65 protein-coding genes are annotated in these 54,451 nt (G+C 60.8%); 11 read left to right on the top strand and 54 right to left on the bottom strand.

The window, feature by feature from the left end; translation table 11 throughout:
* Window positions 1-265 precede the first annotated feature (265 nt).
* The 7 genes from B5F94_RS06965 to B5F94_RS06935 all read left to right on the top strand — a co-directional run bounded on the left by B5F94_RS06965 (window position 266) and on the right by B5F94_RS06935 (window position 6,944).
* Complete coding sequence (locus B5F94_RS06965) at window positions 266-1,156, top strand: phosphate ABC transporter substrate-binding protein (protein ID WP_087328934.1); 891 nt, start codon at window positions 266-268, stop codon at window positions 1,154-1,156.
* An 87-nt stretch (window positions 1,157-1,243) separates the two neighbouring features.
* Window positions 1,244-2,110, top strand: coding sequence for a phosphate ABC transporter permease subunit PstC (gene pstC / locus B5F94_RS06960; RefSeq protein WP_087328932.1), 867 nt, complete (start codon window positions 1,244-1,246; stop codon window positions 2,108-2,110).
* Window positions 2,111-2,119: 9 nt separating this feature from the next.
* Window positions 2,120-2,986 (top strand): phosphate ABC transporter permease PstA, encoded by an 867-nt coding sequence (gene pstA, locus B5F94_RS06955; protein ID WP_087328962.1) that lies wholly within the window; start codon window positions 2,120-2,122, stop codon window positions 2,984-2,986.
* Window positions 2,987-2,998: 12 nt separating this feature from the next.
* The gene (pstB, locus tag B5F94_RS06950) at window positions 2,999-3,760 is read left to right on the top strand and encodes a phosphate ABC transporter ATP-binding protein PstB (RefSeq protein WP_087187821.1); all 762 of its coding nucleotides are present in this window, start codon (window positions 2,999-3,001) and stop codon (window positions 3,758-3,760) included.
* A gap of 12 nt (window positions 3,761-3,772) precedes the next feature.
* On the top strand, window positions 3,773-4,423 hold the full coding sequence (gene phoU, locus B5F94_RS06945; protein ID WP_087328930.1) for a phosphate signaling complex protein PhoU: 651 nt from the start codon (window positions 3,773-3,775) through the stop codon (window positions 4,421-4,423).
* Window positions 4,424-4,453: 30 nt separating this feature from the next.
* Window positions 4,454-5,122, top strand: a complete 669-nt coding sequence (locus tag B5F94_RS06940; protein WP_087328928.1) for a response regulator transcription factor — start codon at window positions 4,454-4,456, stop codon at window positions 5,120-5,122.
* Window positions 5,123-5,210: 88 nt separating this feature from the next.
* Entirely contained in the window at window positions 5,211-6,944 is a 1,734-nt protein-coding gene (locus B5F94_RS06935) for a sensor histidine kinase (protein WP_087328926.1), read from the top strand.
* Between the two features lie 112 nt (window positions 6,945-7,056).
* Here B5F94_RS06935 and arcC read toward each other — a convergent pair whose 3' ends face one another.
* From arcC to ssnA, 8 genes are all read right to left on the bottom strand, one after another.
* Window positions 7,057-7,998 carry a carbamate kinase gene (gene arcC / locus B5F94_RS06930; RefSeq protein ID WP_087328924.1) on the bottom strand — a complete coding sequence of 314 codons (942 nt, stop codon included), beginning with the start codon at window positions 7,996-7,998 and terminating at the stop codon, window positions 7,057-7,059.
* A 250-nt stretch (window positions 7,999-8,248) separates the two neighbouring features.
* Window positions 8,249-9,448, bottom strand: a complete 1,200-nt coding sequence (gene ygeW / locus B5F94_RS06925) for a knotted carbamoyltransferase YgeW (protein ID WP_087328922.1) — start codon at window positions 9,446-9,448, stop codon at window positions 8,249-8,251.
* A 105-nt stretch (window positions 9,449-9,553) separates the two neighbouring features.
* Window positions 9,554-10,945: a YgeY family selenium metabolism-linked hydrolase gene (locus B5F94_RS06920; protein WP_087328920.1), complete on the bottom strand. Its 1,392-nt coding sequence runs from the start codon at window positions 10,943-10,945 to the stop codon at window positions 9,554-9,556.
* Window positions 10,946-11,010: 65 nt separating this feature from the next.
* Entirely contained in the window at window positions 11,011-12,246 is a 1,236-nt protein-coding gene (dpaL, locus tag B5F94_RS06915) for a diaminopropionate ammonia-lyase (protein WP_087269129.1), read from the bottom strand.
* A 298-nt stretch (window positions 12,247-12,544) separates the two neighbouring features.
* Window positions 12,545-15,115: a selenium-dependent xanthine dehydrogenase gene (xdh, locus tag B5F94_RS06910; protein WP_087328918.1), complete on the bottom strand. Its 2,571-nt coding sequence runs from the start codon at window positions 15,113-15,115 to the stop codon at window positions 12,545-12,547.
* A gap of 16 nt (window positions 15,116-15,131) precedes the next feature.
* On the bottom strand, window positions 15,132-15,683 hold the full coding sequence (locus B5F94_RS06905; protein ID WP_087187866.1) for a 4Fe-4S binding protein: 552 nt from the start codon (window positions 15,681-15,683) through the stop codon (window positions 15,132-15,134).
* 158 nt (window positions 15,684-15,841) lie between these two features.
* A complete protein-coding gene (gene ygfK / locus B5F94_RS06900) occupies window positions 15,842-18,838 on the bottom strand; it encodes a putative selenate reductase subunit YgfK (protein ID WP_087328916.1) in 2,997 nt (998 codons plus the stop codon).
* A 65-nt stretch (window positions 18,839-18,903) separates the two neighbouring features.
* Complete coding sequence (gene ssnA / locus B5F94_RS06895) at window positions 18,904-20,244, bottom strand: putative aminohydrolase SsnA (protein ID WP_087269138.1); 1,341 nt, start codon at window positions 20,242-20,244, stop codon at window positions 18,904-18,906.
* A gap of 427 nt (window positions 20,245-20,671) precedes the next feature.
* On the opposite strand from ssnA, the gene B5F94_RS06890 reads away from it, so the two are divergent.
* Window positions 20,672-21,310, top strand: coding sequence for a helix-turn-helix transcriptional regulator (locus B5F94_RS06890; RefSeq protein WP_087187810.1), 639 nt, complete (start codon window positions 20,672-20,674; stop codon window positions 21,308-21,310).
* Between the two features lie 53 nt (window positions 21,311-21,363).
* Here the strand turns inward: B5F94_RS06890 and B5F94_RS06885 are convergent, their stop codons facing one another.
* Window positions 21,364-22,692, bottom strand: coding sequence for a uracil-xanthine permease family protein (locus B5F94_RS06885; protein ID WP_087328914.1), 1,329 nt, complete (start codon window positions 22,690-22,692; stop codon window positions 21,364-21,366).
* 340 nt (window positions 22,693-23,032) lie between these two features.
* On the opposite strand from B5F94_RS06885, the gene B5F94_RS06880 reads away from it, so the two are divergent.
* Both B5F94_RS06880 and B5F94_RS06875 read left to right on the top strand, forming a co-directional pair.
* Window positions 23,033-24,007 (top strand): lysine exporter LysO family protein, encoded by a 975-nt coding sequence (locus tag B5F94_RS06880; RefSeq protein ID WP_087269141.1) that lies wholly within the window; start codon window positions 23,033-23,035, stop codon window positions 24,005-24,007.
* 12 nt (window positions 24,008-24,019) lie between these two features.
* A complete protein-coding gene (locus B5F94_RS06875) occupies window positions 24,020-24,502 on the top strand; it encodes a hypothetical protein (protein ID WP_087328912.1) in 483 nt (160 codons plus the stop codon).
* Window positions 24,503-24,535: 33 nt separating this feature from the next.
* Here the strand turns inward: B5F94_RS06875 and B5F94_RS06870 are convergent, their stop codons facing one another.
* The 36 genes from B5F94_RS06870 to B5F94_RS06695 all read right to left on the bottom strand — a co-directional run bounded on the left by B5F94_RS06870 (window position 24,536) and on the right by B5F94_RS06695 (window position 45,136).
* Complete coding sequence (locus tag B5F94_RS06870) at window positions 24,536-25,642, bottom strand: amidohydrolase (RefSeq protein ID WP_087328910.1); 1,107 nt, start codon at window positions 25,640-25,642, stop codon at window positions 24,536-24,538.
* Window positions 25,639-26,895: an HlyC/CorC family transporter gene (locus tag B5F94_RS06865; protein WP_242965617.1), complete on the bottom strand. Its 1,257-nt coding sequence runs from the start codon at window positions 26,893-26,895 to the stop codon at window positions 25,639-25,641. Before B5F94_RS06865 ends, B5F94_RS06870 begins: the two co-directional genes overlap by 4 nt.
* Window positions 26,896-27,178: 283 nt before the next feature.
* Window positions 27,179-27,520 carry a 50S ribosomal protein L17 gene (gene rplQ, locus B5F94_RS06860; RefSeq protein WP_087269154.1) on the bottom strand — a complete coding sequence of 114 codons (342 nt, stop codon included), beginning with the start codon at window positions 27,518-27,520 and terminating at the stop codon, window positions 27,179-27,181.
* Between the two features lie 148 nt (window positions 27,521-27,668).
* Window positions 27,669-28,616 (bottom strand): DNA-directed RNA polymerase subunit alpha, encoded by a 948-nt coding sequence (locus tag B5F94_RS06855; RefSeq protein ID WP_087328907.1) that lies wholly within the window; start codon window positions 28,614-28,616, stop codon window positions 27,669-27,671.
* Between the two features lie 79 nt (window positions 28,617-28,695).
* Window positions 28,696-29,325, bottom strand: a complete 630-nt coding sequence (gene rpsD / locus B5F94_RS06850; protein ID WP_087187802.1) for a 30S ribosomal protein S4 — start codon at window positions 29,323-29,325, stop codon at window positions 28,696-28,698.
* Between the two features lie 20 nt (window positions 29,326-29,345).
* Window positions 29,346-29,747: a 30S ribosomal protein S11 gene (gene rpsK / locus B5F94_RS06845; RefSeq protein ID WP_007494608.1), complete on the bottom strand. Its 402-nt coding sequence runs from the start codon at window positions 29,745-29,747 to the stop codon at window positions 29,346-29,348.
* A gap of 15 nt (window positions 29,748-29,762) precedes the next feature.
* Complete coding sequence (gene rpsM / locus B5F94_RS06840) at window positions 29,763-30,131, bottom strand: 30S ribosomal protein S13 (RefSeq protein WP_087187801.1); 369 nt, start codon at window positions 30,129-30,131, stop codon at window positions 29,763-29,765.
* Between the two features lie 19 nt (window positions 30,132-30,150).
* Complete coding sequence (gene rpmJ, locus B5F94_RS06835) at window positions 30,151-30,264, bottom strand: 50S ribosomal protein L36 (RefSeq protein WP_006573428.1); 114 nt, start codon at window positions 30,262-30,264, stop codon at window positions 30,151-30,153.
* 114 nt (window positions 30,265-30,378) lie between these two features.
* On the bottom strand, window positions 30,379-30,597 hold the full coding sequence (gene infA / locus B5F94_RS06830; protein ID WP_009258089.1) for a translation initiation factor IF-1: 219 nt from the start codon (window positions 30,595-30,597) through the stop codon (window positions 30,379-30,381).
* A gap of 4 nt (window positions 30,598-30,601) precedes the next feature.
* Window positions 30,602-30,880, bottom strand: coding sequence for a KOW domain-containing RNA-binding protein (locus B5F94_RS06825; RefSeq protein ID WP_087187800.1), 279 nt, complete (start codon window positions 30,878-30,880; stop codon window positions 30,602-30,604).
* 2 nt (window positions 30,881-30,882) lie between these two features.
* Window positions 30,883-31,635: a type I methionyl aminopeptidase gene (gene map, locus B5F94_RS06820; protein ID WP_087328960.1), complete on the bottom strand. Its 753-nt coding sequence runs from the start codon at window positions 31,633-31,635 to the stop codon at window positions 30,883-30,885.
* Window positions 31,636-31,647: 12 nt separating this feature from the next.
* Window positions 31,648-32,280, bottom strand: coding sequence for an adenylate kinase (locus B5F94_RS06815; RefSeq protein WP_087328905.1), 633 nt, complete (start codon window positions 32,278-32,280; stop codon window positions 31,648-31,650).
* A 12-nt stretch (window positions 32,281-32,292) separates the two neighbouring features.
* On the bottom strand, window positions 32,293-33,615 hold the full coding sequence (secY, locus tag B5F94_RS06810) for a preprotein translocase subunit SecY (RefSeq protein ID WP_087328903.1): 1,323 nt from the start codon (window positions 33,613-33,615) through the stop codon (window positions 32,293-32,295).
* Window positions 33,616-34,056: a 50S ribosomal protein L15 gene (rplO, locus tag B5F94_RS06805; RefSeq protein ID WP_087187797.1), complete on the bottom strand. Its 441-nt coding sequence runs from the start codon at window positions 34,054-34,056 to the stop codon at window positions 33,616-33,618.
* Window positions 34,057-34,069: 13 nt separating this feature from the next.
* The gene (rpmD, locus tag B5F94_RS06800; RefSeq protein ID WP_087187796.1) at window positions 34,070-34,252 is read right to left on the bottom strand and encodes a 50S ribosomal protein L30; all 183 of its coding nucleotides are present in this window, start codon (window positions 34,250-34,252) and stop codon (window positions 34,070-34,072) included.
* 14 nt (window positions 34,253-34,266) lie between these two features.
* Window positions 34,267-34,767, bottom strand: a complete 501-nt coding sequence (gene rpsE, locus B5F94_RS06795; protein ID WP_087328901.1) for a 30S ribosomal protein S5 — start codon at window positions 34,765-34,767, stop codon at window positions 34,267-34,269.
* Between the two features lie 17 nt (window positions 34,768-34,784).
* Window positions 34,785-35,144, bottom strand: a complete 360-nt coding sequence (gene rplR, locus B5F94_RS06790; protein ID WP_087187794.1) for a 50S ribosomal protein L18 — start codon at window positions 35,142-35,144, stop codon at window positions 34,785-34,787.
* A 14-nt stretch (window positions 35,145-35,158) separates the two neighbouring features.
* On the bottom strand, window positions 35,159-35,707 hold the full coding sequence (rplF, locus tag B5F94_RS06785; RefSeq protein WP_087269164.1) for a 50S ribosomal protein L6: 549 nt from the start codon (window positions 35,705-35,707) through the stop codon (window positions 35,159-35,161).
* Between the two features lie 16 nt (window positions 35,708-35,723).
* Window positions 35,724-36,122, bottom strand: coding sequence for a 30S ribosomal protein S8 (gene rpsH / locus B5F94_RS06780; protein ID WP_007494638.1), 399 nt, complete (start codon window positions 36,120-36,122; stop codon window positions 35,724-35,726).
* Between the two features lie 371 nt (window positions 36,123-36,493).
* Window positions 36,494-36,679, bottom strand: coding sequence for a type Z 30S ribosomal protein S14 (locus B5F94_RS06775; protein WP_006573415.1), 186 nt, complete (start codon window positions 36,677-36,679; stop codon window positions 36,494-36,496).
* A gap of 14 nt (window positions 36,680-36,693) precedes the next feature.
* Window positions 36,694-37,248, bottom strand: a complete 555-nt coding sequence (gene rplE, locus B5F94_RS06770; RefSeq protein WP_087187792.1) for a 50S ribosomal protein L5 — start codon at window positions 37,246-37,248, stop codon at window positions 36,694-36,696.
* Window positions 37,249-37,267: 19 nt separating this feature from the next.
* Complete coding sequence (gene rplX / locus B5F94_RS06765; protein ID WP_087187791.1) at window positions 37,268-37,585, bottom strand: 50S ribosomal protein L24; 318 nt, start codon at window positions 37,583-37,585, stop codon at window positions 37,268-37,270.
* A 16-nt stretch (window positions 37,586-37,601) separates the two neighbouring features.
* Window positions 37,602-37,970: a 50S ribosomal protein L14 gene (gene rplN / locus B5F94_RS06760; RefSeq protein ID WP_087187790.1), complete on the bottom strand. Its 369-nt coding sequence runs from the start codon at window positions 37,968-37,970 to the stop codon at window positions 37,602-37,604.
* A 12-nt stretch (window positions 37,971-37,982) separates the two neighbouring features.
* Entirely contained in the window at window positions 37,983-38,243 is a 261-nt protein-coding gene (gene rpsQ, locus B5F94_RS06755) for a 30S ribosomal protein S17 (protein WP_050617190.1), read from the bottom strand.
* A gap of 17 nt (window positions 38,244-38,260) precedes the next feature.
* A complete protein-coding gene (gene rpmC / locus B5F94_RS06750) occupies window positions 38,261-38,458 on the bottom strand; it encodes a 50S ribosomal protein L29 (RefSeq protein WP_204220740.1) in 198 nt (65 codons plus the stop codon).
* 2 nt (window positions 38,459-38,460) lie between these two features.
* A complete protein-coding gene (rplP, locus tag B5F94_RS06745; RefSeq protein WP_087187788.1) occupies window positions 38,461-38,895 on the bottom strand; it encodes a 50S ribosomal protein L16 in 435 nt (144 codons plus the stop codon).
* The gene (gene rpsC / locus B5F94_RS06740; RefSeq protein ID WP_087328899.1) at window positions 38,895-39,758 is read right to left on the bottom strand and encodes a 30S ribosomal protein S3; all 864 of its coding nucleotides are present in this window, start codon (window positions 39,756-39,758) and stop codon (window positions 38,895-38,897) included. Before rpsC ends, rplP begins: the two co-directional genes overlap by 1 nt.
* A 15-nt stretch (window positions 39,759-39,773) precedes the next feature.
* Window positions 39,774-40,106 carry a 50S ribosomal protein L22 gene (rplV, locus tag B5F94_RS06735; RefSeq protein WP_087269173.1) on the bottom strand — a complete coding sequence of 111 codons (333 nt, stop codon included), beginning with the start codon at window positions 40,104-40,106 and terminating at the stop codon, window positions 39,774-39,776.
* Window positions 40,107-40,120: 14 nt separating this feature from the next.
* A complete protein-coding gene (rpsS, locus tag B5F94_RS06730) occupies window positions 40,121-40,393 on the bottom strand; it encodes a 30S ribosomal protein S19 (RefSeq protein ID WP_087187785.1) in 273 nt (90 codons plus the stop codon).
* A gap of 15 nt (window positions 40,394-40,408) precedes the next feature.
* On the bottom strand, window positions 40,409-41,242 hold the full coding sequence (rplB, locus tag B5F94_RS06725) for a 50S ribosomal protein L2 (protein ID WP_087328897.1): 834 nt from the start codon (window positions 41,240-41,242) through the stop codon (window positions 40,409-40,411).
* 15 nt (window positions 41,243-41,257) lie between these two features.
* Window positions 41,258-41,557: a 50S ribosomal protein L23 gene (gene rplW / locus B5F94_RS06720; RefSeq protein WP_087187783.1), complete on the bottom strand. Its 300-nt coding sequence runs from the start codon at window positions 41,555-41,557 to the stop codon at window positions 41,258-41,260.
* A complete protein-coding gene (gene rplD / locus B5F94_RS06715; RefSeq protein WP_087187782.1) occupies window positions 41,557-42,177 on the bottom strand; it encodes a 50S ribosomal protein L4 in 621 nt (206 codons plus the stop codon). The genes rplW and rplD overlap by 1 nt, the downstream gene beginning before the upstream one ends.
* Window positions 42,178-42,194: 17 nt before the next feature.
* A complete protein-coding gene (gene rplC, locus B5F94_RS06710) occupies window positions 42,195-42,920 on the bottom strand; it encodes a 50S ribosomal protein L3 (protein WP_087187781.1) in 726 nt (241 codons plus the stop codon).
* A gap of 131 nt (window positions 42,921-43,051) precedes the next feature.
* On the bottom strand, window positions 43,052-43,366 hold the full coding sequence (gene rpsJ, locus B5F94_RS06705) for a 30S ribosomal protein S10 (protein WP_006573401.1): 315 nt from the start codon (window positions 43,364-43,366) through the stop codon (window positions 43,052-43,054).
* A gap of 327 nt (window positions 43,367-43,693) precedes the next feature.
* Window positions 43,694-44,692, bottom strand: coding sequence for a hypothetical protein (locus B5F94_RS06700; protein WP_087328895.1), 999 nt, complete (start codon window positions 44,690-44,692; stop codon window positions 43,694-43,696).
* Between the two features lie 39 nt (window positions 44,693-44,731).
* Complete coding sequence (locus B5F94_RS06695; RefSeq protein ID WP_087328893.1) at window positions 44,732-45,136, bottom strand: hypothetical protein; 405 nt, start codon at window positions 45,134-45,136, stop codon at window positions 44,732-44,734.
* Between the two features lie 120 nt (window positions 45,137-45,256).
* On the opposite strand from B5F94_RS06695, the gene B5F94_RS06690 reads away from it, so the two are divergent.
* A complete protein-coding gene (locus B5F94_RS06690; protein ID WP_087187779.1) occupies window positions 45,257-45,505 on the top strand; it encodes a helix-turn-helix domain-containing protein in 249 nt (82 codons plus the stop codon).
* 53 nt (window positions 45,506-45,558) lie between these two features.
* Here the strand turns inward: B5F94_RS06690 and aroE are convergent, their stop codons facing one another.
* The 9 genes from aroE to B5F94_RS06645 all read right to left on the bottom strand — a co-directional run.
* Window positions 45,559-46,956 (bottom strand): shikimate dehydrogenase, encoded by a 1,398-nt coding sequence (gene aroE, locus B5F94_RS06685; protein WP_087328891.1) that lies wholly within the window; start codon window positions 46,954-46,956, stop codon window positions 45,559-45,561.
* 36 nt (window positions 46,957-46,992) lie between these two features.
* A complete protein-coding gene (aroQ, locus tag B5F94_RS06680) occupies window positions 46,993-47,424 on the bottom strand; it encodes a type II 3-dehydroquinate dehydratase (RefSeq protein ID WP_087328889.1) in 432 nt (143 codons plus the stop codon).
* The gene (locus B5F94_RS06675) at window positions 47,421-47,915 is read right to left on the bottom strand and encodes a shikimate kinase (protein WP_087328887.1); all 495 of its coding nucleotides are present in this window, start codon (window positions 47,913-47,915) and stop codon (window positions 47,421-47,423) included. The genes aroQ and B5F94_RS06675 overlap by 4 nt, the downstream gene beginning before the upstream one ends.
* A complete protein-coding gene (locus B5F94_RS06670; RefSeq protein ID WP_087328885.1) occupies window positions 47,912-49,075 on the bottom strand; it encodes a bifunctional chorismate mutase/prephenate dehydratase in 1,164 nt (387 codons plus the stop codon). The genes B5F94_RS06675 and B5F94_RS06670 overlap by 4 nt, the downstream gene beginning before the upstream one ends.
* 15 nt (window positions 49,076-49,090) lie before the next feature.
* Complete coding sequence (gene aroC / locus B5F94_RS06665; protein ID WP_343212799.1) at window positions 49,091-50,125, bottom strand: chorismate synthase; 1,035 nt, start codon at window positions 50,123-50,125, stop codon at window positions 49,091-49,093.
* A complete protein-coding gene (locus tag B5F94_RS06660) occupies window positions 50,122-51,351 on the bottom strand; it encodes a 3-phosphoshikimate 1-carboxyvinyltransferase (RefSeq protein WP_087328882.1) in 1,230 nt (409 codons plus the stop codon). The genes aroC and B5F94_RS06660 overlap by 4 nt, the downstream gene beginning before the upstream one ends.
* Window positions 51,348-52,412 carry a 3-dehydroquinate synthase gene (gene aroB / locus B5F94_RS06655; protein WP_087328880.1) on the bottom strand — a complete coding sequence of 355 codons (1,065 nt, stop codon included), beginning with the start codon at window positions 52,410-52,412 and terminating at the stop codon, window positions 51,348-51,350. Before aroB ends, B5F94_RS06660 begins: the two co-directional genes overlap by 4 nt.
* A 66-nt stretch (window positions 52,413-52,478) precedes the next feature.
* Window positions 52,479-53,498, bottom strand: a complete 1,020-nt coding sequence (gene aroF, locus B5F94_RS06650; protein WP_087187771.1) for a 3-deoxy-7-phosphoheptulonate synthase — start codon at window positions 53,496-53,498, stop codon at window positions 52,479-52,481.
* Between the two features lie 337 nt (window positions 53,499-53,835).
* The coding region (locus B5F94_RS06645; RefSeq protein WP_242965616.1) for an MATE family efflux transporter at window positions 53,836-54,451 on the bottom strand (616 nt) is incomplete at its 5' end.

Raw genomic sequence — 54,451 nt, 5'->3', positions numbered from 1 at the left:
TTCCTCCCGAAAGAATACAATACCTTGCCCCGTTCATTTTTCCACGTTTTGTCTTTTTCTGCCCACTGCTCCAAATTGGCCGGTATTCCTTTTGTAAAATGGGACATCCTACAATGTAAAGTCCGGAAATCACTGGGAGAGAGCAGCTTTACTCATTCTTTACAATTCGTTGAAGGACAACTTTACAATGGGCCGTTATACTGTAGCTTGTTCCGAGACACCAAAAGACACCAAGAATACATTGCATGATTGGAGATTGAACACCATGAAAAAGAGAACTCTTGCGCTGATGCTTTCCGCCGCTCTGTGCGTGGGTATGCTGGCCGGCTGCGGCGGCGGCGATGCCGGCAGCGCCAACAGCCCCGCCGGCAACACCAACAGCCCCGCTGTGACTGAGTCCGAGACTCCCGACAACACCACCGAGCTGACCGGCACCGTGGTCACCAACGGCTCCACCTCCATGGAGAGCGTGATGGGCTCCCTGACCGAGGCCTTCCGTGAGGTCCAGCCCGGCATCCAGGTTCAGTACACCGGTTCCGGTTCCGGCGCCGGCATCACCTCCGCTCAGGACGGCACCGCCGACATCGGTCTGGCCAGCCGCGACCTGAAGGATGATGAGACCGGCGTGAAGGCCATCACCGTGGCCAAGGACGGCATCGCCATCATCATCAACCCCGAGAACCCTGTGGCTGACCTGAGCGTGGAGCAGATCGCTCAGCTGGCCACCGGTGAGATCACCAACTGGTCCGAGGTTGGCGGCAACGACGCTCAGGTCGTGTTCATCGGCCGTGAGGCCGGCTCCGGCACCCGCGACGGCTTCGAGTCCATCACCGGCACCGAGGACGCCTGCAAGTACCAGAACGAGCTGACCTCCACCGGCGAAGTGATCGCCAACGTGGCTTCCAACCCCGACGCCATCGGCTACGCCTCCCTGTCCGCTGTGGATGACACCGTGAAGGCCATCACCGTGGGCGGTGTGGCTCCCACCGAGGAGACCGTTCTGGACGGCACCTACGCCATTCAGCGTAACTTCAACTTCATCGTCAGCGACAGCGCCGAGCTCTCCGACGCGGCTCAGGCCTTCATCGACTGGGCTACCTCCGCTGATGCCGCCGATCTGATCGCCGGCGCCGGCGCGGTGCCTGTGGCCGAGTAAATCCATCCGCCGTTTTGATTGCCCCCTCGGTCACGAGGGGGCAATCTCTATGACTACAACTCTTTTACGAAAGGCCGGTCATCAACCATGAAACAAAAGCTCCGACCGTTGGAAGTGACCATGAACCTGCTGTTCTTCCTCTGCGGTTTCATTGCGGTCGTCTTCGTCCTGTTCATCAGCATCTACCTGATCATCTCCGGCCTGCCCGCCATCAAAGAGATCGGGCTGGTGGAATTTCTGTTCGGGACCAAGTGGGCCTCCACCGCAGCAGAGCCCTCCTTCGGTATCCTTCCCTTTATTCTGACCTCCATCTACGGCACTGCCGGCGCCATTGTGCTGGGCGTTCCGGTGGGCTTTATGACGGCGGTGTTTCTCGCCAAGATCGCCCCGCCCAGGCTGGCCTCCGCCGTGCGCACCGCCGTGGACCTGCTGGCAGGCATCCCCTCGGTGGTCTACGGCCTCATCGGCATGATGGTGCTGGTTCCCGCCGTCCGGGAGCTGTTCAACCTGCCTGACGGCGCCAGCCTGTTCTGTGCCATCATCGTGCTGGCCGTCATGATCCTGCCCTCCATCATCTCCGTGTCCGAGACCGCCCTGAAGGCGGTCCCCAAGGAGTATGAGGAGGCCTCCCTGGCCCTGGGCGCCACCCACATCGAGACGGTCTTCCGGGTGAGCGTTCCCGCCGCCTCCAGCGGTATCGCCGCCTCCATCGTGCTGGGCATCGGCCGGGCCATCGGCGAGGCCATGGCCGTCATCATGGTGGCCGGCAACGTGGCCAATATGCCCTCCCTCTTCTCCTCCGTCCGCTTCCTCACCACCGCCGTGGCCAGCGAAATGTCCTACGCCTCCGGCCTCCAGCGTCAGGCCCTGTTCTCCATCGCGCTGGTGCTCTTCCTCTTTATCATGCTCATCAATGTGATCCTCAACACGCTTCTCAAACGGAAGAAGGGGTGATATACTGTGATCGAAATGAAACCTCTTTCCGGAAAGCGGAAGGCCTATGACCGTACCCTCCGTTTCCTGCTTTACTTCTGCGCCGCCCTCACCTGCGCGCTGCTGGTGTTCGTCATTGGCTATATTTTTATTAACGGTCTGCCCCACATCTCCTGGGAGTTCCTGACCACCGAAACCAGCTATATCAAGGACACCATCGGTATCCTGCCCAACATCCTTAACACGGTCTATATCGTGGTTGTCACCCTGATCTTTATCCTGCCTCTGGGCGTGGGGGCAGCCATCTACCTCACCGAGTACGCCCGCAACCGCCGGCTGGTGGGTATTCTGGAGTTTGCCACCGAGACCCTCACCGGCATCCCCTCCATCATCTTCGGCCTGGTGGGTATGCTCTTCTTCTGTCAGTTCCTTGGGCTGAAGGCCTCCCTGCTGGCCGGCTCCCTCACCCTGGTCATTATGACCCTGCCCACCATCGTCCGTACCACTCAGGAGGCCCTCAAGACCGTGCCCCAGTCCTACCGTGAGGCCGCTCTGGGCCTGGGCGCCGGCAAGTGGCGCATGATCCGCACGGTGGTGCTCCCCTCCTCGGTGGACGGCATCGTCACCGGCTGCATCCTGTCCATCGGCCGCATTGTGGGCGAGTCCGCCGCCCTGCTCTTTACCGCCGGTATGGGTATGGCGCTCAACGACTTCTTCGGCTCCTTCGACCAGTTTATCCACTCCTCCGGTGCTTCTCTCACCGTGGCTCTGTATGTGTATGCCAAGGAGCGGGCCGAGTTTGACGTGGCCTTTGCCATCGCCGCCATCCTGATGCTGCTCACCCTGGTCATCAACCTGACCGCCAAGCTGGTGGGCAAGAAATTAAAGAAAAAATAAGGAGTTCCAACCATGGATGAAAATACGATTCTGTCTGTAAAGGGGCTGGACCTCTGGTACGGCCAGACCCAGGCCCTGAAGGATGTCAGCGTGGATATTCCCGAAAAGCAGGTCACCGCCCTCATCGGCCCCTCCGGCTGCGGCAAGTCCACCTTCCTGAAAACCCTGGACCGGATGAACGACCTGGTGCCCGGCATCAAGATCACCGGCTCCATTCAATACCGGGGCCAGGAGATCTACGACTCCAAGGTGGACGTGACCTGGCTGCGCAAGCAGATCGGCATGGTGTTCCAGAAGCCCAACCCCTTCCCCATGTCCATCTATGATAACATCGCCTACGGCCCCCGCACCCATGGCATCAAGAATAAGAGCCGTCTGGACGACATCGTGGAGAAGTCCCTCCAGGGCGCCGCTATCTGGGACGAGGTGAAGGATCGCCTCAAAAAGTCGGCTCTGGGCCTGTCCGGCGGCCAGCAGCAGCGTATCTGCATTGCCCGTGCTCTGGCTGTGGAGCCTGACATCCTGCTGATGGACGAGGCCACCTCCGCTCTGGACCCCATCTCCACCTCCAAGATCGAGGACCTGATCGCCGATCTGAAGAAAGACTATACCATTGTCATCGTCACCCACAATATGCAGCAGGCCACCCGTGTGTCCGACAAATGCGCCTTCTTCCTGCTGGGCCAGCTTATCGAGTTCGGCGATACCACCCAGCTCTTCTCGGTCCCCAAGGACAAGCGCACCGAGGACTACATCACCGGCCGCTTCGGTTAACAGGAGGCTCTCATGAGAAAAACCTTTGACGCCGAGCTCCAGGAGCTCAATTATGAAATGATCGACATGGCGGCCGCCGCTGAGGACGCCATCGACGTGGTGGTGGAGTCTCTGGCCTCCAGCGACGACGACGCCGCCAAATCCGCGGTGGAAATGACCAAACACATGGACGAGATGGAGCGGGATATCGAGAACCGCTGCCTGCGTCTCCTCCTCCAGCAACAGCCCGTGGCCCGGGACCTGCGCACCATCTCCGCCGCCCTGAAGATGGTCACCGACCTGCAGCGCATCGGCGACCAGTGCTCCAACATCGCCGAGATTTCCCTGCTGTTGAAGGAACAGCAGCAGACCCAGACCCTGGCGGACATCCGCACCATGAGCCAGAAGGCCGGCGTCATGGTGAAACGGGCCATTTTTGCCTATGTCAACCGGGACACCGAGGCGGCCAACGCCGTGGTCAGCCTGGACGATGAGATCGACCAGCTCTTCCGTACCATTAAGAGCGAGCTGGTAGAGCTCATCCTGGAGAACCGGGAGGCGGCTGACCAGGCCATCGACCTGATTATCATCGCCAAATATCTGGAGCGCATCGCGGACCATGCGGTGAACATCGCCCAGTGGGCAATCTTCTGCGTCACCGGAGAGATCCAGCTCCAGGCCTGAGCCCCCCAATACGAAATGGAAGGTGATCCCATGTCCAGAGCCATCGTAGTGGTGGAGGACGACGAGAGCATCCGGGAGATGCTCCGGTACTATTTTCAATCCGTGGGCTATACCGTTCGCCCCTATGAATCCGGCGAGGCCATGTTCGAGGGCGAGACGGCCCACAGCCTTCCCGTGCTGTTTATTCTGGACATCATGCTCCCCGGCATGGATGGTCTGGAGATCCTCCGCCGCCTGCGGGAAGGCCGGGACACCGCCGAGGTGCCGGTCATCATGCTCACCGCCCGCAGCGCTGAGATGGACCGGGTATCCGGCCTGGAAAACGGCGCCGACGACTATGTGGTCAAGCCCTTCGGCATCATGGAGCTCCAGGCCCGGGTGAAGGCGGTGCTTCGCCGCACCGAGCGCCGGGGCGACCAGGTGCTGACCTGCGGGGATCTGGAGATCGATCCCGCTGCCCGGGAGGTCCGCAAGGGCGGTAAGCTGGTGGACCTTACCTTCAAGGAGTTTGAGTTGCTCAAGCTGCTGTGTGCCCGCCGGGGCGTGGCCCTCACCCGGGACGAGATCCTCCAGACGGTTTGGGATTACGACTATACCGGCGAGACCCGTACTGTGGATATGCACGTCAAGGCCCTGCGGCAGAAGCTGGGCGAGGACGTGATTACCACGGTCCGTGGCGTGGGCTATAAAATGTCCTGACGGCCCGTCTCCCTGCCGGGCGGCTGCCGTCGCACCACGGGCGGCCTCCATCCGCCCGTTTTCCCATTATCTGCGAGAGGAGCCTATTATGAAGAAACGAATCATCGGCGCAACGCTGCTCACCGTGGTGTTCGCCCTGCTGATCTCCAATGTTGTGGGGATCCTGATGTTCCGCAGCCGGGAGATGGACGCCGCCCGCTCCACCTTGCAGGAGCTGCTGGAGCTGATGGACGCCCAGAGCGCCATCACCGAGCCGGAGGCTTTGATGGAGCAGTTCCATGCCGCCGCCCCCGACAAGCGTCTCACCATCATCGACACCGACGGCACCGTGTTGGCGGATACCGACGCGGACGCCTCCCAGCTGGAGGATCACAACAGCCGTCCCGAGGTGATTGACGCCGAGCGCTCCGGCTGGGGCGAGGCGGCACGCCATTCTGATACCCTTGGAACCTCCATGTTCTATGTTGCCAAGCGCTTTGCCGACGGCATGATCGGCCGGGCCGCCATGCCCCTGTCCTCCATCAACTCTCTGGTGATGAGCGGCGTCTGGGGTTTCCTGATCGCCTCCATTGCCGCCCTGCTGCTGGCCTTCCTGCTGTCCCGCCGCACCGCCAACCGTATCATAACCCCTCTCAACTCGGTAGGCGGCGCTCTCCAGGGCGTATTGGACGGCAAAAAGACACCCGGACTGGAGGATATTCAGGCCGATGACGAGCTGCGTCCCATCCTGCGCTACATTGACAAGCTGATGGATCAGCTGGGCGGCTACATTCAGTCCATTACCGCCGAGCGGGACAAGGTCAGCCTGATCTTGGACTGCATGGACGAGGGCCTGATCCTGCTGGATGAGGAGGGTAAAGTTCTGGCCATCAACCGGGCCGCCCGTATTCTGTTCGGCTTCCCTGAGGGAGGAGAGCAGGAGGACGGCGCTCTGCTGCTCACCCGCAGCCGCCGGCTCCGTGAGGCCATCCATGACTGCCAGGAGAAGCATTCCTCCATCATGCTGGATGTGGATGCTCTCACCGAGGATGCCCGCTCCCTGCGGCTGTTTGTCTCCCCCGTCTCCGGCCGGCAGTATGAGGGCCAGCCGGTGGGTACTTCCATTCTGGTGTCCGACGTCACCGAGCTGAAGAAGGCTGAGGGTATCCGCAGCGAATTTACCGCCAATGTATCCCATGAACTGAAAACCCCCCTGACCAGCATCAAGGGCTTTACCGATATGCTGTCCAGCGGCATGGTGACCTCTCCCGCCGATCAAAAGCGGTTTATCACCATGATCGGTGTGGAGGTGGACCGGCTCATCGATCTCATCAACGACATTCTCAAGCTGTCCGAGTTGGAATCGGTGGCCATCGACCAGACCGAGGAGCGCTCCGCTGTGCTGGACGCGGCCCGAGAAACCGCCTCCCTGCTGGAGCCCTCCGCCAAGGCCGCCGGCGTGACCCTGGCCGTGGAGGGCGAGAGCGTCACCGTAGGCGTCCCCATGAGCCGGCTGAAGGAGCTGCTCTTCAATCTGATGGGCAACGGCATCAAGTACAGCGAAAACGGCGGTATGGTGACCACCCGTATCCATGTACAGGACGGCAAGGCTGTGATCTCGGTGGAGGACCATGGCATCGGTATCCCCGAGGAAGATCAGAGCCGGGTGTTCGAGCGGTTCTACCGGGTGGAAAAAGGCCGGGCCCGCAAGAACGGCGGTACCGGCCTGGGGTTGGCCATCGTCAAGCACATCACGCAACTTTACGGCGGCACCGTCAGCCTGGAGAGCCAGGTAGGCAAAGGTTCCACCTTCACTGTGATCCTTCCCATTCCCAACAACTAAGACAAATCCCCTGCCGGAGAACCGGCAGGGGATTTTTTATGCCATAAACGTGCCCGCCCCGGAGCCTTCCGGAGCGGGCCGTTTTGCTTTGTTCGTTTGGAGTTTGCTTGGATTACTGATGGATAGCGGTACCAGTCTTGCCGGCCACGCCGTCCTTGGCCTTCTCCAGCAGGGTGATGAGGGCGGAGCGGCCGGGAGCGCTCTCGGCAAACTCCACGGCAGCCTGCACCTTGGGCAGCATGGAACCGGGAGCGAAGTGACCCTCAGCGATGTACTTGCGGGCCTCGTCGGGGGTCAGAGAGTCCAGCCACTGCTCGTTGGGCTTGCCGAAGTTGATGGCCACCTTCTCCACAGCGGTGAGGATGATAAGGGTGTCGGCCTCCACCTGCTGAGCCAGCACGCAGGAGGCGAAGTCCTTGTCGATAACGGCAGCAGCGCCCTTCAGGTGATGACCCTCGGTCTTGTAGACGGGGATACCGCCGCCGCCGCAGGCCACCACCACCAGGCCGGCGGCCACCATGTCGCGGATGGACTGAATCTCAATGATGGACTGGGGCTTGGGAGAAGCCACCACACGGCGATAGCCTCGGCCGGCGTCCTCAATGACGTTGTAGCCGCGCTCGGCCACCATCTTGTCGGCCTCTTCCTTGGTCATGAAGGCGCCGATGGGCTTGGTGGGATTCTGGAAAGCCTTGTCCTCGGGGTCCACCTCAACCTGGGTCAGCACGGTAGCCACGCCCTTGTTGATGCCGCGGTCCAGCAGCTCCTCACGCAGAGCGTTCTGCAGATCGTAGCCGATGTAGCCCTGGCTCATGGCCACGCACACGGACAGGGGGCAGGGGATATACTTCTCGGGGTCGGAACGGGTCAGCTCGGTCATGGCCTTCTGAATCATGCCAACCTGGGGGCCGTTGCCGTGGGCAATGATAACCTCATGGCCCTCCTGGATCAGGTCCACGATGGCCTTGGCGGTCTGCTTCACGGCGATCATCTGCTCAGGAAGATTGTTGCCCAGAGCATTGCCGCCCAGGGCGATTACGATACGCTTGCCCATAATAAACACCTCATACTAAAAATTTATGCTGGGATCAGGCGGGCGGCAATGCTGGCCACACGGCTGGTGGACACAAGCTTCTTGCCTCCGGCAAAACCTTGGTGCAGGCGAAATTCCTTCTCTTCGGCACACCAGGGCAATGGTTAAAATAGTGGGGCCCGTCCGCACAGATACAGGCAGGTTGACCTATGCGGACGGGCCTTTAAAAGGAAGGGGAAGGAAAAATGGAAGTCAGATATGGATCAGAATCTTACTTCTGGAACCAACGGGCGATGCCGCGCTCCTCCAGGGCCTTCAGAGTGGCCTGGGGATCCTTAACCTTAGCCAGGAAGATCATAGCGGCGATGATGTAGGGCTTGTAGGAAGCCTCCTTGTACAGAGGATCACGATAGCGATCGAACACGGAAGCCTCGACCTCGCCGTCCTTGCAAGACACGTCGTTGATGTCGGCGGGCAGGCAGTGCATATACAGAGCCTTGCCGTCCTTGGTGGTCTTCATCAGCTCCTCGGTGCAGCACCAATCCTTGTGGTTGGCGTTCTGAGCCAGCAGCTCCTTCTCCAGAGCCTTGATGCCCTCGCTGTCGCCCTCGGCGTACAGGTTGGTGCGCTTCTCCATGGCAGCGAAGGGAGCCCAGCTCTTGGGATACACGATGTCGGCATCCTTGAAGGCCTCAGCCATGCTGTTGGTCTTGGTGAAGGTACCGCCGGACTTCTCGGCGTTCTTCTTGGCGACCTCCTCGACCTCGGGCATAACCTCGTATCCCTCGGGGTGAGCCAGGACGACGTCCATGCCGAAGCGGCTCATCAGGCCGATGATGCCCTGGGGCACGGAGAGGGGCTTGCCGTAAGAGGGGCTGTAAGCCCAGGTCATGGCGATCTTCTTGCCCTTCAGGTTCTCAACGCCGCCGAAGTGATGGATGATGTGCAGCATATCGGCCATAGCCTGGGTGGGGTGGTCGATGTCGCACTGCAGGTTGACCAGGGTGGGCTTCTGCTCCAGAACGCCGTCCTTGTGGCCCTGGGTCACGGCCTCAACCACTTCCTTCTGATAGGTGTGGCCCTTGCCGATGTACATATCGTCGCGGATGCCGATGACGTCGGCCATGAAGGAGATCATGTTAGCGGTCTCGCGGACGGTCTCGCCGTGAGCGATCTGGCTCTTGCCCTCGTCCAGGTCCTGAACCTCCAGGCCCAGCAGGTTACAAGCGGAAGCGAAGGAGAAACGGGTACGGGTGGAGTTGTCGCGGAACAGGGAGATGCCCAGGCCGGACTCGAAGATCTTGGTGGAGATGTTGTTCTCACGCATATAGCGCAGAGCGTCGGCCACGGTGAAGACGGCCTCGATCTCGTCGTCGGTCTTGTCCCAGGTCAGGAAGAAATCGCCCTCGTACATCTCCTTGAAGTTCAGGGCATTCAGCTTGTCGATATACATCTGCAGAGTCTTGTCCATTGCAATCGATCTCCTTTTCAATATTTAGTCGGTTGGTGGATGGATACGGGTTTCATATCCGCAGGGGCGGCTTGCGCCGCCCCATATGGCCTATGTCAGCGCTTCTTACTTAATGTCGTTGTTGGTCTTGCCGGCGCGGAACTGGGTCACGTCAGCGGTCTTGTTCTCCTCCTTGTACAGGCCGGGCACGGCAGCGTACAGGGCGGCGCAGGAAACCAGGTCCTGCTTCCAGGTGATCTCGTTGGGGGCGTGAGCCTGAGACTCAGCACCGGGGCCGAAGCCCACGCAGGGGATGCCGTAGCGGCCCTGGATGGCAACGCCGTTGGTGGAGAAGGTCCACTTGTCGATCAGAGGACGGTGACGCAGGTGCATGGCGCCGTCGGGCCCGATGCGCTCCTCGCCGAACAGGGCGTGGTGAGCGTCGGCCAGAGCCTGAACGTGAGCGGCGTTCTCCTTGTTGATCCAGGTGGGGAAGTAAGCCTCGGTCTCGTACACCTCGCCGGTCCAGGAGGGACGGTCATACATATACATGGAGACCTTCACGTCGTCGCCGTACTTCTTCACGCTGGGCAGGTTGCGGATCTCATCCAGGCAGGAATCCCAGGTCTCGCCGGCGGTCATGCGGCGGTCGATGGAGATGGAGCAGGAGTCAGCCACAGCGCAGCGGCTGGGAGAGGTGTAGAAGATCTGGGAGGTGGTGCAGGTGCCGCGGCCCAGGAAGCGGGCATCCTCGTAGTGCTCGGGGTTGTACTTGGGGTTGAGCATCTTCACGAGGCCCTTGATCTCGGTGGAGTCGGCATCGTCGTTCTCGTTGAGGGCGCGCACGTCCTGGAGAATGTCAGCCATCTTGTAGATAGCGTTGTCGCCGCGCTCGGGAGCGGAGCCGTGGCAGGAAACGCCCTTCACATCCACGCGGATCTCCATACGGCCGCGGTGACCACGGTAGATGCCGCCGTCGGTGGGCTCGGTGGAGATGACGAACTCAACCTGCTCCTTCTTGATGCCGTTGGCGGGGAAGAACTTGTTGACGATGTACTGCCAGCACATACCGTCGCAGTCCTCTTCCTGCACGGAGCCGACGACCATGATCTTGTAGCCGGCGGGGATCAGGCCCAGATCCTTCATGATCTTGGCGCCGTACACGGCGGAAGCCATGCCGCCCTCCTGGTCGGAACCGCCGCGGCCGTAGATGACCTCGTCGTCCTCATAGCCCTCGTAGGGGTCGTGGGTCCAGTTGTTGATATTGCCGATGCCCACGGTGTCGATGTGGGAGTCGATGGCGATGATCTTGTCGCCCTCGCCCATCCAGCCGATCACGTTGCCAAGGCCGTCAAACTCGGCCTTGTCAAAGCCCAGCTTCTCCATCTCGGCCTTGATGCACTCGCAAACGCCCTTCTCCTCGCAGCTCTCGCTGGGGATGCGGATCATGTCCCGCAGGAAGCGGGTCATGTCGGCCTTATAACCTTCGGCAGCAGCTTTGATCTTCTCAAAATCCATGGTAATGACCTCCATTTTCAATTTATTTCACGGTTTCATCGGGAATGATCCCGGTCAGCACAAACTTAGTAAGGCTTCTGGGGGGTGTCGACGGTGGGATACTCGCCGTCCCAGATCACCCGACGGAACTTCAGGGGATCGGTGTTGCCCTCGGTGGAGAACATGAGCACCTGGCTGAAGCGGTTGAGCTCCAGAGCGTCACGCAGCTCCTTATAAGTGTCGTCGCACATGATGGCGTCCAGCACGCCCATACCCACGGCACCGGACTCGCCGGAGATCACAGTGGGATCGCCCTTGACAGGCACGCCCAGCATACGCATACCCTTGGCGCTCACCCAGTCGGGGCAGGAAATGAAGGCGGAAACATGGTTGCGGAGGATGTCCCAGGAGATGGTGTTGGGCTCGCCGCAGGCCAGACCGGCCATGATGGTCTGGAGGTCGCCGGTGACGATGCGGGGCTTGCCGTCGTTGGCCAGAGCACCCTGATAGAGGCAGTCAGCAGCGCGGGCTTCCATCACCACGAACTTGGGAGGATCGTTGGGGAACAGGTTGGTGAAGTAACCCACCACAGCGCCGGCCAGAGAGCCCACGCCGGCCTGCACGAACACGTGAGTGGGGCGGTTCACGCCGCACTGACGGAGCTGATCGGCAGCCTCGTTGGCCATGGTGCCGTAACCCTGCATGATCCAGGAGGGGATCTCCTCGTAGCCGTCCCAAGCGGTGTCCTGCACGATGACGCCGTGCTCGGTCTGCTCAGCCTCGGCGGCAGCCATACGCACGCAGTCGTCGTAGTTGACTTCCTCGATGGTGACCTTGGCGCCCTCCTTGGCGATGTTGTCAAAGCGGGACTTGGCGCTGCCCTTGGGCATATGTACCACAGCCTTCTGGCCCAGCTTGTTGGCAGCCCAGGCCACGCCGCGGCCGTGGTTGCCGTCGGTGGCGGTGAAGAAGGTGGCCTGGCCGAACTCCTTGCGGAAGGCCTCGCTGGTCAGGTAGTCGTAGGTCATCTCGGAAACGTCCCGGCCCATCTCCTTGGCAATGTACTTAGCCATGGCGAAGGAGCCGCCCAGCACCTTAAAGGCGTTGAGGCCGAAGCGGTAGGACTCATCCTTCACATACACGCCGCCCAGGCCCAGGTACTTGGCCATGCCCTCCAGCTGAGCCAGGGGGGTGATGGAGTACTGGGGGAAGGAGCTGTGGAAGAAGCGGGCCTTGGCCACGTTGGACAGGGACATGACGTCCAGCTGCTTGTCGTCGCTCTTCGGCATTTTATTGAGGACCCATTTGAGCTGGTCTTTCATCGAACACTCGCCTCCAAATTTTCTTTGCGCACTCGCAAACTTTCTTTTGTTTTCTGAGACCATCATACCACTTGTTTTCCAGTTGTCAAGAGGAAATCAGAAAAAAATATTGAGATACTAAAAATTTTTTTGGTGACGTCTCAAACCCTCTGGTTTCAGTGGGTTTTCCCCCCTCCCCTCTTCCCGGTCAGAGCAAAAAAGGAGGCCTCAGAGCGGTGGTTTTTCCACCGCTGATCTGAGGCCCCCTGGAAGGTCTTTGGGCGGCCTCCGTGACTGGGTAACTGGGTATGAGCGTTGCTTACTTTTTGTAGTAGGTCTTTTCCATGGGCAGGCTGGTACGCAGGATGTGATCCTTGGCGTAATAGGCGCCCTGGACAGCCGGTGCAGTGGGGATGGTGGCGATCTCACCGATGCCCTTGGCGCCGTAGGCGAAGGGCAGCAGCTCGTCCTTCTCCACATAGATGGCGTGGATATCGGGGATCTGGTTGGACCGCATCAGGCCCAGAGTACCGTACTTGGCCTGTGGCACACAGTCCTTCAGGGGGAAGTCCTCGGTGAGGGCGTAGCCCAGACCCATGAGCACGCCGCCCTCAATCTGACCCTGGATGGAGGTGGGGTTGACCACCTTGCCGGAGTCGTGGGCAGCATAGACTTCCTTGACCTGGCCCTCGTCGTCCAGGATGACCACATGGGTGGCAAAGCCGTAGGCCACATGGCTCTTGGGATTGGGCTTGTCGGAGCCCAGCTTGTCGGTGGGATCGAAGAACTCGGCAAAGTACTCCTTACCCTCCAGCTTGGACAGGTCGCCGTTTACCTCATCCATATCCTTCTTCAGATCCACGGCGGCCATACGCACAGCCTCGCCGGTGATCAGAGTCTGACGGGAGCCGGAGGTGGTGCCGGAGTCGGGAGCCACTTCAGAGTTGGCACCCATGTTCCGCAGCAGCAGCCGGGGCAGCCCGGTAGTCTGGGAGAGGACCTGGAGGAAGACGGTGGCACAGCCCTGACCGATGTCGGAGGCAGCGGCATACAGCTCCACCATGCCGTCACGCACCACCAGCTTGCAGCGGCCCTTGTCGGGCAGGCCCACGCCCACGCCGGCGTTCTTCATGGCGCAGGCGATGCCCGCGTGATCCATGTTGGCCTCGTACACGTCCTTGACCGCCAGCAGGGTCTCCTTCAGAGCGGTGGAGCAGTCGGCGATCTGGCCGTTAGGCAGCACCTTGCCGGGCTCAATGGCGTTGCGGTAGCGGATCTCCCAGGGAGAGATGCCCACCTTCTCGGCCAGCAGGTTGATGTTGGACTCCAGGGCAAACTCGCTCTGGCACACGCCGAAGCCACGGAAGGCGCCGGCGGGAGGATTGTTGGTGTAGTAGCCGAAGCCACGGATGTCGGTATTCTGGTAGCAGTAGGGGCCCACGGAGTGGGTGCAGGCACGCTCCAGTACGGGGCCGCACAGGGAGGCATAGGCGCCGGTGTCGAAGTAGATCTCGCAGTCCAGGCCGGTGAAGATGCCGTTCTCATCGCAGCCCAGGGTGAAGGTACCCTCCATGTAGTGGCGCTTGGGGTGGAAGTTGATGGACTCCTGCCGGGTGAGCTTACACTTCACCGGCTTCTGGACCTTCAGAGCCGCCAGCACCGCCAGGTGCTGCACGGACACGTCCTCCTTGCCGCCGAAGCCGCCGCCCACGAACTTGTTCTCCACCACGATGCGGTCGGGCTCCCAGCCCAGCATGATGGAGATCTCCTTCCGGGTGTCGTACACACCCTGGTCGGAGGTGTACACCTTCACGCCGTCCTTGTAGGGGAAGGCCACGGCGCACTCGGGCTCCAGGAAGGCGTGCTCAGTAAAGGGAGTCTTGTAGCTCTGGGTCACCACATACTTGGAGTTGGCCAGAGCGGTCTTGGCGTCGCCCCGGGTCACATGGCGCTGCTGGCACAGGTTGCCGTTGGGGTGGAGCTTGGGCGCATTCTCGGCCATGGCCTCCTGGATGGAGCGCACCGGCTCCAGCTGCTCGTAGCTGATCTTCACCAGCTTCTTGGCCTGGGCCAGCACCTTCTCGTTCTCAGCAACCACCAGGCAGATGGCGTCGCCCACACAGCGGGTGATATCGCCCTTGGCGATGAACACATCCCAGTCCTGCTGGATGTGGCCCACCTTGTTGTTGGGCACGTCCTCAGCGGTGAGGACAGCCAGCACGCCGGGCAGCTCCAGGGCCTTGGAGGCGTCAATGTCCAGCACCTTTGCTCTGGGATACTGGGAGCGGACGGCGGAGGCGTGAACCATGCCCTCCATCTCGATGTCGTCACAGTAGGCGCCGCTGCCCAGCACCTTGCCCCGCACGTCAGTGCGGAAGGCCCGGTCGCCCACGCCGTATACGTCGCCCTTCTCCAGCTCGGGGTCGATCTTCTCCTCTCCTCGGAGGATGGCGGCGGTGAGGGAAATGCCCTCGATGATCTTCTTGTAGCCGGTGCACCGGCAGATGTTGCCCCGGATGGCCTTCTTGATGTCGGCCTCGGAGGGATTGGGGTTCTGGTCAATGAGGGCCTTGCCCGCCATCACCATGCCGGGGATACAGAAGCCGCACTGGACGGCGCCCACCTTGCCGAAGGCGTACACAAAGGCCTCCTGCTCGTCGTGGGACAGGCCCTCTACGGTAAGGATGGTCTTACCCACCGCCTTCTTGGTGGTGAGGACACAGGACTTGACGGCCTTGCCGTCCACCACGATGGTACAGGTGCCGCAGGCGCCTTCGCTGCACCCGTCCTTGACGGAATAGAGGTGCAGATCGTCGCGCAGATAGCGCAGCAGGGGCTTATCCTCCTCGGTGGTACGGAGGAGGCCGTTTACGGTAAAAGAATAGCTCATCTGTGGTCCCTCTTTCCTATGCAAAGTCAGCCACGGTAAAGACGCCGTCAGCGTCCACAATCACGCCCCGGGGGCACTTTACCGCGCACATTCCGCAGGAGATGCAGCGCTCCGGATCGATGACCGCGTGGTTGTCCACCATGGTAATGGCGGCCGCCGGACAGTTGCGCTCGCACATACGGCAGGTGATGCAGCTGACGTCGCAGGCATTCCGGGCCACGGGGCCGGCATCCTGATTGGAGCAGCGGGGCACGATGGTGGTGTCCGCGTCCACCAGACGGATCAGGCCCTGGGGGCAGGCCTCCACGCACAGGCCGCAGCCCACGCAGGCCTCCCGGTCCACCACGGCAGCGCCGTGGACACCGATGTGGATGGCGTCCAGACGGCAGGCCTCCACGCAGCTGCCCAGGCCCAGGCACCCCTGAGCGCACTCCAGCACTCCGTCGGCAAAGGCCTGCTTTGCCATGCTGCAATCCAGGTAGGACAGGTCCGCCTCTCCCCGGCGCTTGGCCCGGCTGCCGCCGGCGCAGTACACCATGGCGATACGGTTGTTTTGGGTCGGTGCCATGTTGGGTTCCTCCTTACACAGGGCGGGCTCCAGGGATTCCCGCCCGGTCAGTATTCCATCGTCCAATCCACCTATCCCCCACGCGCACGCAAAGCCTCAGTCAACACTGAGGCGATGCGCGCTGCCGTGGGGGGTGGCAGTGGAACCGATTTACACTTTTACTTCAGCAGATAGCTGTAGCTGTCATACACAGCGCAGATCAGCTTGCGCAGGGGCTCGTACAGACCGCAGCCGGCGTCGGCCACATCGTACTCCTTGACCTGGCCGCCCAGACGGACCCGGGTCTTGGTGCCCTCCAGCTTCAGGAAGCCCTCGTTCTCGCTGTTGACGAAGTCCTCCTCACTCCAGAACAGGGTGAACTTATCCTTGTAAGGACGGCTGTCGTAGGGGCAGAAGGTGCCGCAGTTGCCGCACTCGTTACACATACCATCCACGTGGATGATCTGGCGCATCCGCATACCGGGCACAGCGATGGCCACGTTGGCACGGTTGGGGCACACCTCGGTGCAGGTCTCGCACACGGTGGCGCAGCCCAGGCAGCGGCTGTCATCGCAGCTGCTGCAATCGGTGCAGATGTCGCCCCGCTTGGCCAGAGGCTTCTGATAGTCGGGGTTGACGTTCTTGTCCACATAGACGTTCACGTCGAAGTCCTGAATGGCGCGGGCAGCCTTGGTAGCGCCGGCAATGGCCTCCACCACGGTGCCGGGGCCCTTCTGGCCGTCTCCGATGACGTAGACGTTCTTCACGGAGGACTCCAGGGTATCGGCGTTGACCACAGCCTTGCCGCGGTTATCCACTTCCAGGCCGTTGGCGGTGTACAGCTCGGTGTCCACCTTCTCGCCCACGGCGGTGATGACGGTGCAGGCGGGAACCTCAACCACCTTGCCGGTGTCCACGGGGGACCGGCGGCCGGAGGCGTCGGGAGCGCCCAGCTCCATCTGGTGGCAGGTGAGCACGCCGTCCTTCACGCCCACGGGAGCCAGCAGCTCGCAGAACTCCACGCCGTCCTCCAGAGCCAGCTCCAGCTCCTCCTGATCGGCGGGCATATAGCGCTTGGTGCGGCGGTAGACCAGGGAGACCTTCTCCACGCCGGGGATGCGCTTGGCGGCCCGGGCAGCGTCCATAGCGGTGTTGCCGCCGCCGATGACCACCACGTTCTTGCCCAGATCCAGGCTCTCGGGGGCCTTCTTGGCCTTCTCCAGGAACTCGATGACGTTCATTTCCTCGCCGTACTCCATGCCGGCGCTGCCCTTGTGCCAGGCGCCGGTGGCCAGGATGACCTGGGTGTAACCCTTGTCGAAGAGGTCCTGCACGCTCTTGACCTCGGTATTCAGCTCCACCTTCACGCCCATGGCGTTCATCAGCTTGACATCGTTGTCGATGGCCTCATCGCTGATCCGGAAGGCGGGGATCACGTGACGGACGATGCCGCCCAGGGAGTCCTTGCGCTCAAAGATGGTCACGTCCACACCGGAGCGGCCCAGGAAGTAGGCGGCGGACATACCGGCGGGGCCGCCGCCGATGACGGCAACCTTCTTGCCGGCCACGGGGGCAGCGGGCTTCAGCTTGGGCAGCAGGGCCTCAAAGCCGCCCTCGGCAGCCTTCAGCTTCTGGGTGCGGATGTACACGCTCTCGTCATAGGCGTTGCGCATACACTTGTCCTGGCAGCGGTGAGAGCAGATGGTGCCGGTGATGAAGGGCAGAGCGTTGCGGTGGGTGATGATCTGGAGGGCCTCCTCGTACTTGCCCTCGTTGACCTTCATCAGGTAGGCAGGGATATCCTGCTCAATGGGACAGCCGTTGCGGCAGGGGGCCTCGAAGCAGTCGATGAGAGGCACCTTCTTGTCCATCTTGCGGCTGGGGATGGGCTTCATGGGCTTCTGGTAGTGGACGTCGGTGACAAACTCCTTCACCAGAGCCTGGGCCTTGGCCACGTCCACGCCGGTCCAGGGCTCATAGCTGATGTCCATCAGCTCCTTGCCGATCTGGCTGAAGCGCTGATAGCCGCCGGGCTTCAGGACGGTGGTAGCCATGGTGATGGGCCAGATACCGGCCTCAAACAGCTTCTTGATGGAGTGGATGTCGGCGCCGCCGGAGTAGGAGATGCGCAGCTTGCCCTTGAACTCCTTGGACAGCATCCCGGCCAGAGACAGGGACAGGGGGTACAGGGAGCGGCCGGACATATACATCTCCCCGCTGGGCAGCTCGCCGGCCTTTACGTCTACGGGGAAGGTGTTGGTGATCTTTACGCCGAACTCCAGGTCCCGCTCGCCGGTAAGCTTCATCAGGCGGTGGAACATGGGGATGGCATCCTCCCACTGCAGATCCTCCAGGAAGTGGTGGTCGTCAAAGGCGATGTAGTCGAAGCCCAGACCGTCCAGGGTCTTGCGGGCAAACTCATAGCCCAGCAGAGTGGGGTTGCACTTGATATAGGTGTTCAGGTTCTTCTCAGTGATGAGGTAGGTAGCGATTCGCTCGATCTCGTCGGGGGGGCAGCCGTGGAGGGTGGACTCGGTGATGGAGTCGGACACCTTGGGGGAGATAGCCTTCACATAGGCCTCATCCACGTTCTGGAATTTGTCCAGATTGGCCAGGGCCCAGTCCATGCACTCCTTCCAAACCTCGGTCTGGGAGGCGTCCATCATGCCGTTGATGTACTTATCCACCTTCTCACTCTTGATGCCGGCCAGGTCGTAGCCTACGCTCATGTTGAACACGAAGCCGTTGGGATCGCCCAGCTCCAGCTCCTTGGCCAGCAGCTTGCAGGCGAACCAGGCCTTGACGTACTCGGCGAAAGCCTGGGGCACATACAGCTCGGTGGACCACTCGCAGTTGTAGCACTCGTCGGCGGCGGTGATGCAGGGCTTGTTGACGCACTTGCTCAGCTCGTCGCCGTCCATGACCTGAACGGTCTTGACCTCAAAGAAGCGGCTGCCGGCAGCGTAGGCGGCAATGATGTTCTGGGCCAGCTGAGTGTGGGGACCGGCGGCGGGGCCGTAGGGAGACTCGATCTTTTCCTCAAAGATGGGCAGGGTCTTGCCGTTGGTGTGCTTGACCAGCTTGGACACGCCGAAGATGGAACCCTGGCTCTTATACTCGCTGAGGATCCAGTTCATCAGGTGGGCAAAGGGCATGGGACGCATAATATCGCTCATAATCAAAACCTCCAGTTATCATTATAACTCGGAATTACATTTTGTTTTCAGTTTTGGGGCTTTTCTCAGTAAGTGCAGTGGTTCAGTTCGCCCCACAGCTTCTTGGACTGCTCCATGCACCAGGCGTTGATCTTGTCCTCGTCAATGCCCACGAACTCGCGGTCCTTGTACAGCACCTTGCCGTTGATAATGGTGGTGCGGCAGTTCTTGCCCATCATGCCGAAGAGCATATGGCCGTCGATGTTGGCGTCGGAGAAGGGAGTGAAGGGCTTGTAGTCCATGACGATCACGTCGGCAGCGGCGCCGGGCTTCAGCACGCCCAGAGGCTTCTTGAAGTAGCGGGAGCAGATCTTGGCGTTGTTCTGGAAGAGCATCCCGGTGGCCTCGCACCAACCCACGTTGGGCTGACAGACGTTGTGGCGCTGCATGGGCAGCAGGACCTTCAGGCTCTCCAGCATATCGTGGGTGTAGGCATCGGTGCCCAGGCCGATGAGGATGCCCCGGTTGTACAGCTGCAGCACGGGGGAGCAGCCCACGGCGTTGCCCATGTTGGACTCGGGGTTGTGGCAGACCATGGTGTTGGTCTCCTTGATGATGTCCATCTCGGCGGGAGAGACGTGGATGCAGTGGCCCAGCATGGTCTTCTCGCCCAAGATGCCGTTGTACAGCAGGCGGTTGATGGGGCGGCAGCCGTAGTTCTGCAGGGAGTCATACACGTCGTTCATGCCCTCGGCCACATGGATATGGAAACCGGTCATTCCGTCGTTGGCCTTGACCATCTTCTCAAAGGTCTTATCGGAGATGGTAAACAGGGCGTGGCCGCCGAACATGGCCTTGATCATGTCGTCGTCCTGCTCTTTGGCCCACTTAGCGAAGTCGGCATTCTCCTGAATGGACTGGTCGCACTTCTCCTGGCCGTCACGCTCGGATACCTCGTAGCAGAGGTTGGCGCGCATACCCAGCTCCTTGCACACGTCCTTGATAGCAAAGAGGGAGCCGGGGATCTCACAGAAGGAGGCGTGGTGATCAAAAATGGTGGTCACACCGTCCCGGATGCAGTCCAGGATGGTGGCGTAGGCGCAGGCGCGGGTGCCATCCAGGGTCAGGTGGCGGTCGATGTACCACCACTGGCCGTCCAGCACCTCAAAGAAGTTGGTGGGATTGAAGCCGTTGATGGACAGGCCCCGGGCCAGACCGGAATAGATGTGAGTATGGACGTTGATAAGGCCGGGCATGATGACGCCGCCCTTGGCATCCACGAACTCGGCATCGGGATACTTGGCCTTCATGTCGGCCAGGGAGCCGACCTCCTTGACCACCTCGCCGTCCAGAACAACGGCGCCGTCTTCCAGATAAGGGAGCTCCTCGCTCCGGGTGATGAGTCTGCCATTACCGACCAGCAGCATAGTAAGTTCCTCCTTTAAATTTCGTTCTTTTTCTCCGTAAAAAAATTGCCCATTCCTGGTGGAATGGACAGTACAAATTCGTTCTTCTCCAGGTTGCATCCGCAACCCAGCCGAATTCCATGTCCATCCAGCCCGTGCGCGAAAGCACTCCGTTGCAGCTACAACTTTTTATATGGAAATTTGTGCATCTTGCATAGTTTCAATCTCTCGTTGTTTCTATGTTACCACATTTCGCACGGATATGCAATACTTTTGTTAGAAAAACAAAAAATTTTTTAGGTCTGCAAAATGAGTTGAATCTGAGCTGAAATGTGGTAAAATAATAAAGATATATTTTACCGTCTGCCGCTGAATCGGTGACCTTTGGTGCCCATTCCTCCGGGGGTGCCTGCCGCTCTGGCGCAGACTCTGAAAGGAGGGAATCTACGTGCCAGAAGCATCTACCCTGCAATTCCTCTTCAAACTGGCCAAAGGGATCGCCAGCCAGTTTGGTCCCAACTGCGAGGTGGTGGTTCATGACCTGGCCACCAACGATCCGGAAAGTTCCATCGTCGCCATTGAAAACGGACAGGTTACGGGACGGAAGGTGGGCGATGGACCGTCTCATGTGGTCCTGGAGGCCCTGCGGGGCAATCAGGACCAGCTGCAGGATCACCTGTGCTACCTGACCCGCACCAAGGACGGCAAGATCCTCAAGTCCACCACCATCTACATCCGGGATGACGACGGCACCCCCATCGGGATCTTCGGCATCAACTACGATATCACCCTGATGCTGGCCATGGAGACTGCGCTCAAGCAGTTCACCGCCACTGAACGGGAGGAGAAGGAGCCCGAGCCCATCTCCCGCAATGTCTCCGATCTGCTGGATGAGCTGATGGAGCAGAGCGTGAAGATCGTGGGCAAGCCGGTGGCGCTGATGAATAAGGAAGACAAGGTGAAGGCCATTCAGTTCCTGAACGACACCGGCGCCTTCCTTATTACCAAAAGCGGCGACAAAGTATGCAAGTTCTTCGGAATCTCCAAGTATACGCTGTACAGCTACATTGATGAAGCTAAGGAATGATCCTAGGAAAGGGCCCGGCTCCCCAGGGAGCCGGGCCTTTTATTGTCTTTGGTTTATTTACTCTCCTTGTCCTTGGGCAGGACCAGATTGAGGATGATGGCCATGATGGTGGCAACTACCACGGAGGAGGAACCGAACACGGTGTTGACCCAAGTGGGGAAGCCCTCGCCGGCCAGGCAGCCGGACACCTGGGTGATACCAACGCCCAGAGCCACAGACAGGCCTACCACGGAGCTCTTGCGGGGGGTAAAGCCGCCCTCGGTGATCATGCGGATGCCGGTCATGGTGATGGTGGCAAACACCGAGATGGTGGCGCCGCCGATGACGCTCTGGGGAATGGTGGTGAGCAGGGAGGCAAACTTGGGCATCAGACCGGCCACCAACAGGATACCGGCAGCCAGAGCAAAGACCGCCCGGTTGATGACCTTGTTGACGGTAACGATACCCACGTTCTGGCTGTAAGTAGCAGCAGGGAGGCCGCCGAAGAAGGCGCCCAGGATGCTCATAACGCCCTGGCCAATGATACCGCCGGACAGTTCGCGATCGGAGGGCATCCGGTCCATGCCGCCCATGGTGGTGGAGGACAGGTCGCCGATGGTCTGCACCGCGTTAACCACATACACGATACCCAAAGACACGGCAGCAGCGGGGACAAACTTGATCTCAAAGGGCATAAACTGGGGCAGCGCGGCCCACTGAGCGGTCTCCACGCCGGAGAAATTCACCATACCCAGGGCCAGGGCCACAAAGTAACCCACAATCATACCGATGAGAATGGCACCCAGCTTGAAGATACCCTTGGTGAAGTTGGTGAGAATAAACACCACCGCCAAGGTAATGAGGGCTACCAGCCAGCTCTTCGGAGTTCCGAACTCAGGGGTGCCGGCACCACCAGCCATATAGCGCACCGCAGTGGGATAGAGAGACAGGCCAATGGTGAAGATAACGGTACCGGTGACCAGAGGCGGGAAGAGGGGGCGGATCCACTTGACAAAGATGCCAAAAACAATGGCCACACAACCGCCAATAATCTCGGCGCCAAGAATTGTGGCAATATCGAATTCCGTTCCGATCGCCTGCAGGGTGGGGATGTATGCGAAGCTGATGCCCATGATAACGGGCAGACCGGCACCGATGCGCCGGAAAATTGGGAAGAGCTGGAGCAGCGTGGCAAGGGCAGTCAGGATCAGGGAGACCTGGATCATCAAGGTCTTCTCCGCCTCGCTCAAGCCACAGGTGTTGGAGACCAGAATAGCAGGCGTAATGATACCCACTACCGCGGCCACCACGTGCTGGAGGCCCAGGGGGACCAGCTGTCCCGGCTGGGGGATACCGTTCCATTGAAATACGGTATCAGTGTTCTTTGTTTTTGGTGTACCCATTCCAATCACCTCACAAAAATTTTTTTGCCCAAATAGTTTTTTTGCTCAACCAAACTATAACCCATTTAAACTTCAGATGCAAGTGAAAAATGGAGCACGCCCCCCAAAATTCTTTCCCTTTTTTTGTGCAAATCATAAAATTATATCCAGAATATTAGGGCAGATCTTATAACTTTAGTACCCTTCACAAACTAAATAGTTTTAAAAATGTGAGTTGACTTTCACTTATTGACCGCTGTCGTTCAGGGGTGGACTTTCCATAGGAGATATGCTAGAATGGCCCTGCTGCCTGTTTCCGCGTTTTTTCTCACATTTTATGGTTCAGAAAGGATGTACTTCTATGGGCACTACACTCAGCACCCTGAGCAATCTGGCGATCTACATCGCGCTGGTAATTCTGGGCGCACTGATCGGCTCCCGGCCCGGGGTACGCAGCCGTCCCCTGGTATGGGTGGGCAAGCTGCAATTTGTAGCTCTGATGATTCTGATTGTTACCCTGGGCGTCAATCTGGGCGCCAATGATGAGGTCATTGCCTCTCTGGGCCAGATCGGTCTGGCCGCGCTGCTCATTACCGTGTTGGCCATGTTCGGCTCCATCCTTTTTCTCACTTTGCTGCGCCGGTTCGTTCTCAAGCTAAACCATGTGGGGCTGCCCCGGGGCAGCAACCAGACCGGTGAAGATACTGCCCACTCCGCAGGCAAGGCGGACAACTCTCTCACCAAATGGATCGTCATTGCGGTAGTGCTGGGTATGCTGGCCGGCCGCTTTGTGTTTCCCCCCGCCGTCACCGCCCACTGCGGTACCGTCATCAACTTCGGCCTCTACCTGCTTCTGTTTATGGTAGGCATGGATATGGGCAAGCAGGGCACCTTTGTCAGCGACATCAAGACCGCCGGTTTCCAGGTGCTGCTGGTTCCGGTGGCGGTGTGCGCCGGTACTCTGGTCTTTGCCGCTCTGGCTGGTCTTTTTCTCCCTCTCGGCATCAAGGACTCTATGGCCGCCTCCGCCGGCATGGGCTGGTACTCCCTGGCCCCCACTCTGCTGGCTCCCTATTCCCTGTCGGTATCGGCAGTGGCCTTCCTGTCCAATGTGATGCGGGAGATCTTCTCCATCCTGGCCATTCCCTTCGTGGCCCGGTATGTGGGCTATGTGGAGTGTGCCGCCCTCCCCGGTGCCGCCGCCATGGACACAGTGCTGCCGGTGGTGGTGGGAGCCACCCATGAGCGTATCACCATCTATTCCTTTACTTCCGGCGTGGTACTCTCCCTGGCGGTGCCCGTTCTGGTACCTGCCATCATCGCTCTGCCCATCTGAGGAGGCGCTGCTATGGAAATTGAACGCCGCTGGCTGGTGCAGGACTGGCCCAACCTGTCCCCCGCCGCTACCTTTTATATGGAACAGGGCTATTTTTCTACCCGTCCCGCGATCCGCATCCGGGAGGAGGCCCTTGAAGGGGGCACTACCGCCTATGTCCTATGCTTCAAAGGAGGAGCCGGTCTGGTGCGGGAGGAGATCGAGATCTCAGTAGATCAGGATCGCTACCAGCGTCTGAAGGCCATGCTTGGCAAGCCCATGATCCAGAAGGAGCAGCACCGCTATCCCCTGCCCGGCGGATTTACGCTGGAGGTCAACTCGGTAGACCCCCACCTGGAAACCGGCTTCTTCTACGCTGAAGTGGAGTTTCCCGACGAGGCCTCTGCTCTGGCCTGGACGCCGCCCGAAGACTTGAAAGCCTATCTCTCCCAGGAGGTCACCGGACAGCCCGGTGAGAGTATGGCAGCCTACTGGGCACGAACCCGAACGGAATAACAAAAGCCCTGCGGCAATGCCGCAGGGCTTTTTTCAGATCAGTTTTTGGAACAGAGCGCAAGCCGTTCCCAGCAGCGCATCCGGGAAATCGAAATCCGTTCTGTGGAGCGGCGGATGGTCCTCCCCGTCCCCCAGCAGAAACATGGCCCCCTCCGCCTGGCGGAGATACCATCCAAAATCCTCCGAGCCCCGCATGGGCTCGGCCATCTCCACCACCGGCAGGCCCAGGGCCTGGGCGGCCTTTTCCACCCGTTCCACCCCGGCGGGGTGATTGGCAGTCTCGGGGAACACATCCTGCTCCTCTATGGTCAGGGTCAGGCCGTCCTCCTCCGCCGCCTGGCGGGCCAGATCGGTCACCTGTTGGGACAGGACGTCCAGCTCCTCCTGGTACTGGGCCCGCAGGGTGAGCAGCAGCGCCCCCCGGTAAGCTGAGATGCCAAAGGCCGGCTCTCCCACAGCTATCTGGACCACAGTGGCCATTACAAGGCCCCGGTGGTCCTCCTGCCGGGTCAAGCCCGGCAGGGCGCCTACAATCCGAGCCACCGCCTGGGCAGGGTTTCGGCCCAGCTCCGGAGTACTGGCATGGGTGGACACCCCTTCAAAACGGTAGGCCACGCCTTTGGAGGCACAGTTCATGGTACCCTTCCGCAGGGCTACGGTATGCAGAGGATAGCCGGGCATATTGTGGAAGGCGTATACCTCCCCGATGTGCTCCTCCTTCAGCAGAGCCGCGCAGGCTTCGCCGCCGGCCCCCACCTCTTCGGCAGGCTGGAAGATTAGGTACACGTCCCGGTCCGCCCCGGTGCGCTCCAGGGTCAACCCCAGCAGAGCCAGGGCAGCGCTGTGGCCGTCATGACCGCATTTGTGGGCCACGCCGGGACACTGGGAGCGGTAGGGCAGCTCACAGGTTTCCTCCATAGGCAGGGCGTCCAAGTCCGCCCGGAAGGCGATCTTCCCCACTCCCCTGCCTCGATACAGGGCGTAAAACCAGTTTCCCCGGTCATGCAGCTCCAACTTGGTATGTTCCTGTAAAAAATCCATCAGCCGTGCTTTGGTCCATGTCTCCTGTCCGGACAACTCCGGATGGGCGTGGAGTTCATGGCGCAGGGTAACCGCCAAATTCAAATCTGCCTGATTCACTGGTCCTTCGCCTTCTCTTTTTTATCCTCTTCCGGCTGGGGGAGCACCTCCACCCGAATCTCCAGCACCCGCCGGTGATCCACCTTGGTAACGGTGACATCCAGCCCGTCGGAGACAAAGTGGTCTCCCTCCTCGGGAATACGGCCGATCTGCTCCATCACCCAGCCGGAGATGGTGTTGGCATCGCACTCGCCCTTGATGGAGAACAGGTCAAACAGATCGGTCAGGTCGGCAGAGCAGGAGATCAGGTAGCTGCCGTCCTCCTGCTTCTTAAACTCCTCGATGACCTCGTCGTGTTCGTCCCAGATTTCGCCCACCAGTTCCTCTACGATATCCTCCAGGGTCACCAGGCCCTCGGTGCCGCCGTACTCATCCACCACGATAACCATGTGGGCCTTCTCCCGCTGGAGAATTCGCAGCAGCTCGGAGATCTTGGTATTGCCGGTGGTGTACAGCATGGGGCCGGTAATGGCCTTTACGTCGGTCTGACCGCGATAGCGGGCGGCGTGGAAGTCCTTCTCATGGATCACACCGATGATGTCGTCAATATCCTCGTGGTACACCGGCAGACGGGAGTAACCGCTCTCAGCAAAGGCCTGAGCAATATCGTCCATGGAGTCGGTGTCCTCCACCGCCACGATATCCACACGGGGGGTGAGGATCTCATCCACTTCCATGTCATTGAACTCAATGGCAGAGCGGATGAGCTTACTCTCGTGCTGGTCCAGACCACCCTCGCTCTCAGCCTGGTCCACCATGGTCACCAGCTCCTCCTCGGTGATGCCGCTGTCGCCTTGCTTATGGAACACCTTGGACAGCAGCTTTTTCAGCAGGCTGAAGAGGATGTTCACCGGGGTGAGGATGAACATGAGGATGCGCATGATGGGAGCGGAAAACATGGCAAAGCTCTCGGGATACTCCTTGGCCAGGCTCTTGGGGGAGACCTCGCCGAAGACCAGCACCACAATGGTGATGACGGCGGTGGAGATCACCGCGCCGTTCTGGAGGCGCAGGCCCTCGGTGAAAAACACGGTGGCCAGAGAGGAGGCGGACAGATTGACTATGTTGTTGCCCACCAGGATGGTGGAGAGCAGGTTGTCGTACTGGTCCACCAGTCTGAGGGCCAGAGCGGCCCTGCGGTTACCGGCATCGGCCTTGCTTTTCAGGCGGATGCGGTTCAGAGAGGTGAATGCGGTCTCCGTTGCGGAAAAATAGGCGGAAAGGATCACGAGCAGGATCAGAATCACAATCATGGTTAAACTTGAACTGTCAGGCATAGGAAAATCATCAACTCCAATGTTCAAAATGTGTGGAACGCGCAAAAGGACAACCCTATCCCCTGCTCAGGGTAAGGCTGTCCTGTCCCACATAGTCTTTTTTGCAGTTGTTACTGGGCGGAGGTTCGTCCACGAGGGCTCACCATCTCTTTTATGGTTTATTGTTGCATAGTATACCATAGCATTCCACAAATTGCAAGAAGTTGCGTATAGAAAAAGCGCCCTGCCAAAAGGCAGGGCGCTTTTTAAGGTGGTGGAATTACACCAGCTGCACGATGGCCATCTCGGCGGCATCGCCGCGGCGGGGGCCGATCTTGACCACGCGGGTATAACCGCCGTTACGGCTGGCATACTTGGGGCCCAGCTCGTCGAAGGTCTTCTTGGCCACGTCCTCCTTGGTCAGGTAGGACAGGGCCTTGCGGTAATTGGCCAGGTTGGGGTTCTTGGCCAGGGTGATCATCTTCTCGGCCATGGGAGCAACTTCCTTGGCACGGGCATAGGTGGTCTTGATCTGACCATTCTCCAGCAGGTAGGTGGTCATGGCGCGCAGCATGGCGATGCGCTGATCAGTGGGCTTGCCCAGCTTACGGTTGTGAGACATGAAATCCAACTCCTATCGGATGTTCGCCAAGGCGAACTCCACAATTTAAATTCGTCCGGGGGGATGAGATCCCCTGAAGAGAGCGCCTCACGGCCTGCGGGTCCGGGAGGGGACGTTACGTGCCCCCGGGCCGCTCTCTTCTCTGGCCTCAGTTTTCCTCGTCGGCCAGGCGCAGGCCCATCATGGCCAGCTTGTTAATGACCTCTTCCAGGGACTTGCGGCCCAGGTTGCGCACCTTCATCATCTCGTCCTCGGTCTTGGAGATCAGATCCTCCACCGTATTGATGTTGGCGCGCTTGAGGCAGTTGAAGGAACGGACGGACAGGTCCAGCTCCTCGATGGTCAGCTCCAGCACCTTGTCCCGCTGGGCCTCGGCCTTCTCCACCACCGTGGACTTGGAGCCCATGGTCTCAGAGAGATCGGTGAAGAGGACGAAGTGGTCGCAGAGGATGCGGGCGCCCAAGCTGACGGCGTCCCGGGCGGTGATAGTACCGTTGGTCCACACCTCCAGGGTCAGCTTGTCGAAGTCGGTCAGGTCACCCACACGGGTATTTTCCACCGTGTAATTGACCTTCCGCACCGGCGTGTAGATAGAGTCCACCGGGATCAGACCGATGATGGTCTGGGCCGGCTTGTTCCGGTCGGCTGGGACATAGCCCCGGCCATGGGACAGCGTCAGCTCCATGTTGAGGCTGGCGTCCGGTCCCAGGGTGGCAATGTGGAGTTCCGGGTTGAGGATCTCCACTTCGCTGTCGGCCTTGATATCGGCGGCGGTGACTTCGCACTCACCGCTGGCTTCAATATAGACCGTTTTCACGCCCTCGGAGTGGAGCTTGGCAATGATGCTCTTCACGTTGAGGACGATCTCGGTGACGTCCTCCTTCACTCCGGGAATGGTGGAAAACTCGTGCTGCACGCCGGCGATCTTAATGGAGGTAACCGCCGTGCCGGGCAGGGACGAGAGCAGGATGCGGCGCAGGGAGTTACCCAGCGTGGTACCATAGCCACGCTCCAGGGGCTCCACGACGTATTTGCCGTAGGAGCCGTCGCCGGGGTTCTCCACACATTCGATGCGGGGCTTCTCGATTTCTACCATGTGTTACCCTCCTTTTCGCGGCGGCGGACTCTGTCCGCCGCCTTATACAGCTCACCAATAATCGAGGGTACAAGCACGATTACTTGGAGTACAGCTCGACGATGAGGTGCTCCTCGATGGGCAGGTCCACGTCCTCGCGGGCGGGGAGCGCAACCACCTTGGCCACCAGGTTGTTCTGGTCAAAGTCCAGCCACTTGGGGGCGGGACGAGAGCCGTTGGCCTCCAGAGAAGCCTTGAACTTCTCCTTGCTCCGGCTGGTCTCCTTCAGGGCGATGACCTCGCCGGGCTTGACCAGGTAGGAGGGGATGTCCACGCGATGGCCGTTGATGGTGAAGTGGCCGTGACGGACCAGCTGACGAGCCTCAGGACGGCTCATGGCAAAGCCCAGGCGATAGATCACGTTGTCCAGGCGGGTCTCCAGGATGCTCAGCAGGTTGTCGCCGGTCACGCCCTTGCGGGCAGCGGCCATCTCGTAATACTTGTGGAACTGGCTCTCCAGCACGCCGTAGTAACGGCGGGCCTTCTGCTTCTCACGCAGCTGCATACCGTACTCGGACAGCTTCTTGGTGCGGCCCTGGTTGTGCATACCAGGGGCAAAGGGACGGCGCTCCATGGCGCACTTGTCGGTGTAGCAGCGGTCGCCCTTCAGGAAGAGCTTCTGGCCCTCTCTGCGGCACTGGCGGCAGACTGCTCCGGTATATCTAGCCATAATTCGTACTCCTCCTTCTCTTACACGCGGCGGCGCTTGGGCGGACGGCAGCCGTTGTGGGGAATGGGGGTCACGTCCTTGATCAGGGTGACCTCCAGGCCCACGGCCTGCAGGGCGCGGATGGCAGCCTCACGGCCGGCGCCGGGGCCCTTCACGTACACCTCCACGGTCTTCAGGCCGTGCTCCATGGCAGCCTTAGCGGCGGTCTCGGCAGCGGTCTGAGCGGCGAAGGGGGTGGACTTACGGGAGCCACGGAAGCCCAGGCCGCCGGAAGAGGCCCAGGACAGGGCGTTGCCCCCCATATCGGTCACGGTGACCATGGTGTTGTTGAAGGAAGAGCGGATATGCACCTGGCCCTTTTCAACGTTCTTGCGCTCGCGGCGCTTACGGATAACTTTCTTACCCTTGGTAGCGGTAGCCATGTGTTTCTCCCTCCCTTACTTCTTCTTGTTAGCGACGGTGCGCTTGGGACCCTTGCGGGTACGAGCGTTGGTCTTGGAACGCTGACCGCGGACGGGCAGGCCCTTGCGGTGACGCAGGCCGCGGTAGCAGCCGATCTCGGTCAGACGCTTGATGTCCATCGCCACGTCACGACGGAGGTCGCCCTCCACAGTGTAGCTGTGGCTGATGATCTCGCGCAGCTTAGCCTCGTCGGCCTCAGTCAGATCCTTCACGCGGGTGTCGGGGTTGATACCGGCCTCAGCCAGGATCTTGTTGGCGCTGGTGCGCCCGATACCAAAGATATAGGTAAGGCCGATCTCGACCCGCTTATCCTTGGGCAAATCAATGCCAGCAATACGTGCCATACTGTTTCAGCACCTCCTATTAACCTTGTCTCTGCTTATGCTTGGGGTTTTCGCAAATAACCATGACCTTGCCCTTGCGCTTGATGATCTTGCACTTCTCGCACATGGGCTTCACGGACGGTCTAACTTTCATGTCATTAACCTCCTGTAGAGCCTGATGGCCCCGGTACGGCGGAGGCAAGGCCCCGCTGACCCGCACCGGTCATTGATAGGGTCGGCAGGCCTGCGCCCGCCGGAATGAGCCGGATTACTTGCTTCGCCAAGTGATCCGGCCCCGGGTTACGTCGTAGGGGGACATCTGGACGGTGACCTTATCGCCGGGCAGAATGCGGATGAAGTTCATCCGCAGCTTGCCGGAGATGTGGGCCAGAATGATGTGGCCGTTTCCGATGTCCACATGGAACGTGGTATTGGGAAGGGACTCGGTGACGACGCCCTCCACTTCGATCATATCGTCTTTTGCCAAAGCGTCATACCCTCCTTGACTCCTCAGCTCGGAAAGCGGCCAGCGCCCTCCGCACCTCTCGGTTTGTGATGGGTTCCCCTGTCCGGATCTTCTCCAGAACGGGGTGTTGGAAGTCCCCGGCGTCGGCCGTGTGTACGGTTTTCTTCCGCTTGGGGGACTCTGCCTTTCGCCGTCTGCCGTCGCAGAGCAGCAGATAGGGGCCGTCTTGATCCAATACGCAGAACAGCTGCCCCTTGTCATGCCCTGCCAGTGAGCGGACGATCCGCGGATGCTCCGCCGCCATACTCAGTCCTCCGCCACGGTAAGCACTTCGGGCTCGCCGTCGGTGATGAGGATGGTATTTTCATAGTGGGCGGTCATGCTGCCGTCGGCGGACACGGTGGTCCAGCCGTCCTTGAGCACCTTCACCCGCCAGTCACCGGCACACACCATGGGCTCCACGGCGATGGTCATGCCCGGCTGGAGCCGGGGACCGTGTCCGGCAGGCCCGTAGTTGGGTACCTCCGGAGCCTCGTGGAGCTTGGCGCCCACACCGTGACCCACAAAGTCCCGCACCACGGAGAAGCCGTTGGCCTCCACATACTGCTGAACGGCGTGGGAGATGTCGTACACCCGCTTGCCCGGCCGGGCCAGACGGATGCCCTCCCAGAAGCTCTGCTCGGTGACCCGAATGAGCCGCATGGCCTCGTCGCTCACCTCTCCGCAGGGGAAGGTGGCGGCGCAGTCGCCGTGAAAGCCGTTGAGGTAAGCGCCCACGTCAATGGAGACGATGTCGCCTTCCTGCAGCTTCCGGGGGCCGGGGATGCCGTGGATAACCTGCTCATTGATGGAGATGCAGGCGGAGCCGGAAAAGCCGCCATATCCCAGGAAGGAGGGCTTGGCTCCGTGACTTTCGATAAATTTGCGTACCGCGGTGTCAATCTCATGGGTGGTGACACCGGGCCGCACCATGGAACCGGCCAGCGCCCGGGCCTGGGCGGTCAACCGCCCGGCCCGGCGCATCAGCTCGATTTCACGGGGAGATTTCAGTGAGATCATTTCCATCTCAAATCACTTCTCCAGCAGTTCCATGATCTTGTTGTTGGTCTCTTCGATCCCGCCCAGATCAGGCACGCTCATCAGCACGCCGTGAGCCTGGTAGTAGTCCTTGAGGGGCTCGGTCTCGTTGTGATAGACCTCCAGCCGGTGCTTAACGGTCTCAGGCTGGTCGTCCTTGCGCTGCTCCAGCTCGCCGCCGCACTTATCGCAGATCCCCTCCTGCTTGGGAGGAGCGGCCACAATGTGGTAGGTGGCGCCGCAGGTGTGGCAGGTCCGGCGGCCCGTCATGCGGGCCTCGATGACGCTGTCGGCGATCTCCAGGGAGAGCACCGCGTCAAAGTGGATGCCGTGGGCATCCAGAGCCTCAGCCTGGGCGATGGTGCGGGGCACGCCGTCCAGGATAAAACCGTTGGCACAATCGGACTCGGTCAGCCGCTCCTGAATGATGCCGATGATGACCTCATCAGGGACCAGCTTGCCGGCGTCCATATAGCTCTTAGCCTCCAGCCCGATGGGGGTGCCGGCCTTGACGGCGGCCCGGAGGATGTTGCCGGTGGAGATGGTGGGGATACCCAGCTTCTTGCTGATGATCTCAGCCTGAGTACCTTTTCCGGCGCCGGGGGCGCCCAGAAGAATGATTTTCATTTTCCTCGCCCCTTACTCCAGGAAGCCCTTGTAGTGGCGCATCATCATCTGAGCCTCCATCGCCTTGGTAGTCTCCAGAGCAACGCCCACCACGATGATGACGGAAGTACCGCCGATGGCCAGGCTGCTGACGCCGATGATGGCGCCGGTGACGATGGGGGCGATGGCAATAATGGCCAGATAGAGAGCACCAAACATGGTGATCTTACCCAGAACCTTGTGGATAAAGTCGGCGGTGGGCTTGCCGGGACGGAAGCCGGGGATAAAGCCGCCGTTCTTCTTGAGATTGTTGGCCACTTCCACCGGGTTGAACTGCATGGTGGAATAGAAGTAGCTGAAGCCCACAATCAGCAGGAAGTAAACGATGATATAAACAATGCTGGTGGTGTTGAACACACTGAGGAACACGCCCCAGCCACCCTCGCTGTTGGCGCTCTTGCCGAAGAACATACCGATGGTAGACGGCAGGGAGGCAATGGCCTGGGCGAAGATGATGGGCATAACGCCGCTCATGTTCACCTTCAGGGGGATGTGGCTGGACTGGCCGCCGTACATCTTGCGGCCCACCACCCGCTTGGCGTACTGGACGGGGATGCGGCGCTCGGAGTTCTGGATGAACACGATGAGCACCACGATGGCCAGCATACCAATGACGATGAGGATGGCGCTCCACCAGGGAAGGTTAAAGACACCCTCGCCGGTGACGCCGTTGAGGTTGTTGCTGATACCGGTGTAGATGGACTCCACCATACCGGGCACCCGGGACAGGATGCCGGCGAACAGGATGATGGAGATGCCGTTGCCGATGCCGAACTCGGTGATCTGCTCACCCAGCCACATGACAAAGGCGGAGCCGGCGGTGAAGCACAGGATGATCACAACAGCCACCCACCAGCCGGGCAGGCCGGCGGTGTCGATCAGGTTGTAGCTGCTGATGAGGGTGTAGTAACCCAGGCCCTGCAGGATAGCGATAGCCACGGTCACGTAACGGGTGATGGCCGCGATCTTCTTCCGGCCCTCCTCGCCGCCGTCCCGCTGGAGACGCTCCAGAGCGGGGATAGCGACGGTGAGCAGCTGGATGATGATGGAGCTGTTGATATACGGCTGTACGCCCAGGGCGAAAACGGCGGCCATGGAGAAGGCGGTGCCGTTCATGGTGCCCAGCAGGGAGAAGATACCACCCATGCTGTTGAGCGTATTGCCCAGCAGGTCGCTGTTGATAAAGGGAACAGGAACCACCGAGCCCAGCCGGAAGATGAGCAGCGCGAAGATGGTAAAGAGGATCTTCTTGCGCAGCTCGGGGATCTTCCACGCGTTACGGATGGTCTCGATCACTTAGACCACCTCGTACTTTCCACCTGCCGCCACGATCTTCTCCTTGGCGGAGGCAGAGAAAGCGGAGGCACGGACGGTCAGCTTCTTGGTCAGGGTGCCGTTGCCCAGCACCTTGTAGCCATACTCACACTTGGAGAGGATACCCTTCTCCAGCAGGTCGCACACATTGACCACAGCGCCATCCTCGAACTTGTTCAGGACGGACACGTTGATGGCCTCCAGGGGCTTGGCAAAGATGTTGTTGAAGCCCCGCTTGGGGATACGGCGGGTCAGAGGCATCTGGCCGCCCTCAAAACCCACGCGGACGCCGCCGCCGGAGCGGGACCACTGGCCCTTCTGACCGCGGCCGGCAGTCTTGCCGTTACCGGAACCGTTGCCGCGGCCCTTGCGGTAAGCCTTGGGGTTGGAACCGGCAGCGGGGGAAAGATCATGCAGATTCATTTCGCGCACCTCCTTACTTTTCCTCGGTCACCTGCAGCAGATAACCGATGTGGGCAATCTTGCCGCGGGTAGCCTCGTTGTCGGGCTGTACGGTGGTGTCGCCGATGTGGCGCAGCCCCAGAGCCTCGGCGGTGGCCTTATGCTTGGCGATGCGGCCGTTCAGGCTCTTGACCAGCTTGATGTTCAGATTAGCCATGTTCACGGCCCTCCTTAACCTACGATCTCGCTGACGCTCTTGCCGCGGATGCGGGCGACCTCCTCAGGGCCACGGAGAGCCTTCAGGCCCTCGAAGGTGGCGGAGACCACGTTCTGCGGGTTGTTGGAGCGCAGGCACTTGGCGCGGATGTCACGGATGCCGGCGGCCTCCATGACGGCGCGGACGGGGCCGCCGGCGATGATGCCGGTACCGGGGGCAGCGGGCTTCAGCAGCACGCGGCCGGCGCCGAACTCACCAATGACCTCGTGGGGAATGGTAGTGCCGGACAGAGTCACGTTGCACATATTCTTCTTGGCATCCTCGATGCCCTTGCGGATGGCCTCGGGCACCTCAGCGGCCTTGCCCAGGCCGAAGCCCACGCGGCCCTTCTCGTCGCCTACCACCATCAGGGCGGCAAACTTGAAGATACGACCGCCCTTGACGGTCTTGGACACGCGGTTCAGGGCAACCAGCTTCTCGGTGAACTCGCTGGGTTCTCTTTCAAAACGAGCCATTTAATCTTCCTCCTCCCTTAGAACTGCAGGCCGCCCTCACGGGCGCCTTCGGCCAGGGCCTGCACGCGGCCGTGGTAGACGTAACCGCCGCGGTCGAACACGACGTTCTCGATGCCGGCGGCCTTGGCGCGCTCGGCGACAGCCAGGCCAACCTTCTTGGCAGCCTCGCAGTCGGAGCCCTTGCCCTCAAAGCCCTTTTCCATGGAGGAAGCGGACACCAGAGTCTTGCCGTTCACATCGTCGATGATCTGGGCATAGATGTTGGTGTTGCTGCGGAACACGTTGAGACGGGGACGCTCGGGCGTGCCGGAAATCTTGCCGCGCACTCTCTTGTGGCGCTTAAGCCGCTGAGCGTTGGTATCGGGTCTGTTGATCATAGTGGCACACCTCCTTATTTCTTCTTGACGCCGGTCTTGCCTTCCTTGCGGCGGATGACCTCGTCGGTGTATTTGATGCCCTTGCCCTTATAAGGCTCGGGGGGACGCTTCTCGCGCACTTCGGCGGCGAACTGGCCGACCTTCTGCTTGTCGACGCCGCTGATGACGATCTTGTTGGCGCTGGGCACTTCGATGGAGATGCCGTCGATCTCCTCGACGACCACCTGATGAGAGAAGCCCAGGTTCATGACCAGCTTGTTGCCTTCCTTGGCCACACGGTAGCCGACGCCGTTGACGTCCAGCTCCTTCTTGTAGCCCTCGGTCACGCCCACCACCATGTTGTGCAGCAGGGTGCGGGTCAGGCCGTGGAGGCTGCGGTTCTCCTTCTCGTCATTGGGGCGGGTGACATGGATGACATCGCCCTCCTGGGCAATGTTCATGTTGGGGTGCAGCTGCTGGGTCAGGGTGCCCTTGGGACCCTTCACGGTAACCAGGTTACCGGCTTCGATCTTCACGTCCACACCGGCGGGGATGGAGATCGGCATTCTTCCGATACGAGACATTTTCTACTCTCCCTCCTTACCAGACAAACGCCAGGACCTCGCCGCCGACATGGGCTGCGCGGGCAGCCTTGTCAGTCATGACGCCCTTGGACGTGGACACGATGGCAATACCCAGGCCGTGGAGGACCCGGGGCAGCTCGTCAGCACCGGCATAGACACGCAGGCCGGGCTTGGAAACGCGGCGAAGACCAGTGATGACCTTCTCCTTGCCGGGGTTGTACTTCAGAGTAACGCGGATGACGCCCTGAGTGCCGTCGTCGATCAGCTGGAAGTTCTTGATATAGCCCTCATCCAGCAGGATCTGCGCGATGGACTTTTTCATGTTGGACGCGGGGACGTCCACGGTGTCATGCTTGGCGTTGTTCGCGTTGCGGATGCGGGTCAGCATATCCGCAATGGGGTCTGTGATGTGCATGAGTTTACCCTCCTTTTTGAATTACGGGCCGTGAGAAGACCCGTTAAGGCGGTAAGGTATCGGAGTTCGCGGGGCTCCGACCTTTTAACCGTCTGCCAAGGATTTATTATATCGTGAAAATCCTCTTATGAAAAGGAAAAAGTGACGTTCCGCCAAACTTTTGGAGGAATGCCCTACCCTACCCCGCGGGGAGCGCGCCGCTTATCCATTTTTCACAGTCAGATCGTCACAATCGCAGAGTTTTTCTCCTAAACGGAGAATTTTATTTTTTGGACTGCAAGGCAAATCCAAAAACCTCATCACGCAACGCAAGCGCCTGACGTGCTTTCGCACGCCGGGCGCGGGCGTTTGCGTCATTCAGGCTGTCCTGATTACCAGGAGGCCTTCTTCACACCGGGGATCTGGCCCTTGTAAGCCAGCTCGCGGAAGCAGATACGGCAGATGCCGTAGTCCCGCAGGTAGGCGTGGGGACGGCCGCAGATCTTGCAGCGATTGTAGCGGCGGGTGGAGAACTTGGGCTCCGCCTGCTGCTTCAGGATCATAGACTTCTTAGCCATTACGTTCTCCTCCTTTAGCGGGCAAAGGGAGCGCCGATCAGGGTCAGCAGCTCTTTGGCCTCTTCGTCGGTCTTGGCGGTGGTGCAGATGACCACGTCCAGGCCGCGGATCTTGTCGATCTTATCGTACTCGATCTCGGGGAAGATCAGCTGCTCCTTGATGCCCAGGGCGTAGTTGCCGCGGCCATCGAAAGAGTTGCCGTTGATGCCCCGGAAGTCACGCACGCGGGGCAGGGCCACGTTGAACAGGCGGTCCAGGAACTCCCACATACGGTCGGCACGCAGGGTGACCTTGGCGCCGATGGGCATACCCTCACGCAGCTTAAAGTTAGCCACGGACTTCTTAGCCTTGGTGATGATGGCCTTCTGGCCGGTGATCTTGGTCAGATCGCCCACAACAGCCTCCAGAACCTTGGCATTGTCGCGGGCCTCGCCGCAGCCGCAGTTGACCACGATCTTGTCGATCTTGGGGATCTGCATGGTGGACTTGTAGCCGAACTTCTGCATCAGAGCAGGAGCGACCTCGGCCTGGTACTTTGCCTTCAGGTTGGGCACTTTCTTATCAGCCATTGTCTATACTCCTCCTCTCTCAGATCTCGGCGCCGCACTTCTTGCAGATGCGGACCTTCTTGCCGTCGGCCAGCAGCTTGTGAGCGGGCCGGGTGGGCTTGTTGCACTTGGGGCAGACGCGCTGCACCTTGCAGGCGTAGATGGGGGCTTCCTTCTTGATGATGCCGCCCTGCTCGCCCTGCTTGCGGGGCTTGGTGTGACGGGAGACCACGTTGATCTTCTCGACGACGACCTTGCCCTCCTTGGGCATGACCTCCAGGACCTTGCCCTGCTTGCCCTTGTCCTTACCGGACAGGACGATGACGGTATCGTCCTTACGAATGCTCATCTTATTCATGTCTTCTCCTACCCCCTTACAGCACTTCGGGAGCCAGGGACAGGATCTTCATATAATCCTTGTCGCGCAGCTCGCGGGCCACGGGCCCAAAGATACGGGTACCGCGGGGATTCTTGTCGTCCTTGATGAGGACGGCGGCGTTCTCGTCAAAGCGGACGTAGCTGCCGTCGGCGCGGCGGACGCCCTTAGCGGAACGGACGATAACGGCCTTCACGACCTCGCCCTTCTTCACGGTGCCGCCGGGCTGAGCCTTGCGGACGGAAGCCACGATCACGTCGCCGATGTTGCCAAACTTGCGGCTGGAGCCGCCCAGCACGCGGATGGTCTTAATTTCCTTGGCGCCGGTGTTGTCGGCCACCTTCAGATAAGTTTCCTGCTGAATCATACCGGCACCTCCTTACTTCGCCTTCTCGATGATCTCGACGACGCGCCAGCGCTTGTCCTTGGACAGGGGCCGGGTCTCCATGACCCGCACGCGGTCGCCGATGCCACACTCGTTGTTCTCGTCGTGGGCCTTCAGCTTGTAAGTGCTCTTGACGATCTTCTTGTACAGGGGGTGGGCCACACGGTCGGCGATGGCCACCACCACGGTCTTGTCCATCTTATCGGAAACCACCAGGCCGACTCTGGTCTTGCGGGAAGAAGTTCTGTTTTCCATGATCTAGTTCCTCCTTCTTATCGGCCTGCGAGCTCGAGCTCACGGATGATGGTCTTGACGCGGGCGATATCCCGCTTGACCTCAGCGATCTTCACCGGGTTGTCCAGCTGATTGGTGGCGTGCTGAAGACGGAGCTGGAAGAGATCCTTCTTCAGGTCGCCCAGCTTGCTGGTCAGCTCCTCGGCGCTCATCTTACGGATTTCAGTAGCCTTCATCTTCATTCACCACCATTCTCGGTCTCGGCGGTCTCTTTCGCCACGATCTTGCACTTGACAGGCAGCTTGTGGGAAGCGAGACGCAGGGCCTCGCGGGCGATCTCCTCGGAGACGCCGGCGATCTCGAACATAACACGGCCGGGCTTCACCACGGCCACCCAGTACTCGGGGGAACCCTTACCGGAACCCATGCGGGTCTCAGCGGGCTTCTCAGTGATGGGCTTATCGGGGAAGATCTTGATCCAAACCTTACCGCCACGCTTGGTGTAACGGGTCATGGCGATACGGGCGGCCTCGATCTGGTTGCTGGTGATCCAGCTGGGCTCAGTGGCCTGCAGACCGAACTCACCATAGGTCACGGTGTTGCCCTTCAGGGCCTTGCCCTTCAGGCGGCCGCGGTGCACGCGGCGATACTTAACGCGCTTAGGCAGCAGCATTACTGAGCGCCTCCTTCCTTGGCAGCGGCAGGACGAGCGCCGCCCTGAGGACGGGCACCGCCCTGGGGACGGTTGTTATTGAAACCACCCTGGCGGTTGCCGCCGTTGCGGTTGAAGCCACCGTTGCGGTTGAAGCCGCCCTTACGGTCACCGTCGCGGCGGTCGCGGCGGGGACGGTCGGAACGCTCCTTGAAGTTCTTGGTGTCCAGGGTGCGGGGGGTGGTGCGCAGGGTCTGAGTGAGCACCTCGCCCTTGTAGATCCACACCTTCACGCCGATGCGGCCGTAGGTGGTGGCAGCCTCAGCGAAGCCGTAGTCGATGTCGGCGCGCAGAGTCTGCAGGGGGATGGTGCCGTCGTGATAGTGCTCGGTGCGGGCGATCTCAGCGCCGCCCAGACGGCCGGACACCTGAGTCTTGATGCCGCGGGCGCCGATGCGCATAGCGCGGCCCATGGCGTTCTTCATGGCGCGGCGGAAGCCGATGCGCTTCTCCAGCTGCTGAGCGATGTTCTCGGCCACCAGCTGAGCGTCCATGTCGGGGCTCTTGACCTCAACAATGTTGAGGGCCACGCTCTTGCCGATCATCTTCTCCACCTTCAGGCGCAGGGCCTCGATGGCCTCGCCGCCCTTACCGATGACCACACCGGGACGGGCGCAGTGCAGATAGATGCGCACCTTGGCGTTGTCGCGCTCGATCTCGATCTTGGGGATACCGGCGGAATACAGGGTCTTCTTCAGGTAGTCCCGGATCTTCTTGTCCTCCACCAGCAGGTCGCCCACCTTCTCGTTGCGGGCATACCAGCGGGAGTCCCAATCCTTAATGACACCCACGCGCAGGCCGTGGGGATTCACTTTCTGTCCCATATTCTTCCTCCTCCCTTAGCGCTCAGCCACGCAGATGGTGATGTGAGAAGTGCGCTTGTTGATCCGATAGGCGCGGCCCTGAGCCCGGGGACGCATCCGCTTGATGATGGGGCCGGGGCAGGCGAACACCTGGGAAACATACAGCTTCTCGGGGTCCATCTGATGGTTGTTCTCCGCGTTGGCAGCGGCGCTCTTGAGGAGCTTGAGCAGCAGCTCGGAGGCAGCCTTGGGGGTGGCCATCAGGATGGCGGTGGCCTGGGCTACACTCTTGCCGCGGATCAGGTCACAGACGATCTGGACCTTACGGGGAGAGATACGGGTATATCTCAGATGTGCTTTAGCTTCCATATTCTCTCTCCTCCTTACTTACCAGACTTGGCGCCGGCGTGGCCGCGGAAGGTACGGGTGGGGGCGAACTCGCCCAGCTTGTGGCCAACCATATCCTCGGTCACATAGACGGGAACGTGCTTGCGGCCGTCGTGCACGGCAAAGGTGTGTCCGACGAAGGAGGGGAAGATGGTGGAGGCGCGGCTCCAGGTCTTCAGAACCTTCTTCTCGCCGGTCTGATTCATTTCGTCGACCCGCTTCAGCAGCTCGGGAGCGCAAAAGGGGCCCTTCTTGATACTTCTGCTCATCTTTTACTGCCTCCCTTACTTCGCGTTGCGGTGCTTGACGATGAACTTCTCGGTGCGGTTCTTCAGCTTGCGGGTCTTGTAACCCATAGCAGGCTTGCCCCAGGGGGTAACAGGGCCGGGACGACCGACAGGGCTCTTGCCCTCGCCGCCGCCGTGGGGGTGGTCATTGGGGTTCATGACGGAACCACGCACGGTGGGACGCCAACCCATGTGACGCTTACGGCCGGCCTTACCGATCTGGATGTTGGCCCAGTCGGTGTTGCCGACCTGGCCGATGGTGGCCTTGCAGTTCTCGCGGATATAACGCACCTCGCCGGAGGGCAGACGAACCTGAGCCATGCCGTTCTCCTTGGCCATCAGCTGAGCGGCCTCGCCAGCGGCGCGGACCAGCTGGGCGCCCTTGCCGGGGTAGAGCTCGATGCAGTGGATCATTTCGCCCACGGGGATGTTGGCGATGGGCAGGCAGTTGCCGGGCAGGATGTCGGCCTCGGGACCGGTCATGATGATGTGGCCGGACTTCAGGCCCACAGGAGCCAGGATATAGCGCTTCTCGCCGTCCTCATACTGGATGAGGGCGATGTTGGCGGAACGGTTGGGATCGTACTGCAGGTTGATGACAGTAGCGGTGCCTTCCTTGTCGCGCTTGAAGTCGATGATGCGGTACTTCTTCTTGTTACCGCCGCCGCGATGGCGGACGGTGATGCGGCCGTAGCTGTTGCGGCCGGCATTCTTCTTCAGGTTCTCCAGCAGGCTGCGCTCGGGCTTGGCCTTCTTGTCGATGCCCTCGAAGGCGCTCACGGTCATGTGGCGGCGGGAGGGCGTAGTGGGCTTATAAGTTTTGATAGCCATTGTTCCTTATCCTCCTTACACCATGCCCTCGAAGAACTCGATGGTCTTGGAGTCCTCGGTCAGGGTAACCATAGCCTTCTTCCAGTTGGCGCGGCGGCCAGCGGGGAAGCGGCCGGTGCGCTTGGCCTTACCCTGCATATTCAGGGTGTTGACCTTGGCGACCTTCACGCCGAAGATCTCCTCGACGGCCTTGGCGATCTCGATCTTGTTCGCGCTCTTGGCCACCTCGAAGGTGTACTTCTTGGCCTCGGTCTCGGCCATGGACTGCTCGGTGATGATGGGGCGCTTGATGATATCATAAGCGGTGGTAGCCATTACGCAAACACCTCCTCGATGACGGCCAGAGCGGCCTTATCTACGATAAACTTGCCAGCGTTCACGATGTCGTACACGCTGAGGATCTTGGCGGTGGTGGTCACCACGCCGGGGATGTTGCGGGCGGACTTGATGACGGTCTCGTTGACCTCGGGGGTCACGATGACGGCCTTCTTGGCGCCCACAGTGCTCAGAAAGCCCTGCATGGCCTTGGTCTTGATGGAGTCCATGGTCAGGCTGTCCACAACCACGATGTCGCCGGAGGCGGCCTTGGCGGACAGAGCGGACTTCAGAGCCAGACGCTTGACCTTCTTGTTCAGCACGTAGCTGTAGTCGCGGGGCTTGGGAGCAAAGACGATACCACCGTGAGTCCACTGGGGAGCGCGGGTGGAACCCTGACGGGCACGGCCGGTGCCCTTCTGGCGCCAGGGCTTGATGCCGCCGCCGGAAACCTCGGCGCGGGTCAGAGCGGACTGGGTGCCCTGACGGCAGTTGGCCAGGTGGTTCTTAACCACCTCGTGGACAACGGTCTGATTGGGCTCGATCCCGAACACAGCTTCGGAGAGCTCCACTTCGCCGACCTGGTTGCCGGCCATGTTCACAAGAATTGCCTTAGGCATTTGAGTTCTCTCCTTTCTTACTTGTTACGGGCGGAAGCCTTCTGGGGATTGACGCGGGCGGAAGCCTTCTGCGGGTTGACGCTGGCGTTGGCAGCGGCGCCCTTCTCCTTGACGTTGATCACGGAGTTGCGCAGGTACACGATGCCGCCCTTGGGGCCGGGGATGGCGCCGCGGACAGCGATGATGCCCAGCTCGGAGTCAACCTTGATGACGTCCAGGTTCAGAACAGTAACCTGCTCGTTACCCATCTGGCCGGCGCCGATCTTACCCTTGAAGATACGGGAGGGATCGGTGCTGGAGCCCATGGAGCCGGCGTGACGGTGCACAGGGCCGGTACCGTGGGATTCCTTCAGGCGGTGAGCGCCGTGACGCTTGATAACGCCCTGATAGCCGTGGCCCTTGCTGATGCCGGTCACGTCCACGCGGTCGCCCTCGGCGAACACGTCAACCTTGACCTCGTCGCCCACGTTGAGGGCGTCGCAGTTGTCCAGCTTGAACTCCTTCAGGGTGCTCTTGCGAGCGTCGCCAGCCTTCTTCAGGTGACCCAGCTCAGGCTTGGTGAGCTTCTTCTCAGCTACGTCGCCGTAGCCCAGCTGAACGGCGTTGTAGCCGTCCTTCTCCTCGGTCTTCTTCTGCACCACGGTGCAGGGGCCCGCCTCGATGACGGTGACCGGGATGACCTTGCCGGCTTCGTCGAAGATCTGCGTCATGCCGACCTTCTTGCCGATAATGGCCTTTTCCATGTGTTTTCCTCCTTAATAAGGTTATTGGTTGGGCGAGTTACCCATTGGACTGGTATTGCTCGGCCAACTTGACCCGTCCGCCTCAAAACGCGGCGGACTGCGGTACAAACAAAGGAATGGATCGCTGTCTCTTACAGCTTGATCTCGATCTCCACACCGGCGGGGAGCTCCAGGCTCATCAGGGCCTCGACGGTCTTGGGAGAGGGCTTGAGGATGTCGATCAGGCGCTTGTGAGTGCGGCGCTCGAACTGCTCGCGGGAGTCCTTGTACTTATGGACGGCGCGCAGGATGGTGACGACTTCCTTCTTGGTGGGCAGGGGGATGGGCCCGGACACGGAAGCGCCGGTGCGCTTGGCGGTCTCAACGATCTTCTCAGCGCTCTGGTCGATGAGCTGATGATCGTAGGCCTTCAGACGGATGCGGATCATTTCTTTCTGAGCTGCCATGGTGTTTGTTCCTCCTTAAACATACGAAGTGGTGCGCTTTTGCCGGGTCCACGGGGCCAAAGCGCGGTGTCTTTCCTCGCTTCGTACGGTGAGAGATTTCAGTACACGTTTCCGTGCGTATCACTCCGTGACATGAAGAAAACCGGCACAAGCAGGCCGGTTTTACCCATACATGGCGATATACGCCGTGTACAGATCCCTCAGCCGCCCGATTCTAGCTCGGACATACTCCGCGGAAGTTACCTCATTGCTGAGCAATCTCCCGCATCATCGCAGACTGCGCCCCAAACAGGCGCTTGATTATGATACTCTAAAACCAATTCCCTGTCAAGAGCTTTCCCGGTTTTTTTGAAAAATTTTTGTCTCTGCCGGAGCAGGCAGGAAAAGGGCCGCCTGTCCCAGCAGCAAAAGCACGGGAATCAGGGAATAGTGGTACCGCCCCGCCACCTCCACCAGCATCTGGGCGCAGGTCAGCCCCAGCACATACAGGGGCAGCAAAACCACAGCGAAGCGCTCCCGGTTTCGCCACAGCCGGACCAGGGCACCTCCCGCCAGTACCATGGCTGCATAATAGAATCCGTTGCAGGCCAGGGCAAACAGCTTGGTATGCCGCACCACGCTGCCCACATAGCCCACGCAGGCGTGGTCAGAGCCCAGAAAAGCCCTCAGTTTATCCCGCAGCAGAGGCAGCAAGGCCACCTTCCCGGAGGTGATGCGGTCTTTGGCAGCCTCCAGCGCTCCCTCCTGAGCCTGCTGGGCGGTGGCCCCCGGCGCATCGCCGAGGGAAAAGAGCAGCTGGCTGTCCTCCTGGTTCCATGCCCCGCCGGAATCTTGGTTGAATCCCACCAGAACACTGTAGCCCGGTGTGGTGGAGGGCTCCTCCCCAATGCGGCGGGTCAAATTGGCCTGCCACAGCAGGCCGGTGACGGCATAGACCGCCAGCAGGGCGGCCAGCAGCCCCAGCCAGTACCGCCGGGATTCTTCCAGCAGCCATTCCTCCGGCTTCAGCACCAGGCGCCAGCTCAGTAGAGCAATGATCACCACCGCCGCAATGGGACGCACCCCGTTGAACCACCGCAGCACCAGCCCCGCTGCCACCCCCCGCAGGATGGGCCGTCTCCCTTCCCCTGCCGTCAGCAGCACCAGGGCTCCCAGCATCAGAGTGGTATAGAGGGGCTCGGACAGAACCAGACTATTATAAATGGTCTGGGAGGGGCAGGCGATCCACAACAGATAGGCGGAAATCCCGGCAGGCGGTCCCCACCACCGCCGCCCCAACAGGAAAAGAAAACTGCCGGAGACAGCGGTGAGGACCACATTGAGCATCTGGGCCAGCAGTTCCCCCGGCCCCAGCAGGCGGATAAATCAGCTGAGGAAGGAGGAGTAGCCGAAGATATGGGGAAAGAGGGCCATATACCGCCCGCCCTCCAGTACCGGCTGCTGGGCCAGGGCATTGGCATAGCCCCAGAAGGTGGCGTAATCCCCGGATGGGGTTACCCGTACCAGGAGCACCCAGGCCCCTTTGACCGCCAGGCAGAGCAGGGTAAGTACCAGCCAGATCCTGACCGCCCCCAGTTGCTCCAGCCAACGGCACAGCAGCGGCAACCCCTTCCAGCCCGCTATCAGGACGGGAACTGCCAGCGCCAGGGCCTTCCAGGTCTCCCCATTCTGCTCCACCCCCAGCACCAGCCCGCCGACCAGCAGAGCCAGAGTCAACGCCAGCATGATCCGGGTCAAAAGGCCGGCCCCTGCCGTCAAACGCCGTTCCATCGTCTTCGCCCCCTCCTGACCTTACATTTTTCAGTTTTGTCCTATGATAGGACAACTCAGGACGATTTTCAGTATAACGTTGGGGTTGTCCTATGTCAAGACAAAAGGAGGTGTATTCTCATGGCCAGGATCATTGACGGGACTGCCAAAAACCTGGTGGGCGAGCAGGTGCGGGCCCTGCGCATCAAGCGGGGCATGAGCCAGCAGGCCCTGTCCGATAAGCTGGAAACCATGGCGATCTATGTCTGCCGGGGCTCGGTCTCCCGGATTGAGGACCGGCAGCGTACGGTCACCGACATCGAGCTGTACGGCCTGTCCCAGGTGCTGGGGGTGCCCATCTCCCAACTCTTTGGTCCCGACGAGCAATAAAAAAGGAGTCCCCGACGTCCATTGGAACGTCGGGGGCTCCTTTCTACGTTATCTTATAGCACTTCGGCAATCCGCTTTTTCATCTCGGCGGCGTCAATTTCGGTCTGGGTAAAGTGCTCCAGAGCCAGCACCGCCTGGTTGACCAGCAGGCCCAGCCCGTTAATGGCCTTGTGGCCCCGCTTTTTGGCCTGGCGGAGCAATTCGGTTTCAGCGGGAATGTAGATCAGATCCACCACCGGCACGCCGGGCTTCAAATGATCCAGGAAGGAGAAGTCGGCAAACTGTCCGGCGGTGTCCGCCATTCCCAGGGAGGTGCAATTCACCAGCAGGTCGCACTCCTCCGCCGCCCGGGCCAGTTCATCCTGGGAAAAGCCCGCCGGATGAAGGTGCTCCGGGTCGTGGTCACAGATGGCCTGAGCCTTGTCGAGGGTACGGTTGCACACGATGACCCCCGCCCCGGCCTGGGCCAGCTTGAGACATACTGCCTTGGCGGCGCCTCCCGCCCCCAGTACCGTCACCTTTTTACCCGCCGGGTCGATGCCCTCGTCGGCCAGTGCCCGGAGGAAGCCCTCGCCATCGGTGTTATAGCCGTAGGTTTTGCCCTCCCGGATACAGACGGTGTTCACCGCTCCGATAAGCCTGGCGTCCTCGTCCAGCTCATCCAGCAGGGGCACCAGTTCCTCCTTGTGGGGCATGGTGGCGTTGAATCCGGCGTACCCGGCAAATTTGGCACACTCCAGCCATTCCCTGCACTGTCCCCGGGGCACCGGCTGACACAGATACACATAGTCCAGACCCAGAGCCTTGAGCATGGTATTCTGGATCAGAGGGGACTTGGAGTGGGCCACCGGGTCCCCGATGACGCACAGCTTGCGGGTGGTGTTTTTCAGTTCCACATTCATATCCATCTCTCCCCGTTCGCCCTCCGGCCGGTGGTCGGGGAGGGCGGCGTTGATTGCCAGGGCCACCAGCAATCCCACAATGGTCTCAATCATGCGGGCAGCGGCGTAGTAATACCGGGTCACACCGGTGACGCCGGTGATGAGAATGACACAGGGCAGGATGCAGGCCATGCCGCAGGCGGTGGGCCGCTTGATGAGCAGACACAACCAAACCCCTGCCACACATACCACACCAAGAATGATGGTCTTGAGCCAGAAATGCTCCAGGGCCGGTCCCAGCAGCAGGGTGGCGGTACCCAGGGCGCCGCCCACAATGACGCCGATGAGGCGGGAAATACCCTGGCGGAAGGTCTGACCCAGGGTGCTCTGGGTGCAGATGATGCAGGCAATACAGGCATACAGAGGCCCCATCTGCCCCAAAATACCTCCCAGCTCCTCCCGATAGGTGAGGCCAAAGGGAAGGAACAGCGCATAGGACACCATCACCGCCACAGCGGTCTTGATGACCCGCATTCCGATGCGGGGCAGGGGAACGGAAGGATGTTTCATAATCTCTCCTTGCTCATTTATGGAAGCTCTCTTCGGTTACATCTCTCTGGCGAGAAAGTAACCCATTGCTGCCTCGTAGCCATACAGCCCCAGGCCGCAGATCTGACCCACACAGGCGGGGGCGGTGACACTCTTGTGCCGGAACTCCTCCCGCTGGTGGACGTTGGAGATATGGACCTCGATGCAGGGCACATCCACCGCCTTCAGGGCGTCCAGAATGGCGTAGGAGTAGTGGGTAAAGGCCCCCGGATTCATGACGATGGCGTCATACACCCCGTCTGCGGCGTGGATGGCGTCAATGATGGCCCCCTCGTGGTTGGACTGGAAGCAGCTGGCGGTGGAACCGTGGGCGGCGGCAAACTCCTCCAGCCGCTTGCACAGGCTCTCATAGGTGTTCTCCCCATAAATACCCGGCTCCCGCTTGCCCAGCAGGTTCAGGTTGGGTCCGTTGATGACGAGAAATTTCATTTCAGCACCTCCAAAATCCGCTGGACGGTCTCCGCCGGGGTGGCCTGGACATCCACCACATGGTCCGCCCACTCCAGGTAGATGGGCTCCCGTCCGGCGTACCGCTCCAGGAAGGCCTCTCTCCCCTGCTGGCCCAGGGGGCGGCCACCCATAGACACATTGTCGTAGATCTCCCCCGGGTCCCGCCGTAGGAAAATCACCGTACCACTCTCTTTCAGGGAAGCAATGGAATCCGCCCGGGTGGGCAGGCCGCCGCCGCAGGCAATGACCTGACTCTTCCGCTGGGCCAGTTCCTCCGCCGCGCCCAACTCCCAGTCCCGGAAGAAGGCCTCTCCCTCCTTGGCAAAGATGTCGGGGATGGACCGGCCCAAGGCCTCCTCAATATATTGGTCGGTATCCACGAAGGTGAAGCCCAGTTCCTTGGCCAGCAACCTGCCCACCGTGGACTTGCCGCAGCCCATCATGCCGATGAGCACCACGTTGTCCCTCATGCCTGTTCCTCCCAGGCTTTGTAGTTGCCCAGAATGCGCACCTCGGTGGCCAGCTGGCTCAGCTCGTGGAGCACCCCGTCCATGCCGGGGGCGGTGAGGTCGCCGGTGAAATCCAGGAAGAAGAGGTACTCAAAACCCCGCCCGGGGATGGGCCGGGACTCGATCTTCAGCAGGTTGAGCCCCTGGACTGCAAAGATGGTAAGGATCTCATGGAGGGAGCCGCTTTGGTGGGGCAGACGGAACACGGCGCTGATCTTATTGCGCTCCGGCCGCAGTTCAGGCACCGGGGACACCACCGCAAACCGGGTATGGTTCATGGTATTGTGGTTGACCCGTTCAGCCAGGATGTTGAGGCCGTACAACTGGGCAGCCCGCTTGGAGCAGATGGCGGCAGCGGTGTGGTCTCCCTTCTCCGCCACCAGCTTGGCAGAACCGGCGGTGTCCAGGGTGGGCACCCGCTTCCAGTCCCGATGGGCATCCAGATACTTCTCGCTCTGCATCAGCCCCTGCTCATGGGAATAGACGGTTGTAATCTGGGACAGTTCCACGCCCGGCAGTGCTGCCAGGCAGTGCTCCACCGGCACCTGCCACTCTCCCACAATGTAATAGCGGTACTGGGCCATCAGGTCGTATACCTGCCGGATAGACCCGGTGGAGGAGTTCTCCACCGGTAGCATGGCGTAATCCACCTCACCACTCTCCAGCGCAGCGAACACATCGTTGAACCAGGGCTTGCCCACGCTGTTCACGTCCCCGCCGAAGAAACCCACGGTGGCCTCCTCGCTGTAGCAGCCCGGCTCCCCCTGGTAGGCCACCCGGGGATTGGCCACCGGCTGACGCACTCTGGCCAGGTCGGCCAGATAGGCGGCGTAGCCCGGGTCCTCCGCCCCCTCCTTCACCAGATGGCGCTGCTGGCGGCGGGAGATGGCCATGATGCTCTCATAGAGCGCCGCCAGATCCGCCTTCCGGGCGGGATCGTCGGTCAGGGCCGTCTTGGCGGCAATGACCTGCTTCTCCCGGCTGGCGTCCAGCACCGGGATGCCCTCCCGCTGCTTGTATTCCCCCACCTTGCCGGTGACGGCCATCCGCTCCAGAAAGAGTTTGACCAGTTCCCCGTCGATGCGGTCGATCTCCTGCCGATATTGCTCCAGTTCCGTCATATCCATCGCTCCTTATCAGATGCCCAATACAGCGCAGGCCGCCAGGGCAGCCGCCGCCTCGATCACCGGCACCGCCCGGGGGACGATGCAGGGATCATGGCGGCCGTGGATCTCAATTTCCGTCACCTCCCCGGTCCGCAGGTCCACGCTCTCCTGCGGCAGAGAGATGGAAGGAGTGGGCCGGATGGTGACCTCAAAGGTCACCGGCATCCCGTTGGTGATGCCGCCATTGATGCCCCCGGCGTGGTTGGTCTTGGTGACCACCTTGCCGTCCTCCACGGCAAAGGGGTCGTTGGCCTCGCTGCCCCGCATGAGGGAGAAGGCCACGCCGGCCCCGAACTCAATGCCCTTCACCGCGGGTACAGCGAAGAGGTACTGGGAGAAGATACCCTCCACATTGCAGCCGAAGTCGGGGGCGCCCAGTCCGGCGGGCAGGCCGGTGACGACGCACTCAATGGCGCCGCCCACGCTGTCCTGCTCCTCCTTGGCCTCCAGAATGGCCTGGCGCATCTCCTCTCCCTTGCTGTCATTCAGTACCGGGAAGGATTTGGCCGCCACAGCTTTCAGTTCCTCCGGGTCCTCCAGGGCGGCGTCGCAGATGCCGTAGATGGAGCTGATGTGGGCACCCACCTGAACACCCCGGCCCGCCAGCACCTGCTTGGCTACCGCGCCGGCGGCCACCAGCGGGGCGGTGAGGCGGCCGGAAAAGTGGCCGCCTCCCCGATAGTCCAGACAGCCTCTGCTCTTGATGAATCCGGCGTAATCCCCGTGGCTGGGCCGGGGGGTGTACCGGATGGATTCATAGTCCTTGGAGTGCTGGTCGGAGTTGCGGATCACCATAGCCAGAGGGGCCCCGGTGGTCTTGCCCTCAAACACCCCGGAGAGCACCTCCACCAGGTCGCTCTCCTTCCGGGCAGTTGCAGTGGGGTCCTGGCCCGGCTTGCGACGGTCCAGTTCCTTCTGCACCTGTTCCAGATCCAGCTCCAGCCCGGCAGGTACCCCCTCCAGCACCACGCCGATGGCAGGGCCGTGGGACTCCCCGAAGATCATATGTCGCATATCAGTTCTCCTCCCAATCTGCGGTAATCCTCCCAGAACCGTGGATAGGACTTCTTGACGCACTCCGCACCAGTGATGGTCACCGGCGCTTCGCACCGGATGGCGGCAATGGCCGCCATCATGGCAATACGGTGGTCGTTGTGGCCGGAGACGGTAACGCCTCCAGCCAGCTTCTCCTTTCCATGGATCACCAGATGGTCCTCATATTCCTCCACCTGGGCCCCCAGGGCGTTGAGCACTTCGGTCACGGTAGCCAGCCGGTCGCTCTCCTTGATCCGCAGCCGCCCGGCATTGACAATGCGGGTGGTCTCCCCCGATCGCAGGGCGGCCATGGCGGCCAGAGGGGGCACCAGATCGGGGCACTGGCTTACATCCAGGTCCAGGCTGCCGATCCCCTGCAGCTGGTCATAAAATCCGGCAATGGCCCGGTCCCCCTGAACGGAGGCCTGATCCAGCCCGCCGATCTCCACCGGGCAGCCCAGGAATTTAGCTCCGTACCAGAAGGCGGCGTTGGACCAGTCGGCCTCAATGGCCAGATTCTGATGCTGGTAATACTGATTTCCCGGCACACGGAAGGTGCGCTTGCCGTCGTATTCCGCCTTTACTCCAAACCGTTCCAGGGCGTCCAGGGTCATGTCCACATAGCCCCGGCTCTCCAGGCCGGTGGTGAGTACGATTTCGCTGTCCCCCTCCAGCAGGGGCAGGGCGTACAGCAGGCCGGTAATAAACTGGGAGGACACGTTGCCCGGCAGGGTGTAGACGCCGGGGGCCAGCTTGCCCCGCACCGTCAGCACCCCGTCCTTCTGCTCATAGAAGATGCCCTTCTCCCGGAAGAGGGCGAAGTAGGGGTCCTGAGGCCGCTCCATCAGCCGCCCGTGGCCGGTGAACTTGCCGCCCCCCTTGAGGGCCAGAGCCACCGGAATGAGAAAGCGGAGGGTGGAGCCGCTCTCCCCGCAGTCCATCACCTCGGGGGCGGGCTCCTCATGGCCGTCCACCAGGTCGGCCCCCCGGATGATAGTACCGTCGGCGGAGGCGTCGGCGTCCAGGGTGCGCATACACCGCAGGGTGGCCTGGATATCCTCCGACAGGTCCACGTTGGATAGCTTGCAGAAGCCGTCGGACAGAGCGGCGGCAATGATGAGCCGATGGGCCTGGCTCTTGGACGGGGGCGGCGTCACCGTCCCTTTCAGGACCGCCGGCGTAATGGTCACATTCATTTCAGTTCCTCCAGCAGTGCGGCTTTGGGCATTTTATGGGGGATGGCCCGGCCCATCTCTTCCAGCAGGATCACGCTGATGTCCGCCCCCGCCCCCTTCTTGTCCAGACCAATGGCGGCGGCATACTCCTCCGCCGTACAAGAGATCTCCACCGGCAGATCCAGAGCGGTGAGAACGGCGGCAATCCTGTCCGCCGTCCCCGCCGGAGTAATCCCCAGCCGCTCCCCCAGTCCGGCGGCCTTCACCATACCGGCGGCCACCGCCTGACCGTGGGTCCATGTTTCATAGTGGCCCGCCTTCTCATAGGCGTGACCCAGGGTGTGGCCGAAGTTGAGCAGCATCCGTTTTCCCGTGTCCCGCTCGTCCTCTTCCACAACAATTCGTTTTAAATTGCAGCAGGTATACAGAACGTGTTCGATTTCCGCCATAATTTCCTTTCGGCTGGGCCGGTGGGCCAGGAAATCAAAGAAGGTCCCGTCCAGGATACAGCCGTACTTGATGACCTCTGCCATACCGTCGGCAAAAGTGGCGTCGGGCAGGGTATCCAGGGTATCCGGGTCCATCAGCACCAGCTTGGGCTGCCAGAAGGCACCGGCCAGATTCTTGCCCGCCTCCAGGTCGATGGCCACCTTGCCTCCCACAGAGGAGTCCACCTGGGCAAGCAGGGTGGTGGGGATCTGGACAAAGTCCACCCCACGCAGGATAGTAGCTGCGGCAAAGCCCGCCAGGTCCCCCACCACGCCGCCGCCCAGAGCCACCACGGCATCGGTACGGGTGAGCCCGGCGGCCATCATGGCCTCCCACAGGCCGGCCAGCTGACCGGCACACTTGGAGGCCTCTCCGGCGGGCACAACATGGATCGTCACAGAAAACCCGGCGGCGGTGAGGCTTGCTTCCAGCCGGGGGGCATAGAGGGGGGCCACGTTGGAGTCGGTGACCACAAAGAGCCTGCCCGCCCGGGGCAGGGCCTTCCGGCAGTATGCTCCCGCCTGGTCCAGCAGGCCCCGCTGGATCAGGATATCATATTCCCGCCCCGGCAGGGCAACGGTGAGGGTCTTCATGGGCACTTCGTCCTTTCCATAATACCGTAGGAGCAATCTTTCTGGCCGCCCCTGCGTCATTTCTTTTTATTTTACCAACTTTTTCTCCACCAGGTCAACCAGCATACCCACCTTGTGCATGAGGGCGTCGAACTTCTGGGGGGTGAGGGACTGCTGGCCGTCACACTTGGCGTGGGCGGGATCGTTGTGTACCTCGATGATGAGGCCGTCGGCGCCAGCCGCCACGGCCGCCAGGGCCAGGGGCTCCACCATCCAGTACATTCCGGCGGCGTGGGAGGGGTCCACGATGACGGGCAGGTGGCTCATCTGCTTGACGGCGGGGATGGCGGACACGTCCAGAGTGTTGCGGGTGTAGGTCTCAAAGGTGCGCACCCCCCGCTCGCACAGGATCACGTTCTCGTTGCCCTCGGCCATGATGTACTCGGCGGACATAATCCACTCCTCGTAGGTGTTGGACAGGCCCCGCTTGAGCAGGATGGGCTTGCTCATCTTGCCCACTTCCTTAAGCAGCTCAAAGTTCTGCATATTGCGGGCGCCCACCTGGACCACGTCCACCTCCCGCTCAAAGAGGTCGGCCATCCGGGGGTCCATGATCTCGGTGACGATGGGCAGACCGGTCTTGGCCCGGGCCTCCACCAGCAGATCCAGGCCGGGAGCACCCATGCCCTGGAAGGAGTAGGGGGAGGTGCGGGGCTTGAAGGCGCCGCCCCGGAGCATGGCCGCGCCGGAGCGCTTCACGTCCTCGGCTACGGCGCAGATCTGCTCCTCGCTCTCCACCGAGCAGGGGCCGGCAATGACGGAGAAGTTGCCGCCGCCGATCTTGGCATTGCCCACGGTGACCACCGTGTCCTCGGGGTGGAACTTGCGGTTGGCCTTCTTGTAGGGCTCCTGCACCCGCATGACCCGCTCCACGTTGGGGTTGATGGAAATCTTGTCCATATCCACGGCGGTGGTATCACCCACCAGGCCCAGAATGGTGCAGCCCACGCCGTTGGTAATGCCCACTTCCAGGCCCAGCTGCTTCAGTTTATCTGCCAGATGTTGAATATCCTCCTGCCGGGTACCGGGCTTCATGACGACTACCATATGACACGCTTCCTTTCCAGTGACAAAAATAGGCGCTCATTGATGAAATCAATGAGCGCCCTGTCTGTGTTACAAGGTAATATCAGGCCCCATAGGGCCCACCCATTTACTCCATCCTGCTATTTTCCCATGCCAAAAAAGCCGGTGCCCATAAATCGAGCCCAGCCAAAGGAAAACAGGAAGGATGCAGTTGTGAGGGAACGTCTGGTCATGCCTGTACGCCTCACTTTTCTAGGTTGGAGTCATTATACCCTCTTTTTCCCGTGATTGCAACGGGAATTGTGTACAAATACCGCCGGAGTTTTCTCCACTCTCACTGTGTTTTCCCCCTGTCCGGTCACATGGGCGCGCTTTGCAGCTCGCCGTGGGGCATATGCCGCAGCAGCTGCCGCAGGCAGAGGGCGAAGAGCACCGAGCTGATGGACCAGGTGAGGGGATAGGCCCAATAGACCACCCGGATGTCGGGGATGACCCGCACGGTAAGGGTGATGTAGGTGATACGCAGGGCGCACCACACCGTCAGCATAATGGCCATGGGTACGATGGGCCGCCCCATGCCCCGCAGGATGCCGGCGCAGCAGTGGGAGAAGGACAGCAGGCAGTAGAACAGGGACACCGTACGGGCGTAGGCCACACCAAAGGCCACCACCTCCGGCTCGCTGTTGAAGGCGGCCACCAGCAGCGGGGAGGCCAGGAAGATGATCCCGCCGATGGCCTCTGCCAAAATGGGGCTGCACACCAGGCCGAACTTCATACCTGCCCGCACCCGGTCGAAGCGGTGGGCGCCCAGGTTCTGGCTGATAAAGGTGGACAGGGCCAACGCGAAGCAGGTCACCGGCAGGAAAGCAAAGCCTTCGATACGGCTGTAGGCGCCACAGCCCGCCATGGCAGCGGAATCAAAGGAATTGATGTTGGCCTGGACAATGACGTTGGCCAGGGAGACCACCGAGCTC

Source organism: Flavonifractor sp. An4 (assembly GCF_002161755.1).
Lineage (GTDB): Bacteria > Bacillota > Clostridia > Oscillospirales > Oscillospiraceae > Flavonifractor > Flavonifractor avicola.
The sequence above is the reverse complement of the archived record's forward strand: the minus strand, read 5'-3'. Positions and strand labels throughout refer to the sequence as shown.

Coding starts and splice junctions, on each gene's coding strand:
- B5F94_RS06965 (WP_087328934.1), top strand. CDS start 266: ATGAAAAAGAGAACTCTTGCGCTGATGCTTTCCGCCGCTCTGTGCGTG.
- pstC (WP_087328932.1), top strand. CDS start 1,244: ATGAAACAAAAGCTCCGACCGTTGGAAGTGACCATGAACCTGCTGTTC.
- pstB (WP_087187821.1), top strand. CDS start 2,999: ATGGATGAAAATACGATTCTGTCTGTAAAGGGGCTGGACCTCTGGTAC.
- phoU (WP_087328930.1), top strand. CDS start 3,773: ATGAGAAAAACCTTTGACGCCGAGCTCCAGGAGCTCAATTATGAAATG.
- B5F94_RS06940 (WP_087328928.1), top strand. CDS start 4,454: ATGTCCAGAGCCATCGTAGTGGTGGAGGACGACGAGAGCATCCGGGAG.
- B5F94_RS06935 (WP_087328926.1), top strand. CDS start 5,211: ATGAAGAAACGAATCATCGGCGCAACGCTGCTCACCGTGGTGTTCGCC.
- arcC (WP_087328924.1), bottom strand. CDS start 7,998: ATGGGCAAGCGTATCGTAATCGCCCTGGGCGGCAATGCTCTGGGCAAC.
- ygeW (WP_087328922.1), bottom strand. CDS start 9,448: ATGGACAAGACTCTGCAGATGTATATCGACAAGCTGAATGCCCTGAAC.
- B5F94_RS06920 (WP_087328920.1), bottom strand. CDS start 10,945: ATGGATTTTGAGAAGATCAAAGCTGCTGCCGAAGGTTATAAGGCCGAC.
- dpaL (WP_087269129.1), bottom strand. CDS start 12,246: ATGAAAGACCAGCTCAAATGGGTCCTCAATAAAATGCCGAAGAGCGAC.
- xdh (WP_087328918.1), bottom strand. CDS start 15,115: ATGAGCTATTCTTTTACCGTAAACGGCCTCCTCCGTACCACCGAGGAG.
- B5F94_RS06905 (WP_087187866.1), bottom strand. CDS start 15,683: ATGGCACCGACCCAAAACAACCGTATCGCCATGGTGTACTGCGCCGGC.
- ygfK (WP_087328916.1), bottom strand. CDS start 18,838: ATGAGCGATATTATGCGTCCCATGCCCTTTGCCCACCTGATGAACTGG.
- ssnA (WP_087269138.1), bottom strand. CDS start 20,244: ATGCTGCTGGTCGGTAATGGCAGACTCATCACCCGGAGCGAGGAGCTC.
- B5F94_RS06885 (WP_087328914.1), bottom strand. CDS start 22,692: ATGGGTACACCAAAAACAAAGAACACTGATACCGTATTTCAATGGAAC.
- B5F94_RS06880 (WP_087269141.1), top strand. CDS start 23,033: ATGGGCACTACACTCAGCACCCTGAGCAATCTGGCGATCTACATCGCG.
- B5F94_RS06875 (WP_087328912.1), top strand. CDS start 24,020: ATGGAAATTGAACGCCGCTGGCTGGTGCAGGACTGGCCCAACCTGTCC.
- B5F94_RS06865 (WP_242965617.1), bottom strand. CDS start 26,895: ATGATTGTGATTCTGATCCTGCTCGTGATCCTTTCCGCCTATTTTTCC.
- rplQ (WP_087269154.1), bottom strand. CDS start 27,520: ATGTCTCACAACCGTAAGCTGGGCAAGCCCACTGATCAGCGCATCGCC.
- B5F94_RS06855 (WP_087328907.1), bottom strand. CDS start 28,616: ATGGTAGAAATCGAGAAGCCCCGCATCGAATGTGTGGAGAACCCCGGC.
- rpsD (WP_087187802.1), bottom strand. CDS start 29,325: ATGGCTAGATATACCGGAGCAGTCTGCCGCCAGTGCCGCAGAGAGGGC.
- rpsK (WP_007494608.1), bottom strand. CDS start 29,747: ATGGCTACCGCTACCAAGGGTAAGAAAGTTATCCGTAAGCGCCGCGAG.
- rpsM (WP_087187801.1), bottom strand. CDS start 30,131: ATGGCACGTATTGCTGGCATTGATTTGCCCAAGGATAAGCGGGTCGAG.
- rpmJ (WP_006573428.1), bottom strand. CDS start 30,264: ATGAAAGTTAGACCGTCCGTGAAGCCCATGTGCGAGAAGTGCAAGATC.
- B5F94_RS06825 (WP_087187800.1), bottom strand. CDS start 30,880: ATGGCGGCGGAGCATCCGCGGATCGTCCGCTCACTGGCAGGGCATGAC.
- map (WP_087328960.1), bottom strand. CDS start 31,635: ATGATCTCACTGAAATCTCCCCGTGAAATCGAGCTGATGCGCCGGGCC.
- B5F94_RS06815 (WP_087328905.1), bottom strand. CDS start 32,280: ATGAAAATCATTCTTCTGGGCGCCCCCGGCGCCGGAAAAGGTACTCAG.
- rplO (WP_087187797.1), bottom strand. CDS start 34,056: ATGAATCTGCATGATCTTTCCCCCGCTGCCGGTTCCAACCCCAAGGCT.
- rpmD (WP_087187796.1), bottom strand. CDS start 34,252: ATGGCTAATCTGAACATCAAGCTGGTCAAGAGCCTGAACGGCCGCATC.
- rpsE (WP_087328901.1), bottom strand. CDS start 34,767: ATGGCTCGTTTTGAAAGAGAACCCAGCGAGTTCACCGAGAAGCTGGTT.
- rplR (WP_087187794.1), bottom strand. CDS start 35,144: ATGATCAACAGACCCGATACCAACGCTCAGCGGCTTAAGCGCCACAAG.
- rplF (WP_087269164.1), bottom strand. CDS start 35,707: ATGTCTCGTATCGGAAGAATGCCGATCTCCATCCCCGCCGGTGTGGAC.
- rpsH (WP_007494638.1), bottom strand. CDS start 36,122: ATGCACATCACAGACCCCATTGCGGATATGCTGACCCGCATCCGCAAC.
- B5F94_RS06775 (WP_006573415.1), bottom strand. CDS start 36,679: ATGGCTAAGAAGTCTATGATCCTGAAGCAGCAGGCGGAGCCCAAGTTC.
- rplE (WP_087187792.1), bottom strand. CDS start 37,248: ATGGCTGATAAGAAAGTGCCCAACCTGAAGGCAAAGTACCAGGCCGAG.
- rplX (WP_087187791.1), bottom strand. CDS start 37,585: ATGAATAAGATGAGCATTCGTAAGGACGATACCGTCATCGTCCTGTCC.
- rplN (WP_087187790.1), bottom strand. CDS start 37,970: ATGATTCAGCAGGAAACTTATCTGAAGGTGGCCGACAACACCGGCGCC.
- rpsQ (WP_050617190.1), bottom strand. CDS start 38,243: ATGGAAAACAGAACTTCTTCCCGCAAGACCAGAGTCGGCCTGGTGGTT.
- rpmC (WP_204220740.1), bottom strand. CDS start 38,458: ATGAAGGCTACTGAAATCCGTAAGATGAGCGCCGAGGAGCTGACCAGC.
- rplP (WP_087187788.1), bottom strand. CDS start 38,895: ATGCTGCTGCCTAAGCGCGTTAAGTATCGCCGCGTGCACCGCGGCCGC.
- rpsC (WP_087328899.1), bottom strand. CDS start 39,758: ATGGGACAGAAAGTGAATCCCCACGGCCTGCGCGTGGGTGTCATTAAG.
- rplV (WP_087269173.1), bottom strand. CDS start 40,106: ATGGAAGCTAAAGCACATCTGAGATATACCCGTATCTCTCCCCGTAAG.
- rpsS (WP_087187785.1), bottom strand. CDS start 40,393: ATGAGCAGAAGTATCAAGAAGGGCCCCTTTTGCGCTCCCGAGCTGCTG.
- rplB (WP_087328897.1), bottom strand. CDS start 41,242: ATGGCTATCAAAACTTATAAGCCCACTACGCCCTCCCGCCGCCACATG.
- rplW (WP_087187783.1), bottom strand. CDS start 41,557: ATGGCTACCACCGCTTATGATATCATCAAGCGCCCCATCATCACCGAG.
- rplD (WP_087187782.1), bottom strand. CDS start 42,177: ATGCCTAAGGCAATTCTTGTGAACATGGCCGGCAACCAGGTCGGCGAA.
- rplC (WP_087187781.1), bottom strand. CDS start 42,920: ATGGAAAAGGCCATTATCGGCAAGAAGGTCGGCATGACGCAGATCTTC.
- rpsJ (WP_006573401.1), bottom strand. CDS start 43,366: ATGGCAGCTCAGAAAGAAATGATCCGCATCCGTCTGAAGGCCTACGAT.
- B5F94_RS06700 (WP_087328895.1), bottom strand. CDS start 44,692: ATGCTCAATGTGGTCCTCACCGCTGTCTCCGGCAGTTTTCTTTTCCTG.
- B5F94_RS06695 (WP_087328893.1), bottom strand. CDS start 45,136: ATGGAACGGCGTTTGACGGCAGGGGCCGGCCTTTTGACCCGGATCATG.
- B5F94_RS06690 (WP_087187779.1), top strand. CDS start 45,257: ATGGCCAGGATCATTGACGGGACTGCCAAAAACCTGGTGGGCGAGCAG.
- aroE (WP_087328891.1), bottom strand. CDS start 46,956: ATGAAACATCCTTCCGTTCCCCTGCCCCGCATCGGAATGCGGGTCATC.
- aroQ (WP_087328889.1), bottom strand. CDS start 47,424: ATGAAATTTCTCGTCATCAACGGACCCAACCTGAACCTGCTGGGCAAG.
- B5F94_RS06675 (WP_087328887.1), bottom strand. CDS start 47,915: ATGAGGGACAACGTGGTGCTCATCGGCATGATGGGCTGCGGCAAGTCC.
- B5F94_RS06670 (WP_087328885.1), bottom strand. CDS start 49,075: ATGACGGAACTGGAGCAATATCGGCAGGAGATCGACCGCATCGACGGG.
- aroC (WP_343212799.1), bottom strand. CDS start 50,125: ATGATCTTCGGGGAGTCCCACGGCCCTGCCATCGGCGTGGTGCTGGAG.
- B5F94_RS06660 (WP_087328882.1), bottom strand. CDS start 51,351: ATGAATGTGACCATTACGCCGGCGGTCCTGAAAGGGACGGTGACGCCG.
- aroB (WP_087328880.1), bottom strand. CDS start 52,412: ATGAAGACCCTCACCGTTGCCCTGCCGGGGCGGGAATATGATATCCTG.
- aroF (WP_087187771.1), bottom strand. CDS start 53,498: ATGGTAGTCGTCATGAAGCCCGGTACCCGGCAGGAGGATATTCAACAT.